General features: G+C 64.5%; 58 protein-coding genes and 1 pseudogene (2 of these 59 only partly in view). 29 read left to right on the top strand and 30 right to left on the bottom strand.

Features of this window, described 5'->3' with window-relative positions:
• From KFO72_RS04545 to KFO72_RS04505, 9 genes are all read right to left on the bottom strand, one after another.
• On the bottom strand, positions 1–1,257 hold the 5' portion of the coding sequence (locus KFO72_RS04545) for a helix-turn-helix transcriptional regulator (RefSeq protein WP_054932285.1). The gene continues 198 nt to the left of window position 1, outside the view; 1,257 of the gene's 1,455 nt are visible here — the first part of the coding sequence; the start codon lies at positions 1,255–1,257; the stop codon falls past the left edge of the window.
• A 255-nt stretch (positions 1,258–1,512) separates the two neighbouring features.
• Positions 1,513–2,388, bottom strand: coding sequence for a type III secretion system export apparatus subunit SctT (gene sctT / locus KFO72_RS04540; RefSeq protein ID WP_054932286.1), 876 nt, complete (start codon positions 2,386–2,388; stop codon positions 1,513–1,515).
• Positions 2,385–2,882, bottom strand: a complete 498-nt coding sequence (locus tag KFO72_RS04535; protein ID WP_225031497.1) for a type III secretion protein — start codon at positions 2,880–2,882, stop codon at positions 2,385–2,387. The genes sctT and KFO72_RS04535 overlap by 4 nt, the downstream gene beginning before the upstream one ends.
• Positions 2,879–4,276 (bottom strand): type III secretion system ATPase SctN, encoded by a 1,398-nt coding sequence (gene sctN / locus KFO72_RS04530; protein ID WP_225031496.1) that lies wholly within the window; start codon positions 4,274–4,276, stop codon positions 2,879–2,881. The genes KFO72_RS04535 and sctN overlap by 4 nt, the downstream gene beginning before the upstream one ends.
• A complete protein-coding gene (gene sctL / locus KFO72_RS04525; protein ID WP_225031495.1) occupies positions 4,273–5,055 on the bottom strand; it encodes a type III secretion system stator protein SctL in 783 nt (260 codons plus the stop codon). Before sctL ends, sctN begins: the two co-directional genes overlap by 4 nt.
• Positions 5,040–5,768, bottom strand: a complete 729-nt coding sequence (locus KFO72_RS04520; protein WP_225031494.1) for a type III secretion protein HrpB4 — start codon at positions 5,766–5,768, stop codon at positions 5,040–5,042. Before KFO72_RS04520 ends, sctL begins: the two co-directional genes overlap by 16 nt.
• Positions 5,769–5,776: 8 nt before the next feature.
• Complete coding sequence (gene sctJ / locus KFO72_RS04515) at positions 5,777–6,577, bottom strand: type III secretion system inner membrane ring lipoprotein SctJ (RefSeq protein WP_405083895.1); 801 nt, start codon at positions 6,575–6,577, stop codon at positions 5,777–5,779.
• Positions 6,577–6,969, bottom strand: a complete 393-nt coding sequence (locus KFO72_RS04510; RefSeq protein WP_060608317.1) for a type III secretion protein — start codon at positions 6,967–6,969, stop codon at positions 6,577–6,579. The genes sctJ and KFO72_RS04510 overlap by 1 nt, the downstream gene beginning before the upstream one ends.
• A gap of 15 nt (positions 6,970–6,984) precedes the next feature.
• Complete coding sequence (locus tag KFO72_RS04505; protein WP_225031493.1) at positions 6,985–7,578, bottom strand: HrpB1 family type III secretion system apparatus protein; 594 nt, start codon at positions 7,576–7,578, stop codon at positions 6,985–6,987.
• A 244-nt stretch (positions 7,579–7,822) separates the two neighbouring features.
• Between KFO72_RS04505 and sctU the strand changes: the two genes are divergently transcribed.
• The 6 genes from sctU to sctS are packed head-to-tail and all read left to right on the top strand — an operon-like array spanning position 7,823 to position 13,742.
• Positions 7,823–8,896 (top strand): type III secretion system export apparatus subunit SctU, encoded by a 1,074-nt coding sequence (sctU, locus tag KFO72_RS04500; RefSeq protein ID WP_062918124.1) that lies wholly within the window; start codon positions 7,823–7,825, stop codon positions 8,894–8,896.
• Positions 8,897–8,940: 44 nt separating this feature from the next.
• On the top strand, positions 8,941–11,025 hold the full coding sequence (gene sctV, locus KFO72_RS04495) for a type III secretion system export apparatus subunit SctV (protein WP_225031492.1): 2,085 nt from the start codon (positions 8,941–8,943) through the stop codon (positions 11,023–11,025).
• A gap of 8 nt (positions 11,026–11,033) precedes the next feature.
• The gene (gene sctP, locus KFO72_RS04490) at positions 11,034–11,594 is read left to right on the top strand and encodes a type III secretion system protein SctP (RefSeq protein WP_225031491.1); all 561 of its coding nucleotides are present in this window, start codon (positions 11,034–11,036) and stop codon (positions 11,592–11,594) included.
• 18 nt (positions 11,595–11,612) lie between these two features.
• The gene (sctQ, locus tag KFO72_RS04485; RefSeq protein ID WP_225031490.1) at positions 11,613–12,815 is read left to right on the top strand and encodes a type III secretion system cytoplasmic ring protein SctQ; all 1,203 of its coding nucleotides are present in this window, start codon (positions 11,613–11,615) and stop codon (positions 12,813–12,815) included.
• Entirely contained in the window at positions 12,793–13,449 is a 657-nt protein-coding gene (gene sctR, locus KFO72_RS04480) for a type III secretion system export apparatus subunit SctR (protein ID WP_007579477.1), read from the top strand. Before sctQ ends, sctR begins: the two co-directional genes overlap by 23 nt.
• Before the next feature lie 29 nt (positions 13,450–13,478).
• The gene (gene sctS / locus KFO72_RS04475) at positions 13,479–13,742 is read left to right on the top strand and encodes a type III secretion system export apparatus subunit SctS (protein ID WP_035994205.1); all 264 of its coding nucleotides are present in this window, start codon (positions 13,479–13,481) and stop codon (positions 13,740–13,742) included.
• Positions 13,743–13,774: 32 nt separating this feature from the next.
• Here the strand turns inward: sctS and KFO72_RS04470 are convergent, their stop codons facing one another.
• Positions 13,775–14,278: a hypothetical protein gene (locus KFO72_RS04470; RefSeq protein ID WP_225031489.1), complete on the bottom strand. Its 504-nt coding sequence runs from the start codon at positions 14,276–14,278 to the stop codon at positions 13,775–13,777.
• Between KFO72_RS04470 and KFO72_RS04465 the strand changes: the two genes are divergently transcribed.
• The 11 genes from KFO72_RS04465 to KFO72_RS04415 all read left to right on the top strand — a co-directional run bounded on the left by KFO72_RS04465 (position 14,277) and on the right by KFO72_RS04415 (position 24,047).
• Positions 14,277–14,723 (top strand): hypothetical protein, encoded by a 447-nt coding sequence (locus tag KFO72_RS04465; RefSeq protein WP_225031488.1) that lies wholly within the window; start codon positions 14,277–14,279, stop codon positions 14,721–14,723. The two genes, KFO72_RS04470 and KFO72_RS04465, sit on opposite strands and share 2 nt — an antisense overlap.
• Positions 14,724–14,859: 136 nt before the next feature.
• Complete coding sequence (locus KFO72_RS04460; protein ID WP_225031487.1) at positions 14,860–16,095, top strand: type III secretion protein; 1,236 nt, start codon at positions 14,860–14,862, stop codon at positions 16,093–16,095.
• Between the two features lie 2 nt (positions 16,096–16,097).
• Positions 16,098–16,340, top strand: a complete 243-nt coding sequence (locus KFO72_RS04455; protein WP_054932300.1) for a hypothetical protein — start codon at positions 16,098–16,100, stop codon at positions 16,338–16,340.
• A gap of 78 nt (positions 16,341–16,418) precedes the next feature.
• Positions 16,419–16,640 (top strand): hypothetical protein, encoded by a 222-nt coding sequence (locus tag KFO72_RS04450; protein ID WP_007579464.1) that lies wholly within the window; start codon positions 16,419–16,421, stop codon positions 16,638–16,640.
• Between the two features lie 83 nt (positions 16,641–16,723).
• Positions 16,724–17,179 carry a CesT family type III secretion system chaperone gene (locus tag KFO72_RS04445; protein WP_054932302.1) on the top strand — a complete coding sequence of 152 codons (456 nt, stop codon included), beginning with the start codon at positions 16,724–16,726 and terminating at the stop codon, positions 17,177–17,179.
• A gap of 64 nt (positions 17,180–17,243) precedes the next feature.
• On the top strand, positions 17,244–17,705 hold the full coding sequence (locus KFO72_RS04440) for an MEKHLA domain-containing protein (RefSeq protein ID WP_062918129.1): 462 nt from the start codon (positions 17,244–17,246) through the stop codon (positions 17,703–17,705).
• 237 nt (positions 17,706–17,942) lie between these two features.
• Positions 17,943–19,733 (top strand): nitrite/sulfite reductase, encoded by a 1,791-nt coding sequence (locus tag KFO72_RS04435; protein WP_225031486.1) that lies wholly within the window; start codon positions 17,943–17,945, stop codon positions 19,731–19,733.
• A complete protein-coding gene (locus KFO72_RS04430; protein WP_225031485.1) occupies positions 19,730–20,125 on the top strand; it encodes a DUF934 domain-containing protein in 396 nt (131 codons plus the stop codon). The genes KFO72_RS04435 and KFO72_RS04430 overlap by 4 nt, the downstream gene beginning before the upstream one ends.
• Before the next feature lie 479 nt (positions 20,126–20,604).
• Positions 20,605–21,567 carry a 3-hydroxyacyl-CoA dehydrogenase NAD-binding domain-containing protein gene (locus KFO72_RS04425; protein WP_225031484.1) on the top strand — a complete coding sequence of 321 codons (963 nt, stop codon included), beginning with the start codon at positions 20,605–20,607 and terminating at the stop codon, positions 21,565–21,567.
• A gap of 9 nt (positions 21,568–21,576) precedes the next feature.
• The gene (locus KFO72_RS04420; protein ID WP_225031483.1) at positions 21,577–22,473 is read left to right on the top strand and encodes a hypothetical protein; all 897 of its coding nucleotides are present in this window, start codon (positions 21,577–21,579) and stop codon (positions 22,471–22,473) included.
• Positions 22,474–22,529: 56 nt separating this feature from the next.
• Positions 22,530–24,047, top strand: coding sequence for a CoA transferase (locus tag KFO72_RS04415; protein ID WP_224099372.1), 1,518 nt, complete (start codon positions 22,530–22,532; stop codon positions 24,045–24,047).
• 48 nt (positions 24,048–24,095) lie between these two features.
• Here the strand turns inward: KFO72_RS04415 and cyoD are convergent, their stop codons facing one another.
• Genes cyoD through cyoA form a run of 4 tightly spaced genes read right to left on the bottom strand, consistent with a single transcriptional unit; the run spans position 24,096 to position 27,962 of the window.
• Positions 24,096–24,479, bottom strand: a complete 384-nt coding sequence (cyoD, locus tag KFO72_RS04410) for a cytochrome o ubiquinol oxidase subunit IV (RefSeq protein WP_054932309.1) — start codon at positions 24,477–24,479, stop codon at positions 24,096–24,098.
• Positions 24,476–25,093, bottom strand: a complete 618-nt coding sequence (gene cyoC, locus KFO72_RS04405; protein WP_176053651.1) for a cytochrome o ubiquinol oxidase subunit III — start codon at positions 25,091–25,093, stop codon at positions 24,476–24,478. Before cyoC ends, cyoD begins: the two co-directional genes overlap by 4 nt.
• 2 nt (positions 25,094–25,095) lie before the next feature.
• A complete protein-coding gene (gene cyoB, locus KFO72_RS04400; RefSeq protein WP_225031482.1) occupies positions 25,096–27,096 on the bottom strand; it encodes a cytochrome o ubiquinol oxidase subunit I in 2,001 nt (666 codons plus the stop codon).
• A 5-nt stretch (positions 27,097–27,101) separates the two neighbouring features.
• Complete coding sequence (cyoA, locus tag KFO72_RS04395; RefSeq protein ID WP_060610446.1) at positions 27,102–27,962, bottom strand: ubiquinol oxidase subunit II; 861 nt, start codon at positions 27,960–27,962, stop codon at positions 27,102–27,104.
• Positions 27,963–28,270: 308 nt separating this feature from the next.
• Between cyoA and KFO72_RS04390 the strand changes: the two genes are divergently transcribed.
• On the top strand, positions 28,271–29,674 hold the full coding sequence (locus KFO72_RS04390) for a PLP-dependent aminotransferase family protein (protein WP_225031481.1): 1,404 nt from the start codon (positions 28,271–28,273) through the stop codon (positions 29,672–29,674).
• Between the two features lie 297 nt (positions 29,675–29,971).
• Here KFO72_RS04390 and KFO72_RS04385 read toward each other — a convergent pair whose 3' ends face one another.
• A complete protein-coding gene (locus KFO72_RS04385; protein ID WP_054932312.1) occupies positions 29,972–30,949 on the bottom strand; it encodes a 2-keto-3-deoxygluconate permease in 978 nt (325 codons plus the stop codon).
• A 118-nt stretch (positions 30,950–31,067) separates the two neighbouring features.
• Complete coding sequence (locus KFO72_RS04380; RefSeq protein WP_054932323.1) at positions 31,068–32,594, bottom strand: UxaA family hydrolase; 1,527 nt, start codon at positions 32,592–32,594, stop codon at positions 31,068–31,070.
• 177 nt (positions 32,595–32,771) lie between these two features.
• Between KFO72_RS04380 and KFO72_RS04375 the strand changes: the two genes are divergently transcribed.
• On the top strand, positions 32,772–33,485 hold the full coding sequence (locus KFO72_RS04375) for a FadR/GntR family transcriptional regulator (RefSeq protein WP_224099376.1): 714 nt from the start codon (positions 32,772–32,774) through the stop codon (positions 33,483–33,485).
• 143 nt (positions 33,486–33,628) lie between these two features.
• Positions 33,629–33,955, top strand: a complete 327-nt coding sequence (locus KFO72_RS04370; protein WP_060610452.1) for a hypothetical protein — start codon at positions 33,629–33,631, stop codon at positions 33,953–33,955.
• Positions 33,956–34,017: 62 nt separating this feature from the next.
• On the opposite strand, the gene scpA is transcribed toward KFO72_RS04370, so the two are convergent.
• From scpA to KFO72_RS04320, 10 genes are read right to left on the bottom strand one after another with little or no spacing between them, the layout of a single operon-like run.
• A complete protein-coding gene (scpA, locus tag KFO72_RS04365) occupies positions 34,018–36,099 on the bottom strand; it encodes a methylmalonyl-CoA mutase (RefSeq protein WP_225031480.1) in 2,082 nt (693 codons plus the stop codon).
• Positions 36,096–36,911, bottom strand: a complete 816-nt coding sequence (locus KFO72_RS04360; protein ID WP_176053706.1) for a Pnap_2097 family protein — start codon at positions 36,909–36,911, stop codon at positions 36,096–36,098. Before KFO72_RS04360 ends, scpA begins: the two co-directional genes overlap by 4 nt.
• Before the next feature lie 2 nt (positions 36,912–36,913).
• The gene (locus tag KFO72_RS04355) at positions 36,914–38,206 is read right to left on the bottom strand and encodes an MSMEG_0569 family flavin-dependent oxidoreductase (protein ID WP_225031479.1); all 1,293 of its coding nucleotides are present in this window, start codon (positions 38,204–38,206) and stop codon (positions 36,914–36,916) included.
• A 20-nt stretch (positions 38,207–38,226) separates the two neighbouring features.
• Positions 38,227–38,511, bottom strand: coding sequence for an MSMEG_0570 family nitrogen starvation response protein (locus tag KFO72_RS04350; protein ID WP_054932317.1), 285 nt, complete (start codon positions 38,509–38,511; stop codon positions 38,227–38,229).
• 23 nt (positions 38,512–38,534) lie between these two features.
• Positions 38,535–39,707, bottom strand: a complete 1,173-nt coding sequence (locus tag KFO72_RS04345; protein WP_062918139.1) for an MSMEG_0565 family glycosyltransferase — start codon at positions 39,705–39,707, stop codon at positions 38,535–38,537.
• Positions 39,704–40,690 carry a sll0787 family AIR synthase-like protein gene (locus tag KFO72_RS04340; RefSeq protein ID WP_062918140.1) on the bottom strand — a complete coding sequence of 329 codons (987 nt, stop codon included), beginning with the start codon at positions 40,688–40,690 and terminating at the stop codon, positions 39,704–39,706. The genes KFO72_RS04345 and KFO72_RS04340 overlap by 4 nt, the downstream gene beginning before the upstream one ends.
• The gene (locus KFO72_RS04335; RefSeq protein WP_062918141.1) at positions 40,687–41,250 is read right to left on the bottom strand and encodes an MSMEG_0567/Sll0786 family nitrogen starvation N-acetyltransferase; all 564 of its coding nucleotides are present in this window, start codon (positions 41,248–41,250) and stop codon (positions 40,687–40,689) included. Before KFO72_RS04335 ends, KFO72_RS04340 begins: the two co-directional genes overlap by 4 nt.
• A gap of 2 nt (positions 41,251–41,252) precedes the next feature.
• Positions 41,253–42,386, bottom strand: coding sequence for an MSMEG_0568 family radical SAM protein (locus tag KFO72_RS04330; RefSeq protein WP_054932320.1), 1,134 nt, complete (start codon positions 42,384–42,386; stop codon positions 41,253–41,255).
• Entirely contained in the window at positions 42,355–43,380 is a 1,026-nt protein-coding gene (locus KFO72_RS04325) for a Nit6803 family nitrilase (protein ID WP_060610456.1), read from the bottom strand. Before KFO72_RS04325 ends, KFO72_RS04330 begins: the two co-directional genes overlap by 32 nt.
• An 18-nt stretch (positions 43,381–43,398) precedes the next feature.
• Complete coding sequence (locus KFO72_RS04320; RefSeq protein ID WP_012403844.1) at positions 43,399–43,881, bottom strand: MSMEG_0572/Sll0783 family nitrogen starvation response protein; 483 nt, start codon at positions 43,879–43,881, stop codon at positions 43,399–43,401.
• 393 nt (positions 43,882–44,274) lie between these two features.
• On the opposite strand from KFO72_RS04320, the gene KFO72_RS04315 reads away from it, so the two are divergent.
• Positions 44,275–45,666 carry a PLP-dependent aminotransferase family protein gene (locus tag KFO72_RS04315; RefSeq protein ID WP_054932326.1) on the top strand — a complete coding sequence of 464 codons (1,392 nt, stop codon included), beginning with the start codon at positions 44,275–44,277 and terminating at the stop codon, positions 45,664–45,666.
• Positions 45,667–45,684: 18 nt separating this feature from the next.
• Here the strand turns inward: KFO72_RS04315 and KFO72_RS04310 are convergent, their stop codons facing one another.
• Positions 45,685–46,431, bottom strand: coding sequence for a glucose 1-dehydrogenase (locus tag KFO72_RS04310; RefSeq protein WP_225031478.1), 747 nt, complete (start codon positions 46,429–46,431; stop codon positions 45,685–45,687).
• Between the two features lie 305 nt (positions 46,432–46,736).
• On the bottom strand, positions 46,737–47,432 hold the full coding sequence (locus tag KFO72_RS04305; protein ID WP_225031477.1) for a CBS domain-containing protein: 696 nt from the start codon (positions 47,430–47,432) through the stop codon (positions 46,737–46,739).
• A 154-nt stretch (positions 47,433–47,586) separates the two neighbouring features.
• Between KFO72_RS04305 and KFO72_RS04300 the strand changes: the two genes are divergently transcribed.
• The gene (locus KFO72_RS04300) at positions 47,587–48,285 is read left to right on the top strand and encodes a SagB/ThcOx family dehydrogenase (protein WP_225031476.1); all 699 of its coding nucleotides are present in this window, start codon (positions 47,587–47,589) and stop codon (positions 48,283–48,285) included.
• A gap of 71 nt (positions 48,286–48,356) precedes the next feature.
• On the opposite strand, the gene KFO72_RS04295 is transcribed toward KFO72_RS04300, so the two are convergent.
• Together KFO72_RS04295 and KFO72_RS04290 are read right to left on the bottom strand one after the other, a co-directional pair.
• Entirely contained in the window at positions 48,357–48,833 is a 477-nt protein-coding gene (locus KFO72_RS04295) for a universal stress protein (RefSeq protein ID WP_054932330.1), read from the bottom strand.
• Positions 48,834–48,893: 60 nt separating this feature from the next.
• On the bottom strand, positions 48,894–49,934 hold the full coding sequence (locus KFO72_RS04290) for a zinc-dependent alcohol dehydrogenase family protein (RefSeq protein ID WP_060610458.1): 1,041 nt from the start codon (positions 49,932–49,934) through the stop codon (positions 48,894–48,896).
• Positions 49,935–50,155: 221 nt separating this feature from the next.
• Between KFO72_RS04290 and KFO72_RS04285 the strand changes: the two genes are divergently transcribed.
• The 7 genes and pseudogenes from KFO72_RS04285 to KFO72_RS04255 form a co-directional block, all read left to right on the top strand.
• The gene (locus KFO72_RS04285; RefSeq protein ID WP_225031475.1) at positions 50,156–50,995 is read left to right on the top strand and encodes a universal stress protein; all 840 of its coding nucleotides are present in this window, start codon (positions 50,156–50,158) and stop codon (positions 50,993–50,995) included.
• Between the two features lie 27 nt (positions 50,996–51,022).
• On the top strand, positions 51,023–51,868 hold the full coding sequence (locus KFO72_RS04280) for a universal stress protein (protein WP_054932332.1): 846 nt from the start codon (positions 51,023–51,025) through the stop codon (positions 51,866–51,868).
• 320 nt (positions 51,869–52,188) lie between these two features.
• Positions 52,189–53,418: pseudogene (locus KFO72_RS04275) on the top strand (PAS domain S-box protein); the annotation flags it as partial.
• Positions 53,415–54,062, top strand: coding sequence for a response regulator transcription factor (locus KFO72_RS04270; RefSeq protein WP_054932333.1), 648 nt, complete (start codon positions 53,415–53,417; stop codon positions 54,060–54,062). The pseudogene KFO72_RS04275 and the gene KFO72_RS04270, both read left to right, overlap by 4 nt.
• A 123-nt stretch (positions 54,063–54,185) precedes the next feature.
• On the top strand, positions 54,186–54,590 hold the full coding sequence (locus KFO72_RS04265) for a response regulator (RefSeq protein WP_054932334.1): 405 nt from the start codon (positions 54,186–54,188) through the stop codon (positions 54,588–54,590).
• Positions 54,591–54,607: 17 nt separating this feature from the next.
• Entirely contained in the window at positions 54,608–55,417 is an 810-nt protein-coding gene (gene fnr, locus KFO72_RS04260) for a fumarate/nitrate reduction transcriptional regulator Fnr (RefSeq protein WP_082433925.1), read from the top strand.
• Between the two features lie 15 nt (positions 55,418–55,432).
• Positions 55,433–55,877: the 5' end (the start) of an Acg family FMN-binding oxidoreductase gene (locus tag KFO72_RS04255; protein WP_060608400.1), read on the top strand. 587 nt of this gene lie beyond the right edge of the window; 445 of the gene's 1,032 nt are visible here — the first part of the coding sequence; it begins with the start codon at positions 55,433–55,435; its stop codon lies beyond the right edge, outside the window.

Raw genomic sequence — 55,877 nt, 5'->3', positions numbered from 1 at the left:
GCTCGTCTTGAACGCGCTTTGCAATGCACGGTCGGTCACGCCGACTTGCGCGGCGATCTCGCGGATCGACAGATCCTTGCGCTCCAGGTTGTCGAGCAGATACCGGTACGCGCGACGATAACGCGCAGGCAACCGCGTGCCGATATCGTCGAGCTGTTCCGGCGCGCGCGCGATGCGTTGGCCGTAGCGCGCGAGCGCGCCCGCTTCGTCGCGGATGCAACTGACGGCGGCCAGCGCGTAGCGCGTGTACAGCTCCAGCGACTCGCCGCTGCGCCCCTGCAAATGGCGCAGCTTCGCGAGGCAATACAGATACTCGAGTTGCCGGTGGCTCTGCGGCATGCGCACCTCGGCCGTCAGCAGCACGAGCACCGACTCGGCCAGCGACGACACGCCGCCCGCAAGACTCGCAAGCACGATCTCGATACGCACCGCACTCTGATAGTTCTGGATGCCCTGCTTGCCCGCCCACTCCGCATGCGCGACGATCCGCTGCTGCGCCTCACGCTCGCCGCCCGCCAGCCGCGCAAGCCCATCGAGAAACTCGACGCGGCCACGCAGCAACGGGTCTTCGATCGCGCCCGTCAGCAGGCGCAGCGCGGCGGGCCGCTGCGGCGCGACGCGCGGCGCGGCGTCGCCTGTCAGGCCCACTTGCCAGTAGATGTGATCGGACAGCGCCGCACGCGAGCGCAGCGTGCTCTGCGCTTCGACGTCGAAGCGCACGGTGCTCAACAGACGCTGCCAGCCGTCCGCATGATGAAACGCGCCGTTCGAGGCCGCTTCGTCGAGCAGGTCTTCGAGCGTATCGAGCACGGCATCGGCATCGCGCAAACGGCCCACGCTGAACAGCACGCCGAATGCGCCGAACAGCGCATCGAGCCGCAGCGCCGCGCTCGCCAGCGGATGATCGGCGATCTGCATGAAGCACGACATCGCGGTGCCGTAGCGGTAACGGAACAGCGCCTGCCAGCCCGCGTTGCGGCACGACGCGAAGCGCATGCCGTCCTTGTCGTCGCGCATGCGCTTTTGCGCTTCGCGGTATGAGTCGTCGGCATCGACCTCCATGCCGAGCGACAGTTGCAGATCGCCCTGCAATTGCAGCAGCGCGGCAGGCGGCGCATCGTCGTGACTATCGACGAGCCGCTGCACATTGGCCGCCGCGGCATGCACATGACCGTTGCGGATCAGATCGACGACGCTGGAAGGCACCGACGCTGCGTTGAGCATCGACACATACGGGAAGTAGTAAGTAACGAGCATGGCTGATTCCGTCGTGGAGCGCGCGCGGCCGTCGGGATGACGCCGCGCGAGCGCGTTGAAACGATTGCGACGTTCTTGCTGATGAAGTCGCGGTGACGGAATGCACTGTAGCCAGGCAGAAATCTGAAAAGCTCAATAATCAGAGGAAACCGTTGAGGCTTGAGTAAAGTTGAGAATTGGCGCGCGCGGCAGACAAGAACCCTCAACAAAGCTCACTTCTTTTGTTGCGCGCGGGTTGCGCGCGGGCCGCCCACATCACGGCGCGATATCGTTGCGCCCGTTGCGCTCGTTACGATGAGTCTGCGCACCGGGCTTCAGATCGGTGCCGCGATCGCTCAGTTGCGCGATCGCGCGGACCTGCTCCCTGAAGAGCCGCAAGTCGAGCTGATCCTGCACCTGATGCACGAACAGCCCCGCGAAGACGGCCAGCATCAGCACCGTCACCGCGCCCTTGATGGGTTGGCTCAAGGCACTCAGATCGAGTTTCTGCGCGGCCTTCGACGCGAGATTCGCACCGAGATCGATCAGCAGCAGGACGAGCAGCATCGGCGCGGCGAGCTTCGCGATGGTCTGCATCAGCGTGTCCGTCTGATGCATCGCAAACACGGCGAGAAAATCGGTCGACATCGGCTGCGTCGATGCAACCGGCCACCATCGATACGACTCGTACAGCGCCTCCAGCAAAAACTGCATGCCGCCGAGCGACCAGAACGCAACGGTCGCAATCTGGCCAAGCAGCGTCGCGGACGGCGTGGATTGTTGCGACAGCATCGGGTTGCTCAACTGCGCGTTGTTGTAGCCCGTGAGATTGTCGAGATAGATGCCCGCGCCTTCCGCGACCCAGAAAACCGTTGCCGCCGCGAAGCCCATTACGACGCCGATCAGCGTTTCGCGCAAGCTCGTGACCACCAGCGCGAAACCCGTCAGCGACTCGGCGAACGACTCCGGCTGCGCCAGCGCGACGAACAGCGAGAAGCTCAACGCGACACCGTTGCGCAGGCGGCCTTGCAGCACGCCGTCGGCGGTGGGCGGAAACAGCGTCATGATCGCGTAGAGCCGCAGCGAGCAGACGCCGAGCACGGCAAGGTGCCTGAGCAACCAGGGGCCATAAAACTGCAACAGCTCGTTCATCCGCGTGCAAGGCGCGCGAGCGCCGTCTCCTCTATGTCTTCGTCTTCGGCGTCGGCGGCGATGCCGTCGAGCACGCGCTGCAACGTGCCGATGCGCCTTTCGCACAGGTCGATGCGTCCACGGTTCCTGGCGATCTCGCCGCGCGTGCTCGCGATTTCCGCATCGTGCGCGGCGAGCGCCTGTTGCGCTGCCGTCACGGCGTCGGATGCAGTGGCGAACTGTCTGTCGACCTCGTCCGCATACAGGCGGATCGCTGTCAACGTGTCGATCGAAAACGGCTCGGCACCCGCCATCATCGCGCTGATGCGCTGCCGGTACGAACGGGCCTGCGCTTCGAGTTCCGCCGCGCGCCCGCGCGCCTGCGCTTCGCGTTCCACCAGCGGCAAGCGTGCCGCGACGCGTTGCGCGAGCCGCGCGCGCAAGTCCTGTTCGGTGCGCTGGCGGCGCGACACGGCGCGCGACAATGCAGCGATCTGCCGTTTCGGCGCGCTCATTGCGCGTCACCCTGCGCAAGTTCGTGCAACGCGGCCTCGGTTTCAGCCGGGTCCGCGTAGGCATCCGTCGGCTGCGACAGGAACGCCTTGAGCGCGTCGATCTTCGCGATCGCTTCGTCGGCGAGCGCATTGGTGCCAGGCTGGTACTCGCCGATCTGCAGCAGCATGTCCACCTCACGATGCTTCGCGAGCAGCTTGCGCAGCCGCGCGGACGACGCCATGAACTCGCGCGGCATGACCTGCGACATCACGCGCGACAGGCTGCCGAGCACGTCGATGGCAGGATAGCGGTTCTGCGCGGCGATCTCGCGCGACAGGATCAGGTGACCGTCGAGCACGCCGCGCACCTCTTCGGCGATCGGATCGCTGCCCGACTCGTCTTCGGCGAGCACCGTGTAGAGCGCGGTGATCGAGCCGCGCTCGCCCATCCCGGCGCGCTCCAGCAGACGCGGCAACTCCGCGAACACCGAAGGCGGAAAGCCGCGCCGCGCGGGCGGCTCGCCCGCTGCGAGTCCGATCTCGCGGCCCGCGCGCGCGAAGCGCGTCAGCGAATCCATCATCAGCAGCACGCGTTTGCCTTCGTCGCGAAAGTGCTCGGCAATCGCGGTGGCGACGTAAGCCGCCTTCGCGCGCTCGCTCGACGAACGGTCCGACGTCGCGCATACGACGACGGAACGCGCCATGCCCCGCTCGCCGAGAATCAATTCGACGAACTCGCGCACTTCCCGGCCCCGTTCGCCGATCAGCGCGATCACGTTGATGTCGCACTGCGCGCCACGCGCCAGCATGCCGAGCAAGGTGCTCTTGCCGACGCCCGCCGGCGCGAAGATACCCATGCGCTGGCCTTCCGCGAGCGTCGTCATGGCGTCGATCACGCGCACGCCCGTCGCCATCGGATGCTCGATCATGCGGCGCGTCATCGGGTTGGGCGGGTCGGCGAAAATGGGCCGGCTGCGTTCTGCCTGGATCGGGCCACGGCCGTCCATCGGCTGGCCGAGCGCGTCGACCACCCGGCCCAGCAGCGCATCGCCGACGGGCACCGACAAGGGCCGCTGCAAGCCGATCACATGCGTCGCGCGCGACACTTCGGTCAACTGCGCGAACGGCGACACAACGGCATGCTCACGCGTGAAGCCGATCACTTCGCCATGCTGCAACAGCTTGCCCTGCGGCGTACGCAGCTCGCACAACTCGCCGAGCTTCAGGTCGATGCCCGCGACCTTGATCAGCGTGCCGACCACTTCGGCGATCTTGCCCGTCTGACGCACGGGCAACAGCGCACGAATCTCGCGCTCGATTGCGCCGCCCAGTTCGCGCAAGCCGTGTTCGTGCAGGCCGAATACGTCGGCCAGCGCCGGGGCTTGCGGTGATTGCTTCGAGGCCGTCGTGCTCATGCGTGTGTCCCGGTTTGCGCGCTGTGGATGTTCAGCGAGGAATTCAGCGCCCGCACGATTGCCGCGCGCATCGAATCGAGTTGTGTCGTCAGGCTCGCGTCGACAATGCCCAGCTCGGACTCGCACACGCATGCGCCCGGTTCCAGCCGGGGGTCTGCCGTCACCGCGAGCGGCACGGGTCGACCCAGCAGGCGCAGACGCGCGTCGAACTCGCCGAATGCGGCGCGCGCTGCGTCGAGATCCGCGGGATGCACGCTCACGCGCAGGTTCGCCGAGCCTTCGACGATGCGGTCGATCGTGTCCGTCGCCCGCGCGAACAATGCCTGCGCGCTTTCGGCGCGCACCAGTTGCTCGACGGCGAGCATCACGAGTTCGGCCATCCGGTTGCGCATGCCCTGTTGCAGGCGCTGCGCGTCCGCGCTCAGCGCTGCAACGCGCTCGATCCACTGCGCTTCGCCTCGCGCGACGCCTTCCGCATAGCCCTGCTCCGACGCCGCTTCACGCTCTCGCGCCGCCGATGCGACCAGCGCCTTTGCTTCATCGCGCGCCGCCTGAAGCAGCCGTTCGCACTCGATCTGCGCGGCGGCGAGAATCGCCTGACGTTCGGCCTCGACTCGACCGTATACATCGTCGATCGTCGCGAGCATGCTGAACGTCTCGCGCGGCACGATATCGCCGACAAGTCCGACTCGCGGCTCGTTCCTGCCCTTGCGCGTGTCGTTGCGACCCGTGTCGGGCGTCGCGTGCGCTTCGCGCGGACGGCTCAGCCAGATAACCATGCATACTCCGGCAAAAGAGGAACGAGGCGTTCGCGCAGCAACGCGAACGCATCTTCGCAGTTGCCTTCCGAAGGCTTCGCGTGCGCCGTGGCCGGCCCGGCGTCCGCACATGGCAGCGCGAGTCGCAGCATCATCGGGGACGTGTCCATTAGCGGCAGCCGTGCCAACCCTTCGAGCGCCAGCGCATCGGCATCGAGCGAGCCGAGCGCGAGCGTGCCGGCACGCTCGCGTTTCGCGTCGGCCAGCGACGGCGCTTCGGGTACTGCCTTGCCAAGCAGATCGTCGAGCGGACAACCGATCCAGTCCGCGAGGCGCGTGCGCGTGCTCCGATCGACCAGACGCCGCACTTCCGCGCGCCGCGCCAGCAAGGCCTGCATCCGCAACACGCGCAAGCCGGTTGCGACGGGCAGCGCGTCCAGCCGTACGGCGGGCCTGGCGATGAATGCGTCGAGCGTCGGCGGCGAAGGCAGCAGCACGCGCAGTATGGCGAGCGAACAGGCTTCGTCGCACCGTTCGCGCAACGCGGCCAGCGCGGCTTCGTGACGGGACGCCGGATCGATGCCCAGTGCGGTTGCGAGCCAGTCCCGATGCAGCCACTTCAACGCGCTGCGCGCATTGCGTTGCCAGCCGAGCAGAATTTGCGCGGCGTCGGCGGGTGCGAGACGCGGCTCGTTTTTAGACCGTTGCCGCGGCATCGCGGCGGATGCTGCCATCGCCATGCTCATGCGGACTTCTGCCTGCGTCGCGGCAGGCGTTGCACGAGCGACGCAAGACTTGCCCTGAGCGGCGCGACGATGCCGCCCAGCCGCGCACGAAACACATAACCCGCGCCGATGCCCGCCGCCATCAGCGCGAACAGCCCGCTCAGCACGAACGGCCAGACGGGCGCGTGCGCGCTCACGCGGTTATCGACATCCACCTGATCGGCCGCCACGCCCGTCACGCTGACCTGGTCGTACGACAGTCCTTCGACGCTATGCACGACGAGGTTCTTGATCTGCGGCACCAGCGCATCGAGTTCGAGGCCCGGACGGTACTTGATGAACACGGCAGCGGACGACGGCTTGATGGTCTGCGCAAGCGGATCGTTGTTCGGAATGACGATTTGCACGCGCGCGACCAGCACGCCGTCGATATGCGACAGCGTGCCCGACAATTCCTGCGACAGCCCGTAGATGAAACGCACCCGCTCTTCCGTCGGCGTGGAGACGAGGCCATCCTTCTTGAACAGGCTGCCGAGATCGTCGAACTTGCTGTGCGGCAGGCCTTTTTCGCGCAGCACCTGCATCGCGCGCACCATGTCGCCGTCGCCGACCTGAAGCGTGTAGGTCTTGCCGCCGTCCGGCGTGCTCTTGTCGGCGGGTACGCCTCGCTCCAGCAACGCAACCGTCATTTCGTTGACGTCCTCTTCGGCAAGACCCGTGTAGAGCTCTTTCTTGCAGCCCGCCAGCAGCGCGCATGCCACGAGCACGCTGGCCGTCAGCATGCGTCTGGTGAACGGAGTCAGGGTTGCCATGCTCATCACTGGTTCTTCATCAGCGTTTCGGCCGACGACTTCGACGCCGATACCACGGCCATCTTGGTCTGGAAATCGAACTGCGCGAGCGACAGGTTCAGCGACACCTGCGCAGCCGCCGCGATCTGCTGCGTCGGCGTGAGCGAAGCGGCGTTCGCGCTCAGGGTTTCGACCTGTTCGAGCGCGGCCTCCATCTGGCCGTCCTGCTTGCGGATCGCGTCGATGACATGGTTGCCCGCGTGCTGCGACGCGTCGTTACCGGGCGTGGCGAGCGGCTGCTGCATCAGGTCTTCGAAACGGCTGACGGATTCGGGCGCGGGCATCTGCGGCAAGGCTTCGGGCTTCGCGGCATCGGCGGCGGCGTGCACGGCGGCTTCGGCAATCGTGGAGATCGACATGAAGGGTTCCTCTTGTCAGGCGCGCAAGAACGCGTGCGACGCGAACGCGGGCGCGTCGCCGGACGGCTGTCGCGCTGTCTTTGTCTGCTCGCGCTCCTGCTCTTCGGCGAGGTCGAGATACGACGCCGGCAGCACGAACTCGCCGCCGCGATGATTCGCACGCGCGGCTTCGAGATCGGCACGCACGGTCAGCGCACGGACCAGCGCGCGCGTCTCCGGGCCCGCCTCGCCTTCGAGCGCCTGGTCGGCCCATTGACGCCAGCCGGCGTCCTTCTGCGCCGCGAGGCAGTACGCATACATACCCTTCGCGTAGGCGAACGACGGCGCCGCGTCGATCACGTCGCGCAGCGTGCGCGACGCTTCTTCCCAGCGGCCGTTCACGATGTGCAGCACGCCCGCGAGCGTATCGATCTCGGCCACCTTCGGACGGAACGCGCGCAACGCGTCCAGCACCAGCTCGATATCAGTCGTGTCGCCGCTGGCTTGCGGGAAATGCCGGAACAGCCCCGCCGATGCAATCTCGATCAGCGCGTTCAAGGTTGCATCGCCGCATTGCAGGTAGTCCGGCGCGGCGTGAGAGGAAGCAGGTTGCGATGATTTGGCGAGCATGGCGTGGACCCTCTTGGTGAAAACAGGACGCTGGGCGTCATCGCTACGCAAGGTATCAGGCAGGCGCCGCGAGGCTCGTGCTGCAACCGAAGCGAGTCGCGCGAAAGCGAACCTGGCGGCGCCCCGAACGTGCCGTCTTGCCCTGCTTCGTGTTCGTGCCCGGGGCTTCGCCCCGGCTGCACAGGCGCTGCCGCGCCCAACCTACACTGCGCCAGCACATAACGGTGCACAGGAGGGAGCACCCATGAGCGACGACAAAACCGAACAGCCAACCGAGAAACGCCTGCGCAAGGCACGCGAGGACGGCGAGGTCGCGAAGAGCACGGACCTCGTCGACGGCGCGCTGCTGGCCGCGGGCGTCGGCATGCTGATGGCGACGGGCGACAGGATGGTCGATGGCTTGCGCTCGTGCATTTCGATCGCGCTGAAGTTCGTCGCCGGGCCGCACGACATGACGACGCTGCTGCTCGCGTTGAGCCAGATCGGCTCGCGCATGGCGGGCGCGCTGCTGCCGACGCTCGGCGCAGCGATGCTCGCCGCCGTCGCCGCGCTCGCCGGTCAGACAGGCATCGTCATTTCGATGAAAGCCGTCGGTCTGAAGTTCGAGAACGTCAGCCCGATGGCGGGCATCAAGCGCATCTTCTCGCTCAAGTCGCTGCTCGAACTCGCGAAGATGACGATCAAGGGCATCGTGCTCGCTATCGTGATGTGGAAGACGATCACGGGCTTGCTGCCGCTCGTCACGGGTTCCCTGTTCCAGTCACTGCCCGAGTTGTCGAAGCTCGCGAGCTTCGTCGTGATCCGGCTGCTCGCGGTCGCGGCCGCGCTGTATGTCGTGTTCGGCGGCGTCGATCTGAAGTTGCAGAAATTCCTCTTCATTCGCGGCAAGAAAATGAGCAAGGACGAAATCAGGCGCGAGTTCAAGCAGGACGAAGGCGACCCCATCATCAAGGGCGAGCGGCGCCGGCTCGCGCGCGAGCTTGCGACCTCCGCGCCGCGCAAGATCGCGACCGCGAGCATGGTGGTCGTGAACCCGACGCACTACGCGGTGGCCGTGCGCTACGCGCCAGACGAATATCCACTGCCCGTGGTGATCGCCAAGGGCATGGACGAAGCCGCGCTGCAGATGCGCCGCGACGCGCAGCTCGCGGGCGTGCCGATCGTCGGCCATCCGCCCGTCGCGCGCGCGCTCTACAAGGTCGAGCTCGACGAGCCGATTCCCGACGAACTGTTCGAAGCCGTCGCCGCGATCCTGCGCTGGGTCGATTCGCTCGCGCTGCCACGCGAAGCCGATGCGGCGCCGTCGCTATCCGGCTGAAGACCCGCCCTACTACACACTCCCGCTTCGCTCCACACACGCTCATGCTCAAGACACTCAAACTCCCCGCCGGCGGCGAGATCGGCATTCTCGTGATGATCGTTGCGATCGTCTCGCTGATGATCCTGCCGCTGCCGTTCTTCATGATCGACATCCTCGTCGGCCTGAACATCGCAACGGCCGTCACGCTGCTGATGATCACGCTCTATGTGCCGAGCGTCGTCTCGCTGTCCGCGTTCCCGTCGATACTGCTGTTCACCACGCTCTACCGGCTGTCGCTCAGCATCGCATCGACCAAGTCGATCCTGCTGCATGCGGAAGCGGGCGATATCATCGACAGCTTCGGCAAGCTGGTGGTGGGCGGCAATCTGGTGGTCGGCATGGTGGTGTTCATCATCATCACGCTGGTGCAGTTCATCGTGATCGCGAAAGGCTCGGAGCGGGTCGCGGAAGTCGGCGCGCGCTTCACGCTCGACGCGATGCCGGGCAAGCAGATGAGCATCGATGCCGACCTGCGCGCCAATCTGCTGACCGCCGACGAGGCACGCCACAAGCGCGCCACGCTCGCACTGGAAAGCGCCTTGCACGGCGGCATGGACGGCGCGATGAAGTTCGTCAAGGGCGACGCCGTCGCCGGCCTCATCATCACGATGATCAACATCGTCGCGGGTCTGGCCGTCGGCGTGCTGTATCACGGCATGACGGCGGGCGAAGCGGCCAACCGCTTTTCGATTCTCTCGGTCGGCGATGCGATGGTCGCGCAATTGCCCGCGCTGCTGCTGTCCGTTGCGGCGGGCGTGATGATCACGCGCGTGGCCGACGACCGCGACGAGAAACCACGCTCGCTCGGCGCGGAGATCGGCAAGCAGCTGATGGGCAGCGCGCCCGCGCTCGGCTTCGCAGCGCTGCTGCTGGTCGCGTTCGCCGCCGTGCCTGGGTTTCCGTGGCCGCTCTTTCTGGTGTTGAGCGGCATTCTCGGCTTCACTGCATGGAAGCTGAAGAAGCGCGGTCCGTCGCGCGCCTTCGAAGACCTCGAAGCCGTGCACTCGATGCAGCGCGCCGGTGCGAAGAGCGAAACGCCCGCCATTTCCAGCGTGCCGCCCGCATTCTCCTGCGCACTCGGCGTGCGCCTTGCGCCGGACTTGCGCGGCCGCCTCGCCGTCGAGCGGCTCAATCACGCCTTCGAAACCGAGCGCACGTCGCTGCAGGAAGAACTCGGCTTGCCGTTTCCCGGCATTCACATGTGGATCAGCGAGAAGCTCGCGCCGTCCACCTGCGAGTTCCTGATGCACGACGTGCCGTCGTTCACGCTCGAACTGCCGCAAGGCAAGGTCCTGCTCGCCGATCTGCCGCAACGGCTCGCAACGCAGCCCGACGACACGCAGGCGCAAGCGCTCGCCGAACGCTGCGAGCAACGCGAACCGATCGACGGCACGACGCAGCCAAGCTACTGGCACGACGAGACCACGCTCGCCGACAAGACCACCGGTTGGCGCGCCGAACAGGTCATCGCGCATGTGAGCGTGCAGTTGCTCAGGCGCAATGCGTCGCTCTTTCTCGGCGTCAATGAAGTGCAGTGGATTCAGGAACAGCTCGGCATCGAGTATCCGGGCCTGCTCGCCGAGGTGCAGAAAGTGCTGCCGCCGCAGCGCATCGCCGACGTGCTGCGGCGTCTGCTGGAAGAACAGATCCCGATCCGCAATATCCGCAACATCATGGAAAGCCTCATTGCGTGGGGACCGAAAGAGAAAGACGTGCTGATGCTGACCGAGTACGTGCGCGGCGATCTCGCGCGCTTTCTCGCGCACCGGGCCGCGCTCGGCGCGCGCATTCTGCCCGCGATCCTGCTCGACGCGCCCGTCGAACAGCATATCCGCCAGGCGATCAAGCAGACGCCGACGGGCAATTACCTCGCGCTGCCGCCGGACCAGATCAACTTTCTGGTCGACAGCATCGAATCGTTCGCGGGGCTGGCGCCGCGTCCCGGCATCGCGCTCGTCACGTCGATGGATATCCGGCGCTACGTGCGGCGCATGATCGAAGGACGGCTCGGCTGGCTCTCCGTCTATTCGTATCAGGAACTGGGCGGACATCTTGAACTGCAGCCGATCGGTCACGTGACGGCCTGAGGCAACGCATGTCGAGAACCCCATCGCGTCCCGTGCGCGTGATCGCCGCGCCTACGCAGACGCCGCCTGCTTCGGCGGGCGCGCGCCTGCGCCGCGCGCGGCACGCGGATTTCGCCGCGCTCCTGCGACGCGACGACACGCCGTCGCCCGACGCCCGGCTCGCCGCGTCGCTCGACGACGAGGCCAGCCAGCAACATCATGCCGACGACTCGCTCGCGCAACGCATCGGCAGCGCGAGTCAGCGCGTGGTCGCGGCGGTGCTGCGCCGCGAGCAGCAGATGCTCGAACTCGCGCATGGGCTCGCACGCCATATCGCCGAGTTTGCGTCGAATCCCGCGATCCGTCAGGCAGGCCACTGGGAAGTCGCCATGCGCATCGATCCGCGACGGCTGCCTGGCACGCAGTTGCATCTGACGCTTTCGCCAGCGGTTCTCTTGCTTCGCTTCGATGTCGAGTCGGCCGACACGCGCGAACTACTCTTGCATCATGCCGGCCTGCTCGAACGCGAGTTGCGCCAACTGCTCGCGTCGCAAGGCGAAGCGCGCACGCTCGAACTGACTATCCACTAGCCCACGCCCTTGTCCACTGTGTCCAGCGACCAACCGTATGCAGAGAAGCTGCGCCGCGTCACGCCCGATGCGGCGCGTGCCGCCCGCATTCTGTGCGATGCGCGTCATCTCGAAGCGTTGCGCCAGTTCGGCGCAATCGATGCGCTCGAAATCACGCCGACGGTAACGGCCAATACGGCCAACGCGGCCAACACGGCCTTCGATGAAGCGGGCCGCATCGTGCTCGCGCATCTGGAAGGCACGCTCGATATCGAACTCGATCTGGCGCGCTATCCCGCGTTGCAGATCGTAGCGGCAAGCGCGGGCGATCGCGCGCGGCACGCCTTGCGCAGCACGCTCGCGAATGCATTGCTCGCACCGCTGGTGCAGCGCTTTCAGGCAGCGGACCTTGGGCGCTGGCGTGTGGCGTCGGTGGAACGCGCGCCTGCGGGCGTTGCGAGCGGCGAACGCTTCGACGTCGCGTTGCTGCACGAGGGCGTCATGCACCGGCTTTCGCTCAGCGCATCCGGCGCGACGCTCGACGTGCTGCACAAACGCCTCGCCGCGTTGCCGTCGCGGCTTGCAACGGAGGCGTATGCGTCGGCATCGACGCTAAAGGTCGCGGGGTCGATCGCGCTCGGCGCACGCAACGTGCCGCTTGCCGCATTGCAGTCGCTGCGTCCCGGCGATGTCGTTCTGCGCGCTTTTGGGCCCTCCGTCGCGCAAGCGCTGAACCGCGGCGCCGCATGCACCGCGCGCGCCACATGGGGCGCGACGGCAACGGGCATGCGGCGCATACATGCGCGTGTCGTGATTAACGGCACGCAGGTCACTGTAGAAGAGAAACCCTTCATGAACGACGAACCCTTGCAGGCCGAATGGCCCGACACGCTGCCCGGCGACGACGAAACGCGGCACGAAACGGCAGCCGCCGGGCCCGACGAAAGCTCCGAAACCGGCTCGCACAGCACCCGGCAGCACGACGACGAAGACGCTCCGCTCGACATCGGCCTGCTCGATCTGCCCGTGCAATTCGAAATCGACAGCGTGGCGCTGCCGCTCGCGCAACTCGCCGCGTTGCGGCCCGGCTATCTGATCGAACTGGCCGCGCCCGTGCTCGATACGCCTGTGCGGCTCGTCACTCATGGACAAACGGTCGGCTATGGCGAAATCGTCTGCGTCGGCGAACATCTTGGCGTACGTATCACGAGGATGGCATATGCCGGCGATTCAGACAGGTGACATCACCGGGCTGCTGATCGTCGTGCTGGCGATCAGCGTGATCCCGTTCATCGCGATGGTGGTCACGTCGTACATGAAGATCGTCGTCGTGCTCGGGCTGCTGCGCAACGCGCTCGGCGTCCAGCAGGTGCCGCCGAACATGGTGCTCAACGGCATCGCGATCATCGTCTCGGTGTACATCATGGCGCCCGTCGCGTTCTCCGCGATGCAGGGCATGCAGGCCAATCAGGCGCCCGGCAACGTCACGCAGAACGTGACGGCGGGCATTGCCGCCGCGCGCGAGCCGTTCCGCACGTTCCTCGAAGCGCATGCGCAGTCGCGCGAGCGGCAGTTCTTCCTGCGCTCGGCGACGGCCTTGTGGCCCGCGCAGCAGGCGAAGGCGCTGAAGGACACCGACCTGATCGTGCTCGCGCCCGCGTTCACGCTGACGGAACTCACGGACGCCTTCAAGATCGGCTTTCTGCTTTACATCGGCTTTATCGTCGTCGATCTCGTGATCGCGAACGTGCTGATGGCGATGGGCCTGAACCAGGTGCAGCCGACCAACGTCGCGATTCCGTTCAAGCTGCTGCTGTTCGTCGCGATGGACGGCTGGTCCACGCTGATGCATGGCCTCATTCTCGGCTACCGGTAGGCGCCGCGTCTTTCAACTACGGATTTGCCATGACTCTCGATACGCTCGTCGGCCTCGCGACGCAAGGCTTGCTGCTGTGCCTGTACGTGTCGCTGCCCGTCGTCGTGGTCGCGGCCGGCGTCGGCCTGCTGGTGTCGTTCCTGCAGGCGATCACGTCGCTGCAGGATCAGACGCTGTCGTTCGGCATCAAGCTGATTGCCGTGGTGGTGGCGCTCGTCGTCGTGGCGCCCCTCGGTGCGTCGGCGATCCTGCGCTTTGCGAACCAGTTGCTGCTGACGGCCGTGCAGCGATGAATCCACTTCACTCCCGCCCGGCCACGGGCGCCTCAGGCACTTCCGCCGCGCAAGAAGCCGCGCAGACGCAACGGGGCGTGACCGAACCGGCCCGGCAACAGACGCGCGCGCGCTTTGCCACGTCGCTGCGCAACAACGTGCGCTTCGCGCATGCGCATCACGCGCATCTGCAGGGGCAGGCGCGCTCGGCCAATGCACGGCGTCTTGCGAAAGCGCTTTTGAAGAAGCGCCAGGGCAAGGCTGCCGCGACGCGGTTTGCTGCGGCACGCCGGCCAGCAACGAGCCGCTCGGGCGGCAACGCGAGAGCGGCTCAGAACACGAGAACCACCGACCGTCAGCGAAGCGCGGCACTGCGCGTGTCTCGCGACGGCGGCAATGGCGGTTCGCGCGGCGGAGGGCAGCAGCAGGACGAACAGCAACAGCAACAACAACGTCAGCAGCAACGCCGGGAAGGCAAGCACGATGACGACCTCATGCTGGACGGCGCAGACGGTACGACGAACGCAGCGCGTGTCGTGCCCGAGTTCGCCGCGCATGGCATTGACACTTGCCGGTTCATCGCGTCATGAAGCGCTGGCGGGTGCCTGGTGCGACGCCTTGCTGAAGCCGGGCCGCTCGTTGCACGATGCGCTATCCCAATTGCGCGCGCTGCGGCGGCATGAAGGCGCATTGCCGCTCGCATCGCTCGCATCGCTCGCCCAGGTCCGCCAGTCGCTGATGGACGCCACGGCGCGTGCCGCCGCAGCTCGGCAGGCGGGTGAAGCGTCGCAGGCGTCGGCAACGGGCACGGCGGCCCGGGCGAATGCATCGACAGAGACTCGCAACGTCCTCGCGCCGCTGCTCGCGCTCGTCGCGGGAAGCCCGATGCTGCCGAACCGTGAAGGACGCGCGGCGGGCGCCAATGCGGCGCTCGACGGCATCGCACGCGCACGCAACACGCTTCCAGCCGGTGCGTCCGGGCCCGATGAATCCGCGCGCTGACGACACTTCGCGTGCGCGCGAGTGCCTTCGCAAACGGCCCGTATCGCGGCTCTTGCGTCCATTAATCTGCGACTCATCGAAGGAAGCGGAACAGCGCGACAGCTGCCCCCGCTGCTCCGCCTGACCGACCGAACTCATGAAACAACTGCGCATCCTGACGGGTATTCATGCTGGCGCGACCGCACCGCTCGGCCCGGGTCGTTACCGGATCGACGCGGATGACGACGCCGACATTCGCATCACCGACTGGACGGGCTCATCCGCGGTCGTCGAGGTCGGCGACAGCGACGTCGTGACCGTGCGGCGGCTCGCCGCGCAAGCGCCTCACGTCGACGCAAGCGATGAAGCAGGCACGCAAGGCCCGGAGGCCGAACGCGTGGAGGACACTGCACCCGTCTTCATGCTCGACTTTCTGCCGATGCAGTTCGACCAGAGCGTGATCTGCATCGGGCCTGACGATGTCGAATGGCCCAGCGATCTCGCGCTGCTGTCGACGTTGCTCAAGCCCGGCCAGCCCGAGGACGACCGGCACGGCCAGCAACGCTCGCGGCGCCGCACCTTCGTCGCGCTCGGCGCTGCATGTGTAGCGCTGGCTGTGATCGCGAGTATCGGTGCACTGACGATGACGACGCGCGCGAAGGCGTCGATGCTGCCCAACGACGTCGCCGCGATGGAAAACGTCAACCGCGAGTTCGCGGCGGCGCATCTGAACGAACTGCGCGCGTCGCTGGATGGTCACGGCGGCGTGCTCGTGCGCGGCCTCGTCGCGAACGAATCCGAGAACCTTGCGGCGCGGCGCCTGCTTGCCGCGATCACGTCGCCGCGCGTGCAGGCGCAGTACGGCATTGCCGAAGTGATCCGGCGCAGTATCGGCGAGAGCTTGCCCGTGTCGGGCATCAGCGTGCATTACGACGGCGGCGGCGTGTTCGCGATTGCGGGCAAGGATGTCGACATGGACGCGTTGCAGCAAGGCGTCAAGCGTATCCGTCCCGATCTGCCGGGCAACGTGAAGGAGATCCGCATCGACGCAACAGGCGCCGATCAGGCAGACGCACCAGCGGGCGCGAGCTATATCGCGATCGTGTCGTCGGATACGGTGCGCTACGCGCAAACGCCCGACGGCGTGAAGCACATCTTCATCCTCGACAACGACGCCAGCGCCAGCGCGCCCGCTGCGGCCAGCGACGCGGCAGCGCCCGCAGCCGCCGACACCCCGCAACCCGCAAGCGATGCCGCGCCGTCGGTTTCGAAAGCCGCAAACGACCCGCCCTCGCCGCTTGCCTCCCAGCTCGCCGGGCCCGCCGCCGCGCGGCATGTGCTCGACCCACCCCAGACGTCCGTCGCGCAGACGGCCGACACGTTACGGAGATGACCATGTACGAAGCCATTGAACGCCACGCCCAACACTTCATGGCGTTGCAGAACGTCGTGACGGCCGCCGACGCCGATACGCGCGTCGCAGAACTGCGCGAGGCGCTCGAAGAGAGCGCCGAGCAGCTCAACCACGCGGCAGACGGCACGGCCGCCGACCGCGACGCGCGCGCCCGCATCTATCGCGGCCTCGTCGCTGCGAGCCGCATCGTCGGGCAGTTGCGCGAGGACGCGTTGCGCGGCTGATCCGTCAAACGTCATTGATTCGCTTTTTTAACCACCGGTTGGACATACCGTCTGCCGGAACTTTCCAGGAGAGCCACCATGCCCGGTATTGCAACGGCAGCAACATCCGCACTGAGCACCGTCACGAACGGCATCAATTCGAGCAGCGCGACGCAAAGCGCGGAAAACACCATCAACAGCAACGCTCAGCAGCAGCTCGAAATCGCACAGGCGCAATCGAATGCGAGCCTGCTGCAGGCGCTCGGCGAAGCGATGAAGTCGGGTGCGTCGAGCATCCAGAAGGCCGCGCAGGCATCGTAATGCACGCTGGCTGGCCGCTCGCGCAGCGGTCAGCCGCTGTGTGCCCTGCAGGATTCTCTTTTGTTTGAGCGGGTATTCGCACCGTGAGTGAAGATCGTTACGCAGAACTCGTCGCATCGCTGTGCGAGGCGGTCGGCTTGCCCGACGTCGAGCACGTGTTGCAGACACATTCGATCGAAGTGGGCGGGCTCGATGTGCGGCTCGACTGCTTCGACGAAGATCCGGACGCGATCTACCTGGGCTTCGACTTCGGCGCGGTGACGGCGGGACGCATCACGACCGTCTACCGGCTCATGCTCGAAGCGAATCTGCTGGTGTATGCGCAGGACCAGGCGCAGCTCGGGCTCGATTCGGACTACGGCAACGTCGTCTTGCTGGTGCGCGTGCCGTTCGCCGATGCGCCAACGGGCGAAATGCTCGCCGATCTCCTCGCCCACTATTCGGAGCATGGCGCGTACTGGAAGCAGAGCATTCTCGAAGCCAGCGACGAGCGTTTCGAGGCAGTCGTATCGGGCAACTTCTCGTGGATCAGGGCATGACTTCTTCGCGAAAAACAGCATCACGCTAGAATGTCTTTCGACAAGGCCTGGAGATGGACACCCAATGGATTTACGCACCGACCTGAATTTCTTCAACCTGCTCGCGGGCAGCTACGAGCGCTTGCTGGGCACCCAACTCGTACCGAAGCATGAGCGCCCCGAAGATGCCGCCGCGTGGCTGTATCACGACGCGCCCTTCGGGCTGCTCGCGCACAATACGGCTGAAGACCCTGTGTTCGTCTACGGAAACCGCCGCGTTCAGACGCTCTTCGGTTACGACTGGGATGAAATCACAGCCCTGCCGTCACGCCTTTCCGCCGAAGCGCCTGAACGCAGCGAACGCCAGGCGTTTCTCGATCAGGTCACGCGCGAAGGCTTCGTCACCGGCTATCGCGGCGTGCGCATTGCGAAGACAGGCCGCCGCTTCTGGATAGAACGCGCGACCGTGTGGCAACTCATCGACGAGCACGGCACACTGCATGGCCAGGCGGCGATGATTCCGCATACCACGGCACTGCCTGAATAGACTCGCCCCCCCAAGCAAGCCCCAACTTCCCTCTTCTCTCCAACCGGGCAGTCCGCGCATCATGGCGCGCGCTGCCCGGTTTTCTCATCTGCTGCCGTCAATTTCGTGTCATCTGCGTCTTGTCGGCGGATACGCGCGCCAGTAGATTCGAGCGAGCATGCCGATGATATCGGCCGTCGTTCCGCGTCCCCGGGCGAAAGCTGGAAAACCCGGCTTTCGCCGCCCACCAGGTTAGCCATGTATCAGTACAACGAGTTTGACAAAGCTTTTCTGCTCAATCGCGCCGCGCAGTTTCGCGACCAGATCGAGCGCTGGCAGGACGGCAGGCTGAGTGAAGACGCCTTTCGTCCCCTGCGCCTGCAAAACGGCTGGTACGTGCAGCGGCACGCGCCGATGCTGCGCGTCGCCGTGCCGTATGGCGAGCTGTCGAGTGCGCAGCTTCGCGTGCTCGCGCGCGTGGCGCGTGAATACGACGCGCCGGAAGCGGATGTCTATCGGCAGGCGCTCGATGCCCAGCGCAAGCTCGGCACCGTTCGTTTGCCAACCCATCACGCGCACTTCACGACCCGCACCAACGTGCAGTTCAACTGGATTCCGCTCTCGAAGGCCGCGGATGTGATGGACCTGCTCGCGACCGTCGACATGCATGGCATCCAGACGAGCGGCAACTGCATCCGCAATATCTCCTGCGACGAGCGCGCGGGCGTCGCGCCCGACGAGATCGCGGACCCGCGCCCTTTTGCCGAAATCATGCGTCAGTGGACTACGCTGCATCCCGAGTTCGCGTTCTTGCCGCGCAAGTTCAAGATCGCGATCACAGGTGCAAGCGACGACCGCGCGGCGACCGACTGGCACGATGTCGGCCTGCGGCTGCGCTATGACGAGAACAGCGAACTGGGCTTTCGCGTGATGGTTGGCGGCGGCATGGGACGCACGCCCGTGATCGGCACGGTGCTGCGCGAGTTCTTGCCGTGGCAGCACATCATGAACTACATCGAGGCCGTGGTCCGCGTGTACAACCAGTACGGGCGGCGCGACAACAAGTACAAGGCGCGTATCAAGATACTCGTGAAGGCGGAAGGCCAGAAGTTCATCGACGAAGTCGAAGAAGAGTTTCGCCAGATCGTCGATCACGACGGCGGACCGCATACCATTCCGCGCGCGGAACTCGAACGCGTCAGCGCGTATTTCGTGCAACCGTCCACGGGCACTGCCGGCAAGCCGGCCGACCCTGCCGCGCGCAAGGCGATTCACGATGCGCGCGCCAGCATTCCGCAATTTTCGCGCTGGCTGGAGCGCAACGTCGCGCAACACCGCAATCCGTCGCTGCGCATCGTCACGTTGTCGTTCAAGCGCCTGTTGCAGGCACCCGGCGACGCATCCGCCGATCAGCTCGATCAGGTCGCCGATCTGGTCGACCGCTTCTCGGCCGGCGAAGCGCGTGTCACGCACACGCAGAACATCGTGCTGCCCTGGGTACACGAAAACGATCTGCTCGCGTTGTGGGAAGCGGCGCGCAGCGTGGGACTCGCGAGCGCCAATGTGCATCTGCTGACGGATATGATCGCCTGTCCCGGCGGCGACTTCTGCGCGCTGGCGAATGCGTGCTCGCTGCCTGTCGCCGAGGCCATCACCGAACGCTATCAGGACATGGACGAGCTGGAAGATATCGGCGAAGTCGATCTGCACATCAGCGGCTGCATCAATTCCTGCGGGCATCATCACAGCGGACATATCGGCATTCTCGGCGTCGACAAGGACGGTGCCGAGTGGTATCAGGTCACGCTTGGCGGCTCCGATGGATCGCATGCAAGCGGCCCTGCGCAACCGGGCAAGGTGATCGGTCCGTCGTTCTCCGCGCACGAAGTGCCCGATGTGATCGAAGCCGTGCTGCGGGCGTATGTCGAACAGAGATCGGAGTCGGGGCCGCGCCGCGAGAGCTTCATCGAAACGGTGCGGCGTATCGGGCTCGATCCGTTCAAGACGGCCGCCAATGCCGCCCGCACGCCGATGGAGGTTTCCGCATGACACCGCGTATCCGTATTCTTGCTGCGGCCGACCATCTCGCCGATACCGTCACCCATGTCGTCGCGCTCGATAACGACGCCGATCCGTTTGCCCATAGCGAGGCGATCGCTCAAGCGGACCGTATCGAGCTGCATTTTCCGAGTTTCACCGATGGCCGCGCGTTCAGCCAGGCGTATCTGATCCGTCGCCGGCTCGGCTTCAGCGGAGATCTGCGCGCAACGGGCGACGTGCTCGCGGACCAATTGATCCAGATGGAACGCACGGGGTTTTCGAGCGCCGTGCTGGCAGACGGTGTCGATCCCGCCGATGCGCGGCGGCAACTCGACCGGTTCGCCGCTTTCTATCAGGGTGATGTGGCGCGCGATGCGCCATTCAGACAGAACAGCAGGTGAATCAAGAGATCAGCGCGGGTCCGGCAGGCTGACCCCGCTGTTCCGTCGGCGCGTTACGGCGCCGAATCGTGGCACTTTCTCATGCGCCTGGGCGTCGCCCGGCCGCACCGGCGTCCCTTCGGGACCCGACACCGCACCGTCAAGGCGGGTATCGCACGATTGTCCGACTGTTGGCACGCCGCGCTATCGCGTTGACGTATCCATCGGACATTGCACACCCCTTCCTGAATAGTTGAACCTCCATTCCAGGCACCTGGCGCAGACCGTCAGCGACTGTCCCGTCCAGTCGTGGGTCCGTACGGTTTGTGCAATTTTGGAGAAAATTGTTTCCAACTGAAATGATCTTTCCATTTAAATGCTAATCTGAAATTCAATCGGTTAGCGATACGAAATATAAATTATTCAAGTTTATTTTTCATTTTTCCAGATTAATTTCGTCGCGCTTCAGATCACTACTTTTCCACACGAAAAAAACAATCATGAATACCTCGAAAGTCAAACATCCTCTCGATCAGAAAAAGGTCGTAGTGATTGGCGGCGGCGTCATCGGCGCGTCGTGGGCCGCGCTCTTTCTCGCGAACGGCATGCGCGTGGTCATCAACGATCCGCAGCCTGGCATCGAATCGAAGGTGTGCGATTACGTGGCACAGGCCATGCCGGCTCTGCAGGCGCTCGGCTACGACATGAGCGCCGCACTTCAGCAACTCTCGTTCGAGTCCGATCTTGCCAACGCCGTTGCCGACGCGGATTTCGTTCAGGAGAACGGCCCGGAACGCGCCGACTTCAAGACCGCTCTCTGGGCAACCATCGAACGGTCCGCGCCTGCGCATTGCCTGTTCTTTTCGTCCAGTTCGGGCATTCCCGCTTCGATTCAAGCCAGCCAGATGCAATCGCCCGGCCGTCTCATCATCGGGCATCCGTTCAATCCGCCGCATCTGCTGCCGCTCGTCGAGGTGGTGCCGAATCCGCAGACAGCCCGCGCACTGATCGACGCTTCGCTCGACTTCTATCGCGCGCTCGGCAAGTGTCCGCTGGAAATTCGCAAGGAAATCGACGGATTCGTCGCAAATCGCCTGCAATCGGCGATTTTCCGCGAATGCGTCTATCTGGTGAACCAAGGCGTGATCACGGCCGCCGACCTCGACAGCGTCGTGACCCAGTCGCTCGGCATCCGCTGGGCCACCAACGGACCCTTCCTGTCGTTTCATCTGGGCGGCGGCGATGGCGGCTTTTCGCATTTCGTCGACCATCTCGCGCCCGGCATGGAAACGCGCTGGCGCGAACAGCTTGCATCGACCGTGCATTTCGACGAAGCCACGAAGAAACTGCTCGTCGAGCAAATCGAAAGCGGCTATGGCGACCGCACGATTGCACAACTGGCCGAAGCACGCGACGAACGGGAAATCACCATCATCAATAGCGCGCGCAAAGCTGCCCAATAACGCCACGCCATGCAACTCATGAACGCAGAGACATCCGCCATGCAAACGCTGGTCGCGTTGTGCATCAGCCCGCCATCGATCATCTCGCTCGACTGCGAAGGAAACCACGCCCGCGTGCTGCTCGCCGATCTGGGCGGCACGCCCGACGGCATTCAGGTCGACACGGCGCAGGGCCTCGTGTACTGGACCAACATGGGCGCCGATTTTCACGAGGACGACGGCACGGTCGAAGTCGCACGCATGGACGGCAGCGAACGGCGCCTGCTGGTCGGCAATGGCGCGATCAGAACGCCCAAGCAACTGTATCTCGACCGCACGGCTGCGCAACTGTACTGGTGCGACCGCGAAGGGGCCGCGATCTGGCGCAGCGGCACGGATGGCGGCGCGCTGACGCAACTCGTCGACCGCTCGGTACAGGCGGGCGGCAAGGACGAGGTGCTGAACCAGTGCGTCGGCATCGCCGTCGATCACAAGCGCGATGCCTTCCTGTGGACGCAGAAAGGCCCCGCGAAAGGCGGCAAGGGCCGCATCTTCCGCGCACCGCTGCAGATGGGCGCAGGCGAGACGGCCGCCACGCGCACCGATATCGAACTGCTGCTCGACGACCTGCCCGAGCCGATCGACCTCGAAATCGATGCGGCCGCCGACACGCTCTACTGGACCGATCGCGGCGCCGCACCCGACGGCAATTCACTGAACCGCGCGAAGCTCACGGCAACGGGCCTCGTGAACTACGAGGTGATCTGCACCGGTTTCGCCGAAGCCATCGGCCTTGCGCTCGACGTACCGAATCACCGCGCCTTCGTGGCCGATCTCGACGGCAACATCGTCGCGGTGGATCTCCGCACGGGCGACAAGAAAACCCTGCTCACGCACGGCCGGATCACGGGCATCGCGCTTTATTGATCGCGCTTATTGACCACGACCCGCGACGCAACCTTCGCCTCCACCATTCAATCGCTATGCAAGCAGACAACTATCAGCTTGAGGCAAAAATCCGCGAGCACCTCGCCAACCGCACCGTCAGCGACGAGTTCGACATTCTCGGCGAAACGGAAGCGGTCCTGAACTCGATCGGCGCGTCCTTGAACGAGTTCGGCGGCGAACTCAGCTTTTACGGCAAGGACCCGATCATTCCGAGCGTATTACGCTTCGGCACCTTCTCCGCCATCGGGCTTGCCGTGAAAGCCGCGCAGATCGCATCGATCTGGCGCATGAAAACAGGGCAAAGTCAGAACATTCACGTCGACGTGCGTAAGGCGCTGCGCCGCTTCGCCACCTTTCACGAAGGCACGCTCGAACTCGTGAACGGGCTGCCCGGCAACATGGGCTCGGACGAAAATACGGGCGTCACCGCCAATTTCCATCAATGCAAGGATGGACGTTGGGTCTTCTTTATCTGCAACTATCCAAAGATGCGCAATACCGCGCTGCAACTGCTGCAGTGCCCGCCCGGTCATGATTCGGTGGCGAAGGCGGTCGCGCAGTGGAATGCGGCGGAACTGGAAGAAGCCGGCGGCAAGGCCGGCATTCCGCTCTACATGGTGCGCTCGCCGCAGGAATTTCTCGATCTAGACGTGTTCCAGAGCGTGCTCAAGCGCCAGCCGCTGATCTCCATCGAGAAGGTGGCCGACAGCGATCCCATTCCGTTCCAGCAAGGCGGCGACGTGCTCGGCGGCATTCGCGCGCTCGGTCTCGGACATGTCATCGCCGGTGCGGGCCTCGGCCGCGCGCTGGCGCTGCACGGCGCGGACGTGCTGAACATCTGGCGCAAGTCGGACTATGAACACAGCCTGTTCCACTATACGTCGAACGTCGGCTTGCGCTCGTCGCGGCTCGATCTCGACGATGCAACGGCCCGCCAGACCTTCGACCGGTTGCTGGAAGGTGCCGACATCTTCTTCTCGAATCGCCGCTCGGGCTTTCTCGATCGCTACGGCCTGTCGCCGGACGCGTTGTGCAAGCAACATCCCGGGTTGATCAGCGCGACCGTGTATTTCACCGGCCGCGAGGGCGCATGGTCGGAGCGCGTCGGGTTCGATGTATCGACGGGGGCATATGCCGGGCCGTACTGGCTGGAAAGCCTCGGCGGCACGGACACGCCGACGTCCACGCCTCACACCACACCGCAGATTTCCATCATCAGCGACTATGTGGTCGCGTGGCTCGGCACGGCCGGCGTGCTCCAGGCGTTGAAGCGCCGCGCCGTGGAAGGCGGCAGCTACACGGTATCGGTGTCGCTTTCGCGGGCCGTCGCGTGGCTCATGTCGATGGGCATCTTCGATCAGAAATTCGCGCGGACAATGGCGGGATCGAATGACGAACACGCCTACGTCGATCCCGATCCGCTGCTGGCAGAGACGCCCATGGGGTTTTACAAGGGCGTCGCGGAGCAGGTGACCATGTCGCGCACGCCTGGGCACTACCGATATCCGCTGTTGCCGCTTGGCGCCTGCGCGCCGGAGTGGCTGCCGCGATAAGTTGAAGCAGGGAGAATGCGCCCGATAACACCGGGCGCAAACCACCTGTCAATCGCGCGCCAACGCGCGCTCGATCGAAATCTGCGTCGGCATCATATTCACATTCGCGTTGTGGATGACCCACAGCGAACCCGCGACGATGATCGCGATCAGCAGTGCCGTGCAGACGAAAATCCCCGTATTCGAACGCTGATCCGCAGACGAGCCCAGATGCAGGAAGTACCGCAGTTGCACCACGAGTTGCACGACGCACAGCACGACCACAGCTGTCAGGCCCATCGAGCGCGGCACGACATGCGTCATCACCACGCCGAACGACGCGAACGTCAACACCAGCGACAGCAGCATGCCCACCACGTAGCTCTTCACGCTGCCGTGCGACGCATCATGAACGTGATCATGCGTCAGATTCGCTCCAGAAGTTTTGCTCATAGAAATTCACGCAGATAGACAAGACTGAACACACAGATCCAGACGAGATCGAGGAAGTGCCAGAAAAGACTCAGGCACGCTATGCGCCGCTGGGTCACGGGCGTCAGGCCGAAGCGGCTGATCTGATGCATCATCACGACGATCCACAGCAGCCCCGTCGTCACGTGCAAGCCGTGCGTGCCGACGAGCGTGAAATAGCCCGACAGGAACGCGCTGGTCGAGGGGCCCGCGCCGTCATGGATCAGGTGGGCGAACTCGTAGATTTCCATGCCGATGAAGGCCGCGCCCAGCACGAACGTCGCGGCCAGCCAGCCGATCACCTTGCCGCGCTGGTTCGCATGCACGCTCAGCATGCCCATGCCGAACGTGAAGCTGCTGGCGAGCAGCAGCAACGTTTCGCCCAGCACATACGGCAGCTCGAATAACTGCTTGCCCGTCGGCCCGCCCGCCGTTGCATTGGCAAGCACGCCGAAGGTCGCGAACAGCGTCGCGAAGATCAGGCAGTCGCTCATCAGGTAAATCCAGAACCCGAGCGTGGTGCGGGTTCCGCTGTCGTGGTCGTGGCCGTGCGCGTCGTGATGCTCGCTGGCCTGGTAGGTCGATACGCTTGTCATGGTCAGGCCATCTCCGCAATTTCTTCGTCACGCGCGCCTTCGATCGTCCTGTAGCGCGCGTTCTCGATCCGCTCCACTTCGGCAGCAGGCACGTAATAGTCGACATCCTGATCGTAAGAGCGCGCGATAAACGTCGCGATCATGCCGATCAGCCCGACGATCGCGAACACCCACATGTGCCACACCATCGCGAAGCCGAACAGCAGGCTGAACGCGGAGATGATGAAGCCCGCCGCCGTGTTGCGCGGCATATGAATGTCTTCGTACTTCGCGGGCCTTGCACGCGTGCGCCCGGACTGCTTGTCGTCCCAATGCTGCTCGAGCGACGTGATGACGGGAACATGCGCGAAGTTGTAGAACGGCGCAGGCGAAGCCGTCGACCATTCGAGGCTGCGCGCATCCCACGGATCGCCCGTCAGATCGCGATACTGCTCGCGCTTGCGAATGCTCACCGCGAACTGGATCAGCAACGCGAGTATGCCCATGCCGACGATCACGGCACCCACCAGCGCAACGATCAGCCACGGATGCCACTCGGCCACCGAGTAGTGATTCATCCGGCGCGTCATGCCCTGGAAGCCGAGGATATACAGCGGCGTGAACGCGAGCCAGTACCCGACCAGCCAGCACCAGAACGCGACCTTGCCCCAGAACTCGTCGAGCGTGAAGCCGAACACTTTCGGGAACCAGTAGCTGATGCCCGCCAGACAGCCGAACACCACGCCGCCGATAATCACGTTGTGAAAGTGTGCGACGAGAAACAGGCTGTTGTGCAGCACGAAGTCCGCGCCCGGCACGGCGAGCAGCACGCCCGTCATGCCGCCGACGGCGAACGTCACCATGAAGCCGATCGTCCAGAGCGTGGACGTGTGGTAGCGGATGCGGCCGCGATACATCGTGAAGAGCCAGTTGAACAGCTTCACGCCCGTCGGCACCGAAATGATCGACGTCATGATGCCGAAAAACGCGTTGACGTTGGCGCCCGAACCCATCGTGAAGAAGTGATGCAGCCACACGAAGAACGACAGCACGCCAATCGACGCCGTCGCATACACCATCGACTTGTAGCCGAACAGCGGCTTGCCGGAGAACGTGGCGATGATTTCGGAGAATGCGCCGAACGCGGGCAGAATCAGGATGTACACCTCGGGGTGGCCCCACACCCAGATCAGGTTGATGTACATCATCGCGTTGCCGCCCAGCTCGTTCGTGAAGAAATGCATCTCGAGGTAGCGGTCCATCGTCAGCAGCGCGAGCGTGCCCGTCAGCACGGGGAACACCGCGACGATCAGGATGTTCGTGATCAGCGCCGTCCAGCAGAACACGGGCATCTTCATCAGGTTCAGACCCGGCGCGCGCATGCGCAGAATCGTCACGATGAAGTTGATGCCGCTCAGCGTCGTGCCTAATCCGGACACCTGCAGCGACCATATGTAATAGTCGACGCCCGTGGTTGGACTGTAGCCCAGCTCGGACAACGGCGGGTAAGCGACCCAGCCCGTCGCCGCGAAGTCGCCGACGAACATCGAGATCATCACCAGCACCGCGCCGACAGCCGACAGCCAGAAGCCCAGCGAATTGACGAACGGATACGCGACGTCGCGCGCGCCGATCTGCAACGGCACGACGACGTTCATCAGGCCGAGAATCAGCGGCGTCGCCACGAAAAAGATCATGATCACGCCGTGCGCGGTGAAGATCTGGTCGTAGTGATGCGGCGGCAGATAGCCCGCCGCGTCACCGAAGGCGACGGCCTGCTGCGCGCGCATCATGATCGCGTCGGCAAAACCGCGCAGCAGCATGACGAGCGCGAGAATGATGTACATCACGCCGATCCGCTTGTGATCGACGGAGGTAATCCATTCTTTCCACAGATACGACCACTTGCCGATATACGTGATCGCGCCGAGCAACGCGAGGCCACCCAGTATGACGACGCCGAGCGTGCCCATGATGATGGGCTCGTGATACGGAATCGCATCGAGCGTAAGTTTTCCAAACATATCCACTACTCCGATACCAAAGCTGCGTGTGAAGGCAAGCGGGCCGGCTTGACATACATGTCAGCGTTGGCCGTCGTACAGATCGGGCGGCCGGCCGCGTCACGCATGTACTGATAGACGATGCCGTCGAACAGTCCCGGCGCCACGTTGCTGTACAGCGTCACGGGGTTCTTTCTGCTCGGTTGCTGCAAGCTGTCGTAGGCCGTCACGTCGAGCGTTTGCGGCGACGCCTTTGCGCGCGCGACCCATGCATCGAAGTCGCCGCGGCTCGTGACGACCGTATCGAAGTTCATGTCCGAGAAGCCCGGCCCGCTGAACGCCGACGATCGGCCCGCGTACGTGCCCGCGCTGTTCGCGATCAGATGCAGCTGTGTCTGCATGCCGGACATCGCGTAGACCTGGCTGCCCAGTTGCGGGATGAAGAATGAATTCATCAGCGACTCCGCCGTCAGCCGGAAATCGACGGGCGTATTCACCGGCAGCGCAAGCTGGTTGACGGAGGCCACGCCGTAATCCGGGTAGATGAACAGCCACTTCCAGTTCAGCGCGACCACTTCGACGCGAACGGGCTTCACGTCCGATTCGATCGGCTTGTATGGATCGAGGCTATGCGTTGTCTTCCAGATCAGCACCGCAAGCGTCGCAACGATAATGCACGGAATGGTCCACACGACGACTTCGATGGCGGTCGAATGTGCCCACGTCGGCGCGTACTTCGCCTTCGTGTTCGATGCCCGGTAGCGCCATGCGAAGTACAGCGTGAGCGCGATCACGGGAATCACGACCAGCAGCATCAGCCCGAGCGCGATCAGGATCAGGTTTTTCTCCTGCTCGCCGATGTCGCCTTTTGGATTGAAAAGCACCATGCTGCAGCCGCCGAGCAGGCTCAGCGCGCCCGTTGCGGCGACGCGGCCTGCGCGTGCGAGTTGTCTGCGAATGGGATGGGAGCGGGGTCGTGGTCCCGCTGCTTGGGGAGAACCCCCGTGTGTAGGTGGGTTGCGCATGCTTTCAGGTTGGTTGCCGGGTTACATAGCCCCATGCATCTATCCCCCAAACCGTCGTACACGCGCGAGCTTCCGCTATGGCTATGGCCTTGCGGCGGATACATACATAGACTATGGCGGCGCATGCTAGAGTAAGACATATGCCATACATGCGCGACAAGTTGCCACACATGACTTCATCCTCGAAAAAACGCGCCGTGCGGCGCCCGGACTGGATCACGAACTTTGCGGACAACGGCAAGGCGCGCTATCTGCAGATCGTCGATCTGATCGAGCGCGCCGTCGCGAACGGCAAGCTGAATCCGGGCGACCGCTTGCCGCCGCAACGCAAGCTCGCGGAGATGATCGGTGTCGATCTGACCACCGTGACGCGCGGCTTTGCCGAGGCGCACCGGCGCAACCTGATCGAATCGCGTGGTCCGCTGGGCACGTTCATCGCGCCGCCTGTCGCGACGTTCATGCAGCAAGTCGATCTGAGCATGAACATTCCGCCGCCGCCCGCCGACCTCGACCTCGCCGTATTGCTCAGGCGCGGACTGTCGCAGGTGCTGGTGCGCAGCGACGTCGATCTGCTGATGACCTATCAGTTGGGCGGCGGCAGCGATACCGACCGCCAGGCAGGCGCGGCATGGCTCAAGCCGATACTCGGGCGCGTGGACCCCTCGCGCGTCGTCGTGACGCCGGGTGCGCATTCGGCGCTCGCTGCGCTGATACTGGCGCTCACGAAGCAGAACGCGCCCGTCTTCGCCGAGCAGCTGATTTATCCCGGCCTGCCGCTCATCGCGCGGCAACTCGGCCGCACGCTCGACACGATCGCGTCCGACGAGCACGGCATGCGGCCCGACGCGCTCGATGCCGCTTGCTCGCGCACACAAGGCGGACTGATCTATCTGAACCCGACCATCCGCAACCCGACCGCGCAGACGATGCCCGAGCGTCGCCGCAAGGAGATTCTGGCCGTGGCGGCGCGCCGCGACGTGCCTGTCGTCGAAGACGATCCCTATTGGCTGTTTGCCGACCATCCGCCTGCGCCGCTCGCGAGTCTCGCGCCGCAGCAGGTGTATTACCTGTCCACCTTGTCCAAATGCATCTCGCCGGGCTTGCGCGCGGCGTTTGTCGTGCTGCCTGCCGCCGCCGGGCAGGAAGCGTTTCTGAAGGCGCTGCGCTCGCTGTCGCTGATGTCGCCGCCCCTCACCACCTCGCTCGTCACGCAATGGATACTCGACGGCACGGCAGCGGATGTGCTCGCGGGGATACTGAAAGAATCGGCAGAACGCCTGCTGGCCGCAAACCAGATACTGTCGACGGTGAGCATGCCCGCGTCCAGCGGCGCGATTCATGTATGGCAACCCTTGCCCGCCCACTGGGCCGCGCAAAGCCTTGCGGCGGCGGCGAGCACCGAAGGTCTCGTGGTCGCGCCGTCTTCCGCGTTCTGTCAGACGGGCGACGCGCGGAACGCCATCCGTATTTCACTTGGCGGCTGCGCGCGTCGCACGGAATTGACGTCGGCATTGCGCAAGCTCGCAGCGCTCGTCGAACGCAAGCCTTCTGCCGATGACCGCTTGCTGATCTAATGAATCTGCTGCGCTGAAATCATCGCCAACTGCTGCTGTACGAAACACGGCTACCCGCGAATAATCCGCTCAACGCGCTTCGAGCATTTCCTTCCTCCTTTTAACGAAGCGCGTTGGGATCACTGCGCGAGTGCCCGGGGCTTCGGCCTTCAACCCGCAGAGCTTGCAGCAACGATGTATCGAGCGTGGCAAGTACTGGACCCCGGCGCCCACAGGCGCCGGGGTTTTTTCATTGCGCCTCGCCAGGGCAACGGCATCCGCGCATTCGCGTCCCTGCGCGGCGCGCACCGGCTGCGTTCAAGCGTCGGCGTGCGCGGCGACTGCTACGTCATCCGCAACCCTGGTCAGCCGGCGCGTGCGCCAGCGTGCATACGCAGCCGTCAGCAGCGGAGCGAGCAGCGAGGTGACGATCGTCGATGCCGCGATCTGAGGCGTTGCGACCGCGACCAGTGCGCCGAGATGCGGATCGACGGCCGCGATCGCGGTAGGCGTCGCAACAGCGTTGCCCGCCGTCGTAGCCGACGCTACGCCGCCCACACCCGAGCCACCGAAGAGGCGCGATGCGATGACGTTGAATATCGCGCCGACCGCGAGCGTAATCAGACCAAGCACGATTCCCGACAAGCCCGCGCCGAGAATGGCGTGCAGATTGATTTGCGCACCGAGACCGAACGCAAAGAACGGAATCAGCAAATCGCCGCCTGACTTGAGAAATTTGCGCATGTCCGCGTCGATATTTCCCAGCACCATGCCGATGACGATCGGCAGCACGGTGGCAACGAGATCGAGAACGGGGATCTTCGCCAGCCCGGACAAACCCAGCGCGAGCATCGTCACGAACGGTCCTTCCAGAATCGACAGCACCGCAAGTGCGCCGCGGTCGACCTCGTCGCCGAACTGCCGGGTCAACGCTGCGTACAGTCCCATGTTCGCATTGGTCACGGCGGCGATGATCGCCATGCCGGACAGGCCGAGAAATCCGTTCGCCCCGAATAGCTTGCTGACCAGCAAACCAATCAGCACACCGCTCGCGAGCTTGGCGAGCGTGATGGCGGCGCCGTTCTTCAGCGCACGCGGTGCCGTGCGCAACTGAATCTCGGCTCCCATGCACACGAAGAACACAGCGAGAATTGGCAGCGCGCCATGCGCGAGCTGGGTCGAGAAACTGCCGATACCCAATACCTTCGGTGCGAAGGTGTTGAGCAGGCTACCCCAAAGCAGCGGAATGACCATCATGCCGCCAGGAAAGCGTTCGATGGCCTGTTTGATTTTCATGTCGAGTCTCCTTGATCCCGGCACGGGTTCGACATGGCCCGGCCAGCATTTATCTTGCGGGGTGCGGCGCGCCGGCAGCCCATCGCTCCCGCTACACCGCACGGATGCGCACGTGCCTTTACATCTGCGCACCAATCATCCAGGGCACGAATTCCTCGTTGCCGACGCCGAGCGCTTCGCTCTTGCTCTTGTGACCCGATGCAACGTCGATGATCATCCGGAAAATTTCTTCGCCCTTCTGCTCCACGCTCACGGTGCCGTCCATGATGTCGCCACAGTTGATGTCCATATCGTCGGCCATCCGCTTGTACATGGTCGAGTTCGTTGCGAGCTTGATCGACGGTGCGGGCTTTGCGCCGAAACAGGAGCCGCGCCCCGTCGTGAACACGACGAGGTTCGCGCCGCTCGCGATCTGTCCGGTCGCGCCCATCGGGTCATAGCCGGGCGCGTCCATGAAGACGAGGCCGTGTGTATCGATCGGCTCGGCGTAGCGGTACACGCCCATCAGCGGCGACGAGCCGCTTTTGGCAACCGCGCCAAGCGATTTCTCGAGAATCGTCGTGAGACCGCCCGCCTTGTTGCCCGGCGTCGGGTTGTTGTCGATGCTGCCTTTTTCGCGCTTCGCGTAGTCCTCCCACCAGTGAATTCGCTCGACGATCTTCTCGCCCACGTCTTTGCTCACGGCACGACGTGTCAGCAGATGCTCGGCGCCGTAGATTTCCGGCGTTTCCGACAGGATTGCCGTGCCGCCGTGCCGCACCAGCAGATCGACAGCGGCACCCAGTGCCGGATTCGCCGTGATGCCCGAATACCCGTCGGAACCGCCGCACTGCAACGCGATGTTGATGTGCGAAACGGGAACGGGCTCGCGCACGGCCTGGTTGGCGACAGGCAACATGTTTTTGACTGCGGCGATGGCGGCATCGACGGTCTTTTGCGTACCGCCTTCTTCCTGCATCACGAGCGGCACCAGCAGCGGCCCCGGCTCGACGCCCTCGGCGATGAACATCGCGCCCATCTGGTTCGCCTCGCAGCCAAGACCGATGATGACGATGCCGGCGAAGTTCGGATGCTTCACATAGCCGCCCACCGTACGGCGCAGTTGCTGGATGCCTTCGCCATGATGGTCGATACAGCAACCGAAGCTGTGCGTGATCGGCACGATGCCGTCGACATTCGGATACGCATCGAGCGCCCCCGGTTGCGCGAAGTGCTGCGCGACCAGCTTCGTGACGGTGGCCGAGCAGTTCACGGTGCTGACCACGCCGATGTAGTTGCGGGTTGCGACGCGGCCGTCCGCTCGCCGGAAGCCGTTGAACGTGAGCGGCACGGGCGCGGGATCGACCTGCTTCATATCTTCGCCGAACGCGTAGTCGCGCGCGAAGTCGCCCATCGACATGTTGTGAACGTGCACGTGATCGCCTGCGCGAATCGGCTGCGTCGCGAAACCGATGATCTGGCCATAGCGCCGCACGGGCGCGCCTTGTGCAACGTCGCGGCAGGCAATCTTGTGTGCGGCAGGAATGTCAGCCGCGGCAACGAGATTGTCGAAATCAGCGAGAATAGTGCCTGCGCTGAGCGCGCCGCGCGCAATGAGCACATCGTCGATGTCGTGCAGTTTGATGGCGAGTGTGGCCTGGCTCATCATGTTCCTCCTGTTCCGGATTGTGGGTTGGGGCGCGTGACGCTCCCGGTTGAAGAGCGGAGCGTTTGCCGGCGCGGACTCATATTGCGGTCGGCCCAACAGGACACGCAAACTGGTCAGGCCACTTTTGATGGGGCTGAAACCGGCCCTCCCCGCGTGGCGGATGAAGGATGAATCGTGGAAAGTCGTTTGAAAGCAAGGGGCGCATTGGCGCAGACAATCCGCCACATCGAGTCAGGCATTCAGGAAGGCCGCTGGCAGCCTGACGAACGCTTGCCCTCGGAACGTACGCTCGCGGAGTCGTTGGGTGTGTCGCGCGCGACGGTACGTGAAGCGATTGGACGCCTCGCAACCAAAGGTGTTCTGGAAACGCGACGCGGCAGCGGCGTCTATCTGCTGCGCAGCAAACCGGCGTCACTGGCGGCGCCGTGGCTTCAACTCATTGCCGATACCCCGCCGCTACGTTCCGAAACGCTCGAGTTCCGCCTGGTGTTCGAGTGCGCCGCCGCGCGTTTCGCCGCGCAACGTGCGTCCCACCGGGAACTCGAACGCTTCGAGGCGGTGCTCGAACGCATGCGCGACGCCGTGGCAGGTAAGGACGTCGACGAGGAAGCCACAACCGACGGTGAATTCCATACGGCGCTCGTTGCAGCATCGCAAAACCGGCTGCTCGATCAGTTCTATGCGAGCGTGATCGGCATGCTGCGCGAACACATCGCAAGCAACACGTACGACGCAACCGTCAACAACGCGAATGCAGCCGAGCAGGCACGCAGCCGCTTGCGCCAGCATGAATCCATCTACTACGCGATTCGCGAAGGCAATGCGGATGCCGCGCAACACGCGATGTACGTTCACATCGACTATGTAGGACGACAGTTCAACGTCTGAGCGAACCGCTGCAGTCGTTCTCAGCCACATGCGAATTTGTAAGCGCTGAAATGTGCGGTTACCAACTGCATAAGTTATTTCATCGAGTGCTGATTAAGATGATCTCCATGAATCCGTTAAACGGAAAAGTGGAGAATCAAATCATGAAACGCGCAGCGCTTGTCTTGTTGATGATTGGTAGCTTGTCGGTGGCCCAGCAGGCATCGGCGCACGGGCGCGGCGGCTGGGGCCGTGGCGGCGGCGTCGATGGCGGCGCCATCGTGGGGGCGCTGATCGGCGGTGCAGTGCTCGGTGCGCTCGTGACCTCGGTTGCCAATGCGCAGCCCGCGTACGCGCAACCTGTCTATCAGCAACCCGTGTATGCACAACCGGTTTATTCGCAGCCGGTTTATCCGCAACCGCCGTCGGGCGCTTGCTACGACAGCTATCAACGCGCCTATGTGCCGTGTCAAGGCGGCTACGGATATTGATCGAGGCGTCGCCGCACCGAAGCCGCCCATCCAGCCTGCGAACATGACGGCGTGCCGTTTCGCTATGACACGGCCGCCAGATCGATCTCGCAGGCGTGCGCCGCCAGTTCCGTGACGATCGTCGGGATGCTCGCGCCTGTGGGAAAGCATCCCGCTACGCCGCGCGCGTTCAACACCTGCCAGCTGGCGCTGTCGATGTTCCCGCCAATCACCACCGGGATGCGCGTGCGCCGCTTGCGCAATGCGTCGAGCAGACCCGACACCAGTTCGACATGCGCGCCCGCCAACGACGACACGCCGATCACATCGACGTCGTGCTTCAACGCCAGTCTCCATGCCTCCTCTGCCGACGCGAACATACCGCCCGTCGTGACGTCGAATCCCGCGTCCTTCAGTGCGGCAGCGACAACCCGCACGCCCCGGTCGTGGCCGTCCTGGCCGAGTTTGCTCAACAGGATACGCGGTGCCCGCCCTAGCCGCCTCGACGCCCGCTTCACGGCTGCACAAGCCGCCATCCATTCGGCGTCCGACGATTGAAGCTCGCCATACATCCGTGCCGATATCGGCAAATCCACCGTATGCCGCGGCCATACGGCTTCCAGTGCCTGCGTGCACTCACCGACTGTCGCGCGCGCACGTATGCATTCGATCGTCAGTTCAAGCAGGTTGCCTTCGCCGTCGCGTGCCGCACGTTGCAAAGCGGCGAGAGTGTCGCGCACGCGCGCCGCATCGCGCGAGCGCTTCACGTGCGCGATGCGGCGCGCCTGTAACGTACGTGTCTGCGCGGCATCCAGTGCTTGCGAAACGAGACGCTCGTCCGCATCATCCGTCGTAAAGCGGTTCACGCCCACGATCACGCGTTGTCCGCTTTCGATTTCCGCCTGCACGCGCAGCGCCGCTTCGTGAATGCGCGTGCGTACCCATCCTGAATGTATCGCCTCGACGACGCCGCCGCGCGCGTCGATCTCATCGAGCACCGTTCGCACACGGCTTGCGATATCGGCCGTGAGCGATTCCATCATGTACGAACCGGCCCACGGATCGACCACGTCGCAAACGCCCGTCTCGTGCTGAAGCACCAGCTGCGTATCGCGTGCGAGCCGCGAAGACTCCGCGCAAGGCAGCGCGAGCGCCTCGTCGTAAGCATTGGTGTGCAGCGACTGCGTGCCGCCGAACACCGCCGCGAGCGCCTCGACCGTCGTCCGCACGACGTTGTTCATGGGCTTCTGCGCAGTCAGCGACCAGCCCGACGTCTGGCAATGCATGCGCAGCGCGCGACCCTTGTCCGACGTTGCGCCGCTTTGTGCGGCAATGTCCGACCACAGCAGCCGCGCGGCGCGCAGCTTCGCGACCTCGACATAGAAATCGGTGCCGACGCCGAAGAAGAAGCTCATGCGCTCGCATGCGTCGTTTGCGTGCATGCCACGCGCGACGAGCGTGTCGACGTAGGTACGCGCATTGGCCAGCGTCAGCGCGAGTTCGAGCACGGCGTCTGCACCCGCTTCCTGAAAGTGATAGCCGGAAACCGACAGCGCGTTGAAGCGCGGCATCTGTTGCGCGAGATACGCGGCCACATCGGCGGCGATACGCAGCGATGGTTCGGGCGCGAAGATGCCCGTGTTACGCACCATGAACTCTTTCAGGATGTCGTTCTGGATCGTGCCGCGCAATTGCGAGACGTGAACGCCGCTTTCGTCCGCCGCGACGATGAAGGCGCCGAGCACAGGTAACACGGCCCCGTTCATCGTCATCGATACCGACACGCGCTCCAGTGGAATGTCCTCGAACAGGCGCGCCATGTCTTCGACCGTGTCGACCGCGACGCCCGTCATGCCGACGTCGGCGCTGACGGCCGGGTCGTCCGAATCGTAACCGCGCTGGGTCGGCAGATCGAACGCGACAGAGAGACCTTGCGCGCCTTCGGCCAATGCTGTGCGGAACGCAAGGTTCGTATCGGCGGCCTGCGCGTAGCCCGCGTACTGGCGTATCGTCCAGGGCTTGTCGGTGTACATCGAAACGAACGGCCCACGTACGAACGGCGCTTCGCCCGGCATGCTGTCGGCATGCGCGACACCTTCGATATCCGCTCGCGTATAGACGCGCTTGAGCGGCACGGCGCGGCGGCGTGCGCGGCTCGTGCTCATCGGCGCCTCCAGTGCTTTTCCGTCGTGATGTCGGCGATCTTCATGCCGTCGCTCTTGCGGCTCACCTGCGTCCAGTGGCGGATACCCTGTTCGTCTTCGGCGCTGCCGACCACGCGCACGCTCAACGTATCGCCGACATCGACATTGCCGTAGTAGAACAACGACCGGCTCGCGATGACGGGCGGCTCGCCGAAGCGCCGCCATTGCCATTCGGCGCGATCGACAAAAGCCTGAAAGCTCGCGAAATAGAGAAAGTCCGCGCCATTGAAATCGCTATTCGGGCATGGCAGGAATTCGATCGGCTCGTCGGTCGCGGGCGCGAGATCCGGCATGGCGCTGCCGTCCGCGGCACGCAAACGCTTGCTCATCTGCATCATCTGCCATGCACGTTCGGGCATCGGCTCGACATCACCCGGCAGCGCCGCCAGCGCCGCGCGCGCGACGCAACGGTTGCTGCGCTGCTCGCCGCGCGAGACGAATGCCGACGACATCGACAGTTCCGCGATCTCCGTCTCGCCGCGCATGATGCGATGCGTGCTGAAATGGCGCACAGGACCCGTTCTGCACAGTGTGCTGCGAATCTCGAACGTGTCGTTTTCGCCGATCGTGTCGAGACCGCTCGTGTGCAAGCGTATTGCCGTAAAGGCCGCGTACGAGCGACCGCCGTTGTCGTCGTGAAAGTCGGTTTGCTCGCGGCCCGCGTGCGCCGCCAGCGCCTCCCAATGGCGATGCCCGCACTCCTTGAGCAACCAGTTTTCCGACAGCCCCGTGTAGCTCAGTTGCGGCATGCCCGCGCGATAGCGTTGAATCATGCTCACGCCGCAAGACTCGTCGACGTCGCGTCGAGGGCGGAACGGATCGTATCGACCACATGCCCGGCATCGCGCGCGATGCCCGAAAAGCGGCCCGATCCCCACGTATGCAGCCACGGCAGCCCGATGAAATACAGCCCCGCTTGCGGCGTGATGCCGCGAACATGCGCGGGATAGCCGCGTCCGTTGAAAACGGGCGCATCGATCCAGCTGAAATCCGGCCTGAAGCCGATGCACCATATGATCGACGTAATGCCGCTGTCCGCCAGGTCGAGCGACGTGCGCTCGCCTTCGGGTTGCCACACGGGTTCATAACGCGCACCGGCCGGCGCGTCGATGCCATGCTTCTCGATGAAGCCGTCGATGCTCGCGTTGATCCGGTTATACGTGTCGTCGGCGCTGTCGAGCGCTTCGATCAGATTCGGCGCGAATTGCAGGCGGCCGTCGCGCAGATCGTCGAGCCTGCCATAGAGTTCCATGCCTTCGAGCGCAAAGCGCCGAAGATCGATATCCCGCCCGCCGTCGCGGCCCGTGACATAGTGATTCGTGTTGTCGCGCACGCCCTCGCGCAACGGATGCTGGTCGACGGGCATGTCGTAGTAGCGCATGTCGGCGAGCCAGTCGACCACATCGCGGCCGCGATAGAAGCGCGCGCAACGCGGCGCTTCGCCGACGGCCAGGTACACCTTGCGGCCCGCGAGATGCAGGTCTTCCGCGATCTGTGCGCCCGATTGCCCCGAGCCCACCACAAGCACCGCCCCTTCGGGCAACGCCTGCGGATTGCGGTAATGCGACGACTGCAATTGCACGATGTCGGCGGGCAGCCGTTCGGCCATGCGCGGCACGATGGGCGTGTGATAGCCGCCGGATGCCACCACGACCTGATCGGCCGTGAAGTCGCCGTTCGACGTCGACACCAGATACCCGCCTGACGCCTGACGCCTGATCTTGCGGACTTCCGTATGTTCGAGCACGGGTGCATCGACCATCGCGATGAAGCCGTCCAGATACGCGATGATCTCGTCCTTCTTCATGAAGCCGTGCGGATCGCCGCCGCGATACGGGTAGCCCGGCAACGCGCATTGCCAGTTCGGCGTGACGAGGCAGAACGCATCCCAGCGTTGCGAGCGCCATGTATGCGTGACCGTGTGCTTTTCGATCACCAGGTGATCGATGCCCGCCTCTTTCAGGTAATAGCTGATCGACAGTCCCGCCTGTCCGCCGCCCACGACGATCACCGTATGGTGGGGAGCCGCGTTCGTTGTATCGGGAGCGATGATGTTTGCGTTCGACATGATTCTTTCCTGCGTTCGGTTCACAAAAGTTCGACGACCTGGACTTCCGCATGCGGATCGGTGACGAAGTGCTGCGCCTGCGCTTCGATCTGCGCGAGCTGATCCATCGCCGCCGAGCACGCGAAGCCATACTTCTCGCGCACGCGCTCGGAGCCGATATGCAGCGCCTCGCGCGCCCGCTCGACGAAATCCGCGAGGGCGTAACGTTGTCCGGCGATGAAGTATTCGCCCACTACCGTCGAAGGCGAATAGCAGTTGGCCTCGCTGCCGTCCGGCCACTGGACCCTGAAGTGCATGACTGGCATCACGTTTCCTTTGATAGAGAGATTCAGGCGCCGAGCGCTTGCATGACGTGCTGCACGTGGCTCGCATACAGCGCGATCTGACGGCGAGCGCTTTCGTGCCAACTGAAGCGTGCAAGAAGCTCGGGTACGGCATGTTCGAAGTCGATGCCGCCGCGATCATGCAGCGCGCGGCGCAATGCATCGGCGATGCTGGCGGCGTCACGCGGCTCGGCCCAACAGCAGACGCGTTCATCCAGATAACCTGTGAACGGTTCGATCCGCGACACGACGACGGGCGTGTCCGCCGCCAGCGCTTCGAGCGTGACGAGACCAAAGCCCTCGCGCAACGACACCATCGACACGACGTCGGCGCGCCGCATCAGCGCCGGGATGGTTGCGTCATCGAGCGGGCCTGTGACAACAATCTGTTCGCCTTGTCCAACGCGCAGCCCCAGTTGTGCGGCGCGCGCGACGAAGCGGCGCGTATAGGCATCGTGATCGAGCAGACTCGCGCCGCCTGCGATCACGAGTTGCGCGCCGGTATGCGTTTGCCTGAGCAAGGCAAACGCCTCCAGCAGTTGCAGCGTGTTCTTGCGTTCCTCGATGCCGCCTACGGCCAGTACGACTGGCTCGCCCGTCACGCCGAGCTTCATGCATACGTCTGGGCCGCCCGGGGAACGCCAGCGCACGGCGTCGACTCCGTTATCGACGACAGACGCGGCGACGCCATACTCGTCGCGAATCTTGCGTGTCCATGCGTCGCTCACACAAAACACCGCATCGGCGTCCGCGAACGCGCGTCGTTGCCACTCGCTGAGTTGCGCATCGTCGAAGCTATCGAGATGATGAACCGTGCGCACGAAGCCACGCACCGCGCCCGCTTCACGCAACTCCGCCAGCGCGTTGCCGCTGATGCTGTCCTGCGCATGAAGCACGTCGAAGCCGGAAGGGCCATCGTCGAGCAAGGCCGCTTTCAGTGCGTCGATCCGCGCCCGCACCATCGAAACCGTATCGTTGCCGTGGGCCGCGACGGGTGCGAGCACGACACGGCAAGGCGACGCGCGGAACATGGGCGCGCTGCCGGCGGACGGCGCGAAGATCGTCACGTCCTGCCCGGCTTCATGCAGTGCGCGGCCCAGTTCGAGCGTATGCACCACGCCGCCGCGCGGATTGACGGAATGCGTGAACAGCGCAATGCGCATCGCGGCGCCGTTCATGCCTGCGCTCCCACAGGCGCGCCGATGAACACGCTGTCCCTGAAGCTCCACAGCAACGCCGAATCGCCCTGCTGCGCGAGCACGGCTTCGCGCGACGCATCCACGGTGCCGATCGTCGCGCATGCGAGGCCGCGTTGCGCGAAGCGCGCGAGCACCTCATCCACGTGCGCATCGCGTACCGAAAGCACGAAGCCGTAACTCGGAAACGCGCTGAGCCAGCGTTCGAAGTCCACCCCCTCCGGACGAGGGATTGCATCGAGATCGATGCGTGCGCCCACGCCCGAGCATTCGAGCAGCATCAGCGACGTGCCCAGCACGCCAGCCATGCTGATGTCCTTCGCCGCGTCGCACAGGCCGCTCTCCGCGAGTAGCGGCAGCAGTTCGAGATCGTCGCGCAGACGCCCGGCGGGCGCGCCCACGGACGCATTCCAGAACGGATACGGATCTTCGAAACGGCCGCGCAGATCGACGGCCATCACCAGACGGTCGCCCGGTCGCGCGTTGAAGCTCGACAGTAATGCGTTCGCGCGGCCGAGTATCGACACTGCAAGCTGCGCCTGCGCGCTGCGCGTGTTGCTATGTCCGCCGACAACGGGCACACCATACGCACTCGACGCCGCCGCGATGCCCGCGAGAATCTGCCCAGCGGCATCGAGCCCGTCGCTCCACAGCGCATCGACGACGGCGAGCGGCCGGCCGCCCATCGCATACACGTCGCTGATGTTGACCATCACGCCGCTGTAGCCCGCGAACCACGGCATCGTCTCGACGAAATCGCTGACCAGCCCTTCGATCGCGAACAGCAGATAGCCGTCGCCATCGGCCAGCGCCGCGCAGTCGTCGCCCACGGCCACGGCTTGCGAAAGATCGCGTGCGCCGTTCGGCAAACGCGACGCCAGCGACGCCACCACGCCGGCGATATCCGTCTTGTGCCGGAAGCCGCGGCTTGCGCGCATCCGTTCGACCAGCGCCTGCAGACTCATGAGCGGCCTCGCGACGACGTGACGAAGCCGCTTTCCGGCGTGAAGCACGGCGGATAGTGCGCGAGGTCCGCTTCCATCAGATCGTGAGGCCGGCCGAACAGTGTTTCCTCCGCAACCGTCTGCCAGTGCAGGCGCCTGAACAGCGGCACGTTCTGACGCTGCACATGCGCGAGAAAGGTATCGCATCCCAATGCGTGCGCGCTGCTGACGGCAAGGCGGATCAGCGTCGAGCCGAGCTTGCCGTGCGAGCGGAACCCCGCATGCACGGCAAGACGCGAGCCGAGCCACGTGCGCGGCTGCGTTTCGTGAATCCGCACCGTGCCGACCACCTGCTCAGGCATGCCGGCGATGCAGCTCAGCGCGACCAGCAGTCTGGCGTGACGATCGATCTCGTCGCGGTCGTCGCCGACGAAGATGCCCTGCTCGACGCAAAACACCGCGCGCCGCAACGCATAGGCTTCGTTGCTTTCCCACGGCAGCGTCGCCCATTTCACGCGATACTCGGCGGGCGTGAAGTCGAGCGGCAATGCATCCAGTTCGTCGAATGTCTCGCAGAACATGATCAGTCCTCGTACGATGCGAGCGACGAACACGCGCCGCATTTGCCGCAGCCCGCCTTGATATCGGCCGAGCGCATCTGCGCGTCGCGCAGCATCGCACCGAGCGGCGCCAGGATCGACTTCATGAATTCGGGCGAAGGCGCGGGATGGTCTTCGAGCGGCGTGCCGCTGATCGGCACGAAGGGCACGACGAACGGATACACGCCGATGTCGATCAGTTCGCGCGAGATCGACAGAATGGCTTGCGCCGTATCGCCGAGGCCCGCGAGGATATACGTGCTGACCTGCCCCTTGCCGAACACCGCGACGGCCGCCCTGAACGCTTCCATGTAGCGCGAAATGGGCACGCTCGCCTTGCCCGGCATCACGCGCGCGCGCACTTCGGGCGTCACCACTTCGAGATGCATGCCGAGCGTGTCGATGCCGCTCGCCTTCATGCGCTCGAACCACGCATCGGTGTCGGGAGGCTCGCATTGCGCCTGGATCGGGAGATCGACGGCCGCCTTGATCGCAAACGCGCTGTCGCACAGGATCTGCGCGCCGCGATCCGGCGTGGCAGGCGTGCCCGTGGTCAGCACCATGTGCTTCACGCCGTCGAGCAGCACGGCAGCGCGCGCGACTTCCGCAAGCTGTTCCGGCGTCTTGCGCGCAATCGTGCGGCCTGCCGCGAGCGACTGCCCGATCGCGCAGAACTTGCAGGTCTTCTTGCGGCTCTCGTAGCGGATGCAGGTTTGCAGCACCGTCGTGGCGAGGACGTCGGTGCCGTGCAGCGTCGCGATGTGCGAGTACGGCACGCCGTCGAGCGTTTGCAACTGCGTGAAACGCGGCGCCTTCGGAAAACTGATGCTGGCGATGGGGATCGTGCCGCGCATCAGCGCGCTCGCGCCCGCTTCATCCGGCGCCCCCGCGACGAACGGCGAATGCCACGCCGAGCTGGTGTGCACGGGCACCATGATCGTCACGCCGTCGACGGTCACGGCCTTGTGATCCGACGGACCCGCGCCGCCGCGCCGACTCGCGGCACCCGCGTTCGGATCGACGAGGCGCAGCCCCGCCGACTGCAGTTCCGTGCGCAGTTCCATCAGCTGGCGCTGCGTGCGCGGTTCAACCGGCGACAGGTTCACGCTGCCATTCATCCTGACCTCCACTGGTGGTTTCGTCGGGTGCGGCGTCCGCGCCCGCGTGTTCGAACGACCTCGACATCGGCGCAACGGGCAGCGCCGGACGATCGTTGATGGCGAGACTCAGCAACTCGGGCCGCGCATAGTGGCCGACCGAGTCCATCATCCGTTTGCGCTTCGTGATCAGCGACATGTCGAGATCGGCGACGACCATCCCTTCGCCTTCGCGCAACGGCTCGGCGAGATGCTGGCCCTCGGGCGACACGATCGCCGTCATGCAGCCGCCGCGCAGCGCCTTTTGCAGCTTCGGGTCCGTCGTGACGGACTCGATCTGCGCCTCGCTGAGCCAGCCCGTCGAGTTCACGACGAAGCAGCCCGATTCGAGCGCGTGATGACGGATCGTGACCTCGATCTGCTCCGCGAAAATCGGCCCGACCAGCGAGCCGGGAAACTGGCTGCAATGGATCTCTTCGTGCTGCGTCATCAACGCGTAGCGCGCGAGCGGGTTGTAATGCTCCCAGCAGGCGAGCGCGCCGACGCGCGCAATCCCCGTGTGCGCGACCTTGAGGCCGGCCGCGTCGCCTTGCCCCCAGATCATCCGCTCATGAAACGTCGGCGTGATCTTGCGGCGCTTGAGCACCAGACGTCCGTCGACGTCGAACACGAGTTGCGTGTTGTACAGGCTGCCGTGATCGCGCTCGTTCACACCGAGCACGACCACCATCGAATGACGGCGCGCGCGTTCGCTCACCGCCTGCGTGACGGGACCCGGCACGACGACGGCCTGCTCGTAGAGCCGCATATGCTCGGCGCCCGACGCGACAGGCGGACGCACGAACGAGAAGTACGGGTAGTACGGCACGAACGTCTCGGGAAAGACGATCAGCTGCACGCCCTTCGATGCGGCTTCGTCGATTGCGGCGCATACCCTGTCGAGCGTGCCGCCGGGACGCTCGAACTCCGGCGCAATCTGCACCGCCGCTGCACGGATGATTCGCTGCTCGGACATGATCGTCACCCGGCGCGCTCAGACGGTCCACGTATGGATGATCAGCGCGTTCTCCTTGCGATGGAGAAGTTGCAGGTCGAGCACGTCGAGCGGATTGATTGGCCGGATACCTTCGATCAGCGACGCTTCGCCATGTCCATACAGCGCCTGCAATGCGAAACGGCATGCGTAGACCTTGCCGCCCTCTTCCATGAACTTGACGAGTTGCTTGTTGAAGTTCAGATGGCCGGGAAAGGCTTCGTCGCCGAGCGTCGGAAAGCCGCGTTGCAGGCCGAGCGTGACGCCGGGGCCATACAGCAGCACCGACGTATCGAAGCCCTTGCGTTGCAGGCGTGTGGCCTGCAGCAGGTTGACGAAACCGATCGAGCCTTCGAATGCGACCGTGTGAAAGGTGACGAGTGCTTTCTCGCCGGGTTCGGCCTTGACGTCGGGAAAGACCTTTTCTTCGTAGTCGACCAGATAGTCGCCTTTCTGATGCAGCGGTTTGTTGACGGCAGGCATATCGCTCTCCAATAAGTCGCGTAATTGATCGGATTGCTCGACGGGAAATATCCCGGTTGGCGAATCTCTTAACGCAACGGATATGCCAATTTCCGGCCCGCTTCATGCAATCAACTTCCAATCAATCAAATCGCGATTGTTCGAGCGACCCGAAAATTTCTTTGCGAGCCTTGTCTGATGGGGGTTTTCGGCGATTGGCGGCGAACCCGGGCGCACCGGTTTCGCACAACGACGCAGCGCCTTTTGCGTGCGAATGGTGCGCGATACCCCGCAATCGTGCATTCATCCAATCAATGCAATCAAGTTTCAAATTGAATGGAAAGTGATTTATTTTTTGCGGAATTCGCGTGTTACCTTGAATGACGCTTTTAGGTCTGCATTGGAAATGACAGCATGGACAGTCTCGCGCATCACTGGCTCAAGCGGCTGACTGAAAGCCGCAAACCTGCGTATCTCGTGATACCGGATCTGATCGAGGAAGATCTCGCGAGCGGGCGTCTGCGCCCGCGCGACCGTCTGCCCGGCTTGCGCGATCTGGCGGGCGCATTGCAGTTGAACTACACCACCGTCGCGCGTGCTTACGCCGAGGCGCGCAAGCGCGGCCTGCTCGATGCCCGCGCGGGCAGCGGCACGTTCGTGCGCGGGCGCACGCAGACCTTGCCGCTCGCGGGCGGCAGCAGCGTCGAGATGTCGATGAACATGCCGCCCGAGCCGCCGGAGTTATCGGCGCGCCTGAGAGAGTCGGCGGCGCATCTGCTTGCGCACACCGATCCTTACCGGCTGCTTCGCTATCAGGATTTCGGCGGCACGCCCGACGACCGCGCAGCAGGTCGCGCGTGGCTGAAGGAGCGCTTGCCCGAGTGCGAAGACGATACCGTGCTGGTGTGTCCCGGCATTCATAGCGCGCTCGTCGCGCTCGTATCGCAGCTTGCGAGACCGGGTGAAACCATTTGCCTCGACACGCTCGCGTATCCCGGCATCAAGGCGATCGCGTCGCAACTCGGCGTGCGCTTGCAGCCGCTGCCGCGCGACGAAGAAGGACCGTTGCCGCACGCGTTCGAAGCGCTGTGCAAGAGTGAGAAGCCGGGCGCGTTCTACTGCAACCCGACCTTGCAGAATCCGAGCACGCTGACGCTTTCGGTACAGCGGCGCGAAGCGCTTGCCGATGTCGCATTGCGCTACAGCGTCCCCATCATCGAAGACGATGCGTATGGCTGGCTGCCGGCCAACAGGCCCGTTGCGCTAGCCTCGCTCGCGCCCGAACTGACCTGGTACGTGACGGGTTTTTCGAAGACCTTCGGCGCGGGGCTGCGCGTCGCTTATCTGCGCGCGCCGACAGCAAGGCAGACGCAACGCGTCGCCGGCGCGTTGCGCGCGACGACCGTGATGCCGAGTCCGTTCACGGTGCTGCTTGCAACGCAATGGGTCAACGACGGCACCGCGCACGAGATGCTCGACGCGATCCGCAAGGAAGCGAACGCGCGCCAGGCGATTGCGTCGCAGGAACTCGCCGGCTGGGATTACGAAGCGCAGTCCGACGGCTTTCATTTGTGGTTGCCGATTCCGCCGCAATGCGACTGGAGTGCGCCCGAACTTGCGCTGCAATTGCGTAATCAGGGTGTAGGAGCGGTGGCGGGTGCGGCGTTTTCGACGGACGGAAACCCGCCCAATACTATTCGCGTCTGTCTGGGCGGCCCGCAGGATCGGGAAGATTGCCGCGACGCGTTGCAGCGCGTCGCGGAAACCTTGAGCGATCCCCATCATCTGCATATGCCGATGATGTGACCGCCAGTTGAAGATGAATCAGCGCAGACCGCCGCTCGCGACGACGCGTTCGCCCGTCAGCCAGCCTGAGTCGTCGGAGGCGAGGAACACGGCGATCGCTGCGATATCGCGCGGTTGGCCAGCGCGGCCAAGCGGCGTCTGGCTGACCGCGTTCGTTTCGAAGTCGGAGCCGGCAATCCCTGCTTCATGCGTGCCTTCCGTGATCACGAAGCCAGGATTGATCGCGTTGACGCGAATCTTCTTCGGCCCCAGTTCGCGCGCGAGCACGCCCGTGATCGCGTCGACAGCGCCTTTCGTGCCGCTGTAGATCGCGCTCGTCGGCGGCGTGATGCTCGTCACGACCGAGCTGATGTTGATGATGCTCGCGCCCTCGCGCAGATGCTTGACGGCCGCCTGCGTGGTCAGCAGCAGGCCGAGCACGTTGATGTTGAACTGCCTGTGGAACTGGTCTTCAGTGAATTCTTCAATCGGCGCGAATTCGTAGACGCCTGAATTGTTCACGACAACGTCGAGACGCCCGTAGGTTTCGACAGCGGCCTGGATGATGCCTTGGGCGTCCGCCGCCTTCGACACGTCGCCGCCGACTGCAATCGCCTTGCCGTTCGCCGCGATGATGTCGGCGACGACTGCATCAGCAGCAGCCTTGCTGCTGGAATAGTTGACGACGACGGATGCGCCTTCCGCTGCAAGCGCCTTGGCGATGCCCGCACCGATTCCTTTCGAAGCGCCCGTGACGACAGCGACCTTACCTGCAAGCTTGCTCATAATCTGTTTCCTCAATCGATTCGATACCGTTTGACGGGACCGGCGGCTACTCGAATCCGCCGGCCTGCGATGGAGTGAATGTAGACAGACGATTCGCCGCGATAAAGCGGCTCAAGGCGAATTGACTTGAAGGATCTGGCGAACAATCGAAAACCGATGATGACCTGGAGCCGCCGCTGTGGATTCTGCACCCGAAATGCAAACCGCGCGACGAAGGGCCCGACATGCGTCAAGGTCCTTCGCCGCGCGACTCACGGCCTGGCTTGCAAGCTCATTGCAACGTCATTGCAACGTCATCGCAATCGTCACATCAAAGGCATGGGCGTCGGATAGCTCAGGTGCGCGCGCGCTTCCTTGACGCCCTTCACTTCGAGCGCGGCGATGCAAAGCGCACGCTCCTCTGCTTCGGATTCGATCACGCCCCACAGATGCGCGACGCCGTCCTTGACGATGACGTTTCCCTTCGACAAGGCCCAACGCTTGTCGCTCAGCGCGGCGACGATCGCATCGGCGATTTCGCGGTCGTCGGCGGACGGCGTGTCCTGCGCGGGCGCTGGTGCAGCGGCGCTCGCCAGCGCGCGTATCAGGTTGCCGCGCGTGATGATGCCGACCAGCGCGCCGTCACGCGTCACGGGCACGCGTTTGATACGGCGCGTCTCCATCAGTTCGGCAATGTCGGCGAGAGGCGTGGTTTCGTCGACGGCGATCACCGTCGCGGTCATGACGTCGGCGACCCGCCGCCCGTGTTCCTTCACAAAGGTGCTGGCCAGATCGCGCGTCGACGAAAAGAGTTCGAGCCAGCGCGAACGCCGCTTCTCCGTGCCCATCTCGACCCTGTGCAGCAGGTCGCCCTCACTCAGGATTCCCACCAGCGCGCCGTTTGTGTCGACCACGGGCATGCCGCTGATCCTGTTTTCGACCAGACGTTGCGCGGCTTCCTGCACGGTCATCTCCGGTTGCGCACAGATGACGGACGGCGTCATGACATCGATAGCTAACATGGTTTTCTCCTTTGCACACGAACCAGTGTGTGCTTCCCAGAGCGGGACCGCTTGATCTGCATCAACCGGCGCGATTCGAAGCGTGGGACGATGGACTCACGTTCTTACGGAGGTCCGCACGTGGAAGTCGCCTTCCCTACGCGGACGGCACACCATGACCAACCCTCTGTTCCGCATCGGTTCCGCGCTGCTCAATACGCCTGCGCCACGGCCCGTCGAAGGCACACCTGTTCCGTATATCGGCTTCGCGCCCGCGCAACGCACAGGCGGCATGCCCTTGCTCGACGCGCTCGCCGCGCGGCAAACGTCGCGCGAGTTCGCCGACACGCCGCTCGATCACGGCACGCTCGGCGATCTGCTGTGGGCCGCCGACGGCATCAATCGCGCGCGCGGTAACGGCCGCACCGCGCCGTCGGCGCTGGGCGGCTACGAGATCGACATCTACGTGCTGCTCGCGAGCGGCGCGTATCGCTACGATCCCGTCGCGCATGCGCTGACGCTAGTCGCCGCCGCCGACCTGCGCGCGATGACGGGTTATCAGGAGTTTCTCGGCCACGCACCCGTGAATCTAGTGTATGTCGCCGACCTGACACGCATGCAGGACGTTCCGGCTGCGCAACGCGAAGCGTTTGCGTCGGCGAGCGCGGGCGCAATTCTGCAGAACGTCTACCTGTTCTGCGCGTCGACGGGGCTAGCGGCTGCCGCGCGCGGCTGGATGAACCGCACGGCGCTCGCTGCCAATCTGAAGCTGCCAACAGGATCGGTCGCGTTGCTCGCGCAAACGGTCGGGCACTTCGCAGTGGGCCACGAACGCCGCGCCTCCGATGAAGACTGCTCGACAACCTTTTTCTGATCGTGCGGGCGCGCCGCTCGCGCTGACGCGAACGGCGCATGCTTCATTCCTCTGCCTTCATTCCTCTGCCTTCATTCCTCTGCCGCGGCAGGCTCCGCTTCGTCGCTGCCGCGCACCAGCAGCACGGGACACGGCGCAATCCGCACGAAGTGTTCCGCGACGCTGCCAAGCACGATCCGTTTCATGCCCCGCCGCCCGTGGGTACCAAGCACTACGAGTTGCGCGCCCAGGCGCCCGGCGCAGCGTTGCAGTGTCTGTGCGACATCGTCGTTGAGCGGCCCGGTTTCCACCAGTTCCTTCGCGCACGCAACGCCCGACTCCCTGCATACGGCCTCGACGCTTTCCAGCGCGTTGCGCCCGTCGCTGCGCAATGCGTCGGTCAGCACGGTCGGGTCGAAATAACCGGCGTAGTTGAAGATCGGCGATTTATCGACGACATAGACGGCATGCACCGTCCCGCTCGTCAGCGACGCCAGCTTCACGGCCTCCTGCACGGCCAGCTTCGATGTGTGGCTGCCGTCCACCGCGACGAGGATCTTCTTGTACATGTCGACTCTCCTTGAAATGCCCCAACATAAGACCGCTGGTTAATGAAAAGCGCGCCCGCTTCACGAGACTTCGATCAGCACCTTGAGCGCATGCGTGCTACCCGCATGCGAAAACGTTTCGTACGCAGCGAGCATGTCGTCGAGCGCGAAGCGGTGCGTGATCAGCTGCTTCGGATCGAGGCGGCCCGAACGCACGGTTTTCATCAGCATTGGCGTGCTGACGGTATCGACCAGACGCGTCGTGATCGAAATGTTGCGGTCCCACAGTTTCTCCAGATGGAGATCGCACTTCACGCCATGCACGCCGACGTTCGCAATCGTGCCGCCGGGCGCGATCAGGGCTTCGCAGAGTTCGAAGGTTGCGGGCACGCCGACGGCTTCGATCGCGCAATCCACGCCCGTCGATTCCGTCAGCGCCATGACCTGCGCGACGGCATCCGCCTGGCTGTTGTCGATGCAGGCCGTCGCGCCGAAGCGCTGCGCCACGTCGAGCCGGTTCGCGTCCGGGTCGATCATGATGATCTGCGCGGGCGAATAGAACTGGGCGGTCAACAGCGACGCGAGGCCGATGGGCCCCGCGCCGACGATGGCCACCGTGCTGCCCGGCTGAACCTTGCCGTTGAGCACGCCGCATTCGAAGCCTGTCGGCAGGATGTCGGAGAGCATCACCAGCGCTTCTTCGTCGAGTCCGGCGGGAATCCGGTAGAGACTCGTCTGCGCGTGCGGAATGCGTACGTACTCGGCCTGCGTGCCGTCGATGCGATGGCCGAGAATCCAGCCGCCCGTCGTGCAATGCGAGTACATGCCGCGCCGGCAATAGTCGCACCGCCCGCACGACGAAATGCACGACACCAGCACGTGATCGCCGACCGCGAGGCCGCTCACGGCGCTGCCCACGCTGTGCACGACGCCGACGCCTTCATGGCCGAGGATGCGGCCAGGCTCGCAAGTCGGCACGTCGCCCTTGAGGATGTGCAGGTCGGTGCCGCAAATGGTGGTGCGCGTCATCCTGACGATGGCATCCGTAGGCGCCGCGAGTTCGGGCATCGGGCGTTGGTCGAGCGACTTCTCGTTGGGACCGTGATAAACGAGTGCTTTCATGACGACATCCTCCATTGAAGGAATGAAGTAATTCACACACGCCAATCTAGACGCATGCAGGGCGACCCGCTTGACGTCGATCAATCAACGGGCAAACGTCTGCTCGATTTGCGATACGACACCGCTTGATCTGCATCAACCGGCATGCGAGCGCACCTCGTAGACTCGATTGCATCGCGGGCCGATGCCCGCTCACGTCTCTCTGTTCTGGAGTAACGGCGATGAGTTACAAGAGCATTCTCGTGCAACTCGATACGGGCATTCACGCGCATCCGCGTCTCGAAGTCGCGCTACGTGTCGCCCATCAGTTCCATGCAAGGCTGACGGGCCTCTTTACGACCTACCTGCCCGATCCGCACGCGTTGTTCGTGATGGGCGGCACGGCTTCGTACTATGTGGAGCATGAGCGGGAACGTCACGAACGGTGCGCCGCGCTCGAGCGCCTGTTCCATGCGGAAGCCGCGCGCGCAAAAGTGGACGCGCGCTGGATCGCGGCGGCAGGTTATGCGAACGACGTCGCGCCGCCCTACGCGCGCCTCGCCGATCTGGTGATCGCCGGACAGACGGATCCTCAAGACCCCGAATCGTTCATCGCCGACCAGTTCGTCGAGCACCTGCTGATGTCGGCGGGCCGCCCGGTGCTGCTGGTGCCGTCGGCGGGCGCGCACACAACGCTCGGCCAGCGCGTGCTGGTCGCGTGGGACGGCAGCCGCGAAGCGACGCGCGCGATTCACGATGCCATGCCGTTCCTGTCGCACGCGGCCGACGTCACGCTGCTCACCGTCGGTGCGACGCGCGACGAGCCGCCGTTGTGGCGCATTCCGGGCGCCGACATCGCGCTGACCATCGCGCGTCACGGCGTCAAGGTGAACGTGCGGGAAGCGTCCGCCAGCGGCGACACGCCGATCGGCGACGTGCTGCTGTCGCAGGCGGCGGAATCGGGTTGCGATCTGATCGTGATGGGCGCCTACGCGCATTCCCGTTTGCACGAGCTGGTGCTGGGCGGCGCGACGCGCACCGTGCTCCAGTCGATGACCGTGCCCGTGCTGTTGTCGCATTGAGCGTTTCGCTGAGAAAAAGGAACTGACATGAGCTACAAGACCTTGCTCGTCCATATCGACGATAGCCGCCGCAGCCACACGCGCATCGCGCTGTCGCTCGAACTCGCGCAGCGCTGGGATGCGCATCTGATCGGCCTGTACGTGGTCTGTCAGGATCTTTTCAGGCCCCTCTTCCGGCAGGACCGGACGCTGTCGTTCGGGCAGCTCGAAGCGCACGCGGACGAGCGCCGCGAGAAAGCGCAGAACGCCTTTCTCGCCGCCGCCGAACGCGCCGGCCGCAGCGCCGAATGGCGCGCGCCCGCCGGACCCGCGCTCGACGTCGCCACACTGCATGCGCGGCACGCCGATCTGCTTGTGCTCGGCCAGCAAGACCCGAACGATCCCGCTTCGTTCGTCGCGCCGAATTTCGCCGGCGATCTGGTGCTGGGGGCGGGCCGTCCCGCGCTCGTCGTTCCGTATGCGGGCGACGTACGCACGCTCGGCGAAAACGTGCTGCTCGCGTGGGACGGCAGCCGCGAGGCAGCGCGCGCCGCCGCCGACGCAATGCCTCTGCTGCAACGGGCGCGCCATGTCGGCGTGGAGATCGTGCGGCACCGTGCGCAGCATGACGGTCAACCAGGGGCGGATGCGCCCGAAGGCATCGACGTCGCCGCATGGCTCGACGCACACGGCGTGCGCGCGTCGTTTTCGACGACGCCGCACCCTATCGGCGTCGGCACGGGCGCGACGCTGCTCAACCGCGCATCCGATCTGCACGCGGACCTGCTGGTGCTGGGCGCATATGGGCACGCACGGGCGCGCGAACGCGTGTTCGGCGGCGTCACGCGGACGATGCTGGAATCGATGACCGTGCCCGTGCTGATGTCGCATTGACGCGTAGATGAACGTGGCGTCGCTGCCGGGACGCCAGACGCCAGACGCCAGGCGGCGGACGGGCACGGCAGCGCGCAACCTGGGTGCATCGGCGCGCCGCGCACAAAACGGCGCGCCATGTCGGCGCCACGGGCGCGCTTCGCAGGAAGGCGGCATTCGTCGCGAAGCGTTGCGCGCTGTCCGTCTTTCTCGCGGGGCAGGCACGGATGAAAGTCGACCTCGACGTCGCCAGCAAGTCTCTCGCGCATCGACGCGCTGCCCGGGCGCAACTTGCCGCGCTCGCCTGCGGCCTCGCGGCAGTCGCCGTGCTTGCCGTGGTCGCGTCGAGCGGCGCGGCGACGCTCGCGCTCGCGCTCGTCGCGGCGCTGTGCGCGTTGTCGATTGCGGCCGCCATGGTCAGCGTGATCGCCGCCGCACGCACGCAGGCGCTTTCCGCCTCCAACGCGGGCCGCGACGAGTCGCGCATGATGGGCATCATCCGCTCGTCGATGGAAGCGATCATCACGATCGACGAGGCGCAGAACATCGTCATTTTCAACCCGACCGCGGAACGCATCTTCGGCGTGTCCGCCGCGCAGGCGCTCGGCACGCCGCTGTCGCGCTTCATCCCGCAGCGGTATCGCGACAGCCACGCGCAGCACGTCGCGCAATTCGGCGCGACTGGCATCTCCGAGCGAATCATGGGACGGCAGCCGATTCTGTTCGGCTTGCGCGCGAACGGCGAAGAATTCCCGCTGGAGGCATCGATTTCGCAGATACGCGAGGACGCCGGCAAGCTCTATACGGTGATGTTGCGCGACGTCACCGAACGCGTGAAGTCGGAAAACGCGCTTAAGCAGTCGCGTGAGGAACTGCGGCGGCTGTCGGCCAACCTGCAGAGCGTGCGCGAGGAGGAAAAAACGCGCATTGCCCGCGAGTTGCACGACGACCTCGGCCAGCAGCTCACCGCGCTGAAAATGGAGCTTTCCGTGCTCGAAGACCAGCTGACTTCGCGTTCGGGCACCCGTGAGCGGATCGACGCCATGTCGCGCCTGCACGGCATGGCTCGCACGATCGATGCGACGGTGGCGTCATTGCGCCGCATCGCCGCCGATCTGCGCCCCGTGATGCTCGACGATCTGGGCCTCGCGCCTGCCATCGAATGGCTTGCGAACGATTTCACCAGCCGCTATGGGATCGCTGTCGAACGATACATCGACGCAGGCGACGCTGCGTTCAAAAAGGACGCTGCGACGGCCCTGTTCCGCATCGTCCAGGAAGCGCTGACCAACGTCGCGCGTCACGCCGAAGCCAGTGCCGTCGAGCTGACGCTGCAAGCGAGCAGTCAACACTATGTGCTGCGCATCGCGGATAATGGCCGTGGCGCCGAACCTGACGCGGGCACGGGAGAGCACGCGGGCATCGACCGGCCGTTTGGCCTGATCGGCGTGCGCGAGCGGGCTCATATGCTGGGCGGCTCGGTTCGGATCGACACGACGAGGAACCAGGGCTTTGCGTTGACCGTGACCTTTCCCTTGCAAGCCGTGCAACAGGAACATACGCATCCATGATCAAGGTATTGCTTGCCGACGACCACACACTCGTGCGCGACGGGTTGCGCCACATTCTGCAATCCGCGAGCGGCTTCGAGGTGGCGGGCGAGGCATGCGACGGCGGCACGACCATCGCGCTGATCCGCGCCACGCAAGCCCATGTGCTGGTACTCGACCTGTCGATGCCGGGCCGCAACGGCGTCGATCTCATCAAGCAGATCAAGGACGAGCAACCCGCGCTGCGCATTCTCGTGCTGACCATGCACGCGGAGCAGCAATACGCGGTGCGCGCCTTCAAGGCGGGCGCATCCGGCTATATGACGAAGGAAAGCGCCAGCGCCGAACTGGTCGGCGCCGTGACGAAGGTGGCGTCGGGCGGCGTCTACGTCAGTCTCGCCATGGCCGAGCGCTTCGCGCAGCATCTGAACGAACCCGCCGAAGCGTTGCCGCATCACCGCCTGTCCGATCGCGAGTACGACGTGTTCCGCCGCATCGTCTCCGGCCAGAGCATCACCGAAATCGCGCACGAACTGTGCGTGAGCGTCAAAACCATCAGCACGCACAAGACCCGTATCCTCGAAAAAATGCAGATGCCGAACGAAAACGGCCTGGTGCGCTATGCGATCCGGCACAAGCTGATCGACGACGGGTCCGACATCTAGCCGCGACTCCTAAGGTTGCGCCGCTGTCAGTAGGAATATTCCTATAACACCTACCTAAACTCCTAGAGCCGGTTCCACCGTCTCCTATACATTTTTGAGATAGAGCCGTCGATACTGCTGGACATGGATACCGCCGTGCCAGCGCTCGCCGCCAAGGTCTATCTCGTCGACACCGCCGTCGAAGTGAGGCGCCGTCTTGCTTGCCTGCTGGGCGCCATTGCGGGCGTGGAAATCGCTGGCGAGGCTGAAGACGGGGACTCGGCGCTGGAAGGCATCCGTGCCTGCGACGCGGATATCGTCGTGCTCGACCTGCGCCTTGCCGACGGCAACAGCCTCGCCCTCATCGAGACGCTGTCCCGGATGCACCCGGCCATCGTCAAGATCGTGCTGACGAACCACATCGCGCGCGCTTTCCGCGACGCATGCAACGCGGCGGGCGCCGATTTTTTCTTCGACAAGACGTCTGAATTCGACGCGGCCTGCCGCGCCATCGCAGGCATCGCCCGGACGCAACGCGCGTCCTCGTGAGCGAACAGGAGCCGACCATGCTTGCCGCCACTGCCACTGCCACTGTCACTGAAACCGCCGCGGCCGACAGCGATCGTCCGATCATGCGCGCGGCGCGCGTCGTGCCGATTCATCCCGTTTCGCGCGCTGAGCCGCCGGCGCGTCGCGCGCCCCGCTGCTCGGCGTGCGCGATGCGTGCGCTCTGCATGCCCGCCGAACTGAGCGCGGATGAACTGACCCGGCTCGACGCCATCATTTGCGCGACGCGTTCCGTCAAGCGTGGTGACGCGCTCTATCGCGCGGGCGACGCGTTTCACAGCATTTACGCGGTGCGCGCGGGCTCGTTCAAGACGGTCGTGATGCATCGCGAGGGCCGTGAGCACGTGACGGGCTTCCAGATTGCCGGCGAGGCGCTGGGGCTCGACGGCGTCGGCACCTGTCAGCACAACTGCGATGCGATCGCGCTCGAAGACAGTGTGGTCTGCATCATTCCGTTTGCGCAGCTCGAAGCGGTCTGCCGCGAGCTGAAGCCGATGCAGCATCACATCTACCAGATGATGAGCAGCGAGATCGTCCGCGAATCCAGCCAGATGATGCTGCTCGGCACGATGACGGCCGAGCAGCGCGTCGCGACCTTCCTGCTGAATCTGTCGCGGCGCTTCAAGGCGCGCGGCTTCTCCGCCGCGGAGTTCCATCTGCGCATGACGCGCGAGGAAATCGGCTGCTATCTCGGGATGAAACTCGAAACCGTGAGCCGCATGTTCTCGAAGTTCCAGCGCGAGCGGCTCGTGGATGCGAACGGCAAGACGATCCGCATCCTCGACCACGAGGGGCTCGCGCGGGTCTAGCGCGAGCACGCCGGGATGGTCCACGCCAATCCGCGTTCGGCATGGGAAATCGACGAAACCCGGTTCGATCCCGCCGCGCCGCTCGCCGAGCAACTGCGCTTTGCACTGCAATACGCAGTGCTCGCGCCGTCCAATCACAATACGCAGCCGTGGCGCTTCATGATCGACGGCAGCACCGTGCAGGTGTGCGTGGACCGACTGCGGGCGCTGCCCGTCGTCGATCCGTTCGATCGCGGGTTGATCATCAGTTGCGGCGCGGCGCTCTTCAACCTGCGCGTGGCGTTGAGCCACTTCGGGTTCAGCTACGCGATCACGCTGTTTCCTTCGGACCCGGACCCCGATGTCGTCGCGCTGGTGCATGTGTCGCGTGACGGTCGCGGCGACGCGGCCGTGGCGTCCCTGTTCGACGCGATCACGCGGCGCGTCACGACGCGCGCGCCCTTTGCCGACCAGCCCGTTC

The sequence above is a fragment of the Paraburkholderia sp. XV genome, assembly GCF_020177535.1.
GTDB lineage: Bacteria > Pseudomonadota > Gammaproteobacteria > Burkholderiales > Burkholderiaceae > Paraburkholderia > Paraburkholderia caribensis.
The sequence above is the reverse complement of the archived record's forward strand: the minus strand, read 5'-3'. Positions and strand labels throughout refer to the sequence as shown.

Coding starts and splice junctions, on each gene's coding strand:
- sctT (WP_054932286.1), bottom strand. CDS start 2,388: ATGAACGAGCTGTTGCAGTTTTATGGCCCCTGGTTGCTCAGGCACCTT.
- KFO72_RS04535 (WP_225031497.1), bottom strand. CDS start 2,882: ATGAGCGCGCCGAAACGGCAGATCGCTGCATTGTCGCGCGCCGTGTCG.
- sctN (WP_225031496.1), bottom strand. CDS start 4,276: ATGAGCACGACGGCCTCGAAGCAATCACCGCAAGCCCCGGCGCTGGCC.
- sctL (WP_225031495.1), bottom strand. CDS start 5,055: ATGGTTATCTGGCTGAGCCGTCCGCGCGAAGCGCACGCGACGCCCGAC.
- KFO72_RS04520 (WP_225031494.1), bottom strand. CDS start 5,768: ATGGCAGCATCCGCCGCGATGCCGCGGCAACGGTCTAAAAACGAGCCG.
- sctJ (WP_405083895.1), bottom strand. CDS start 6,577: ATGAGCATGGCAACCCTGACTCCGTTCACCAGACGCATGCTGACGGCC.
- KFO72_RS04510 (WP_060608317.1), bottom strand. CDS start 6,969: ATGTCGATCTCCACGATTGCCGAAGCCGCCGTGCACGCCGCCGCCGAT.
- KFO72_RS04505 (WP_225031493.1), bottom strand. CDS start 7,578: ATGCTCGCCAAATCATCGCAACCTGCTTCCTCTCACGCCGCGCCGGAC.
- sctU (WP_062918124.1), top strand. CDS start 7,823: ATGAGCGACGACAAAACCGAACAGCCAACCGAGAAACGCCTGCGCAAG.
- sctV (WP_225031492.1), top strand. CDS start 8,941: ATGCTCAAGACACTCAAACTCCCCGCCGGCGGCGAGATCGGCATTCTC.
- sctP (WP_225031491.1), top strand. CDS start 11,034: ATGTCGAGAACCCCATCGCGTCCCGTGCGCGTGATCGCCGCGCCTACG.
- sctR (WP_007579477.1), top strand. CDS start 12,793: ATGCCGGCGATTCAGACAGGTGACATCACCGGGCTGCTGATCGTCGTG.
- sctS (WP_035994205.1), top strand. CDS start 13,479: ATGACTCTCGATACGCTCGTCGGCCTCGCGACGCAAGGCTTGCTGCTG.
- KFO72_RS04465 (WP_225031488.1), top strand. CDS start 14,277: ATGGCATTGACACTTGCCGGTTCATCGCGTCATGAAGCGCTGGCGGGT.
- KFO72_RS04470 (WP_225031489.1), bottom strand. CDS start 14,278: ATGCGCGGCGAACTCGGGCACGACACGCGCTGCGTTCGTCGTACCGTC.
- KFO72_RS04460 (WP_225031487.1), top strand. CDS start 14,860: ATGAAACAACTGCGCATCCTGACGGGTATTCATGCTGGCGCGACCGCA.
- KFO72_RS04455 (WP_054932300.1), top strand. CDS start 16,098: ATGTACGAAGCCATTGAACGCCACGCCCAACACTTCATGGCGTTGCAG.
- KFO72_RS04450 (WP_007579464.1), top strand. CDS start 16,419: ATGCCCGGTATTGCAACGGCAGCAACATCCGCACTGAGCACCGTCACG.
- KFO72_RS04440 (WP_062918129.1), top strand. CDS start 17,244: ATGGATTTACGCACCGACCTGAATTTCTTCAACCTGCTCGCGGGCAGC.
- KFO72_RS04435 (WP_225031486.1), top strand. CDS start 17,943: ATGTATCAGTACAACGAGTTTGACAAAGCTTTTCTGCTCAATCGCGCC.
- KFO72_RS04430 (WP_225031485.1), top strand. CDS start 19,730: ATGACACCGCGTATCCGTATTCTTGCTGCGGCCGACCATCTCGCCGAT.
- KFO72_RS04425 (WP_225031484.1), top strand. CDS start 20,605: ATGAATACCTCGAAAGTCAAACATCCTCTCGATCAGAAAAAGGTCGTA.
- KFO72_RS04420 (WP_225031483.1), top strand. CDS start 21,577: ATGCAACTCATGAACGCAGAGACATCCGCCATGCAAACGCTGGTCGCG.
- KFO72_RS04415 (WP_224099372.1), top strand. CDS start 22,530: ATGCAAGCAGACAACTATCAGCTTGAGGCAAAAATCCGCGAGCACCTC.
- cyoD (WP_054932309.1), bottom strand. CDS start 24,479: ATGAGCAAAACTTCTGGAGCGAATCTGACGCATGATCACGTTCATGAT.
- cyoC (WP_176053651.1), bottom strand. CDS start 25,093: ATGACAAGCGTATCGACCTACCAGGCCAGCGAGCATCACGACGCGCAC.
- cyoB (WP_225031482.1), bottom strand. CDS start 27,096: ATGTTTGGAAAACTTACGCTCGATGCGATTCCGTATCACGAGCCCATC.
- cyoA (WP_060610446.1), bottom strand. CDS start 27,962: ATGGTGCTTTTCAATCCAAAAGGCGACATCGGCGAGCAGGAGAAAAAC.
- KFO72_RS04390 (WP_225031481.1), top strand. CDS start 28,271: ATGACTTCATCCTCGAAAAAACGCGCCGTGCGGCGCCCGGACTGGATC.
- KFO72_RS04385 (WP_054932312.1), bottom strand. CDS start 30,949: ATGAAAATCAAACAGGCCATCGAACGCTTTCCTGGCGGCATGATGGTC.
- KFO72_RS04380 (WP_054932323.1), bottom strand. CDS start 32,594: ATGAGCCAGGCCACACTCGCCATCAAACTGCACGACATCGACGATGTG.
- KFO72_RS04370 (WP_060610452.1), top strand. CDS start 33,629: ATGAAACGCGCAGCGCTTGTCTTGTTGATGATTGGTAGCTTGTCGGTG.
- scpA (WP_225031480.1), bottom strand. CDS start 36,099: ATGAGCACGAGCCGCGCACGCCGCCGCGCCGTGCCGCTCAAGCGCGTC.
- KFO72_RS04360 (WP_176053706.1), bottom strand. CDS start 36,911: ATGATTCAACGCTATCGCGCGGGCATGCCGCAACTGAGCTACACGGGG.
- KFO72_RS04355 (WP_225031479.1), bottom strand. CDS start 38,206: ATGTCGAACGCAAACATCATCGCTCCCGATACAACGAACGCGGCTCCC.
- KFO72_RS04350 (WP_054932317.1), bottom strand. CDS start 38,511: ATGCCAGTCATGCACTTCAGGGTCCAGTGGCCGGACGGCAGCGAGGCC.
- KFO72_RS04345 (WP_062918139.1), bottom strand. CDS start 39,707: ATGAACGGCGCCGCGATGCGCATTGCGCTGTTCACGCATTCCGTCAAT.
- KFO72_RS04340 (WP_062918140.1), bottom strand. CDS start 40,690: ATGAGTCTGCAGGCGCTGGTCGAACGGATGCGCGCAAGCCGCGGCTTC.
- KFO72_RS04335 (WP_062918141.1), bottom strand. CDS start 41,250: ATGTTCTGCGAGACATTCGACGAACTGGATGCATTGCCGCTCGACTTC.
- KFO72_RS04330 (WP_054932320.1), bottom strand. CDS start 42,386: ATGAATGGCAGCGTGAACCTGTCGCCGGTTGAACCGCGCACGCAGCGC.
- KFO72_RS04325 (WP_060610456.1), bottom strand. CDS start 43,380: ATGTCCGAGCAGCGAATCATCCGTGCAGCGGCGGTGCAGATTGCGCCG.
- KFO72_RS04320 (WP_012403844.1), bottom strand. CDS start 43,881: ATGCCTGCCGTCAACAAACCGCTGCATCAGAAAGGCGACTATCTGGTC.
- KFO72_RS04315 (WP_054932326.1), top strand. CDS start 44,275: ATGGACAGTCTCGCGCATCACTGGCTCAAGCGGCTGACTGAAAGCCGC.
- KFO72_RS04310 (WP_225031478.1), bottom strand. CDS start 46,431: ATGAGCAAGCTTGCAGGTAAGGTCGCTGTCGTCACGGGCGCTTCGAAA.
- KFO72_RS04305 (WP_225031477.1), bottom strand. CDS start 47,432: ATGTTAGCTATCGATGTCATGACGCCGTCCGTCATCTGTGCGCAACCG.
- KFO72_RS04300 (WP_225031476.1), top strand. CDS start 47,587: ATGACCAACCCTCTGTTCCGCATCGGTTCCGCGCTGCTCAATACGCCT.
- KFO72_RS04295 (WP_054932330.1), bottom strand. CDS start 48,833: ATGTACAAGAAGATCCTCGTCGCGGTGGACGGCAGCCACACATCGAAG.
- KFO72_RS04290 (WP_060610458.1), bottom strand. CDS start 49,934: ATGAAAGCACTCGTTTATCACGGTCCCAACGAGAAGTCGCTCGACCAA.
- KFO72_RS04285 (WP_225031475.1), top strand. CDS start 50,156: ATGAGTTACAAGAGCATTCTCGTGCAACTCGATACGGGCATTCACGCG.
- KFO72_RS04280 (WP_054932332.1), top strand. CDS start 51,023: ATGAGCTACAAGACCTTGCTCGTCCATATCGACGATAGCCGCCGCAGC.
- KFO72_RS04270 (WP_054932333.1), top strand. CDS start 53,415: ATGATCAAGGTATTGCTTGCCGACGACCACACACTCGTGCGCGACGGG.
- KFO72_RS04265 (WP_054932334.1), top strand. CDS start 54,186: ATGGATACCGCCGTGCCAGCGCTCGCCGCCAAGGTCTATCTCGTCGAC.
- fnr (WP_082433925.1), top strand. CDS start 54,608: ATGCTTGCCGCCACTGCCACTGCCACTGTCACTGAAACCGCCGCGGCC.